Below are 53,983 nucleotides of genomic sequence, written 5' to 3' on the forward strand. Positions count from 1 at the left end.
TTCGAGTACTTCGGGCTGCCGCGCAAGCTCGCCGACAAGCCCGAGCTGTGGGAACCGAAGGAGGCCTGACCGCTCCCGACGTCGCGGCGTGGCCGGGCCTGCGGGTCACCGGAGCGCTCGCCGGCGGTCACCGCAGCGCCGTGTGGGCCGCCGAGGTCGGCCACCGGCGGCTCGTCGTGCACCGCAGTACCCGGTCGTCCGCGGCGCTGGACTGGGAGCTGGACCTGCTCGACGAGCTGGCCGGCCACGGGTTCCGCGTCCCGGAGACGGTGCCCACCGCGGCCGGGGCCCGGCGCGACGGCCGGTTCGTCGTGCGGACCTGGCTCGACGGTGACCCGCCCGGCCCCGATGACCGGGACGCCGTGGCCGCCGAGCTGCGGCGGCTGCACGCGTACACCGGCGAGCGGCCGCAGCGTCCCGGGTTCGCGGGGACCGCCGCACTGGTCCGCGGCGGGACGCGCGGCGGCGACGTGGACCTGGCCGGCATGCCGCCGCAGGCGGCGTCCGCCTGCCGCGCCGCCTGGGCCGCGCTCGACGGCGAGCCGGTCTCGGTCGTCCACGGCGACCCCGGACGGGAGAACGTCCGGATGCTCGAGGGCCGCCCCGGCTTCCTGGACTGGGACGAGTGCCGCGTCGACCGGTCCGTCCTCGACCTCGACGGGTGGGCCGACGTCGGCGACACCGTGCGGCGGGCCGTGGACGCCTGGGAGGCGGCCGCCGGCTGGCGGGCCGAGCCGGCGTACGCGCGCACCAGGCTGGCCGCGCTCTGCGGCTCCGCCGTCGGCGAAACCGGTTCGCCGGTGGGGTAATCGCAGGTCGGGAGGGTGCTCGCGGATCTACCGTCGCGGCCGGACCTGCCGCCGGTGGCAGGTCCGGAGAAGGAGTTCCGCATGCCCGCACTGACCACCACGACCGAGCTCGCCGACCGGTTGCTCGGGATGCGCATCGTGCTGCTCGCCCGCGAGCTGGACGACGACGTCGCCGCCGACGTCTGCGCCCGGCTGCTGCTGCTCGCGACCGAGGACCCCCGCCGCGACATCACCCTGCAGGTCCTCTCCCCCGGCGGGTCCCCGGTCGCGGCGATGGCGGTGCACGACACGATCCGCACCCTCGCCACCGACGTCGTCACCGTCGCGGCGGGATCGCTGGCCGGCCCGGTCCCGTTCGTGGTCGCGTCCGGCACCCCCGCGAAGCGGTTCGCGCTGCCGCACGCCGCGCTGCTCCCGTCCGACGACGACGGCACCGGCCAGGTCCGGGGCGCGCGCCCCGGCGACGTCCGGGTCCGCGCCGACCACCTGGCCGAGCGGCGCCGGGAGATCGCCACGCTGACCGAGCGGTACTGCGGGGGGCCGATCCCCGAGGGCTCCCGCGACCGCTGGCTCACCGCCGCCGACGCGGTGTCGCTCGGTCTGGTCGACCACCTGAAGGGAGCGGATAGCTAGCCTATCCGGTGTGCGCGTCTCCGAGCTGTCCCGCGCCTCCGGCGTCCCGGTGGCGACGATCAAGTACTACCTGCGCGAGGAGCTGCTCCATCGCGGGGAGACGACCTCGCCGAACCAGGCCCGCTACGACACCTCGCACCTGCAGCGGCTGCGACTGATCCGGGCACTGGTGGAGGTCGGCGGCCTGCCGATCGCCGGGGTCAAGGACGTGCTGGCCGCCGTCGACGACCCGGACGTCGGGGTGCACGCGATGCTGGGGCGCACCGTCTACGCGGTCACCGGGGCCGGCGACGGCGGGGATGACGACGCCGGGGAGTTCGCCGACCGGGCGGCGAAGGACCTCGACGCCATCCTCGCGCGCGCGGGCTGGCAGGTCTCCGACCGGGCTCCCGCCCTCGACGGCGCCCGGACCGTGCTCGCCCGGCTGCACGAGCTCGGCCAGTGTCCCGGCGAGGACACGCTGACGCTGTGGGCCGAGGCGGCGGACCGGGCTGCCGAGGGCGACATGCTGGCCGTCGGGCGCAGTGCCGGCCGCGCCGACGTGGCGGAGACCGCCCTGGTCGGCACCGTCCTCGGCGACGCCCTGATCGCCGCCCTCCGCCGGATCGCCCAGGAGAGCCACTCCGCGCGGAGGTTCACGGCCGGAAGCTGATCGGGATGGACACCGACCCGAATGGATAGTTACAGTATCCATACTGTCGGCCGGTCCCGGAGGTCCCGATGTCGCTGCGTGAGGCCTTCGCCTGGCACCGCCCGCTGATGGCCGTCGGCCTGGGTTGCGCGGTGCTCGTCCCGATCGCAGCGCTCGGCGTCCTGCTGGACCCACGCGTCCTGCTCGGTGCGCCGATCTGGCTCAAGCCGCTGAAGTTCGCCGCCTCCATCGCGATCTTCTGCATCACCTGGGCCTGGCTCTACGACCAGCTGCGCGCGCAGCGGGGCCGGCTGCGCGGGGCGCACCTCGCGGGCACGGTCGCCGCGGTGACGCTGGCGGTCGAGATCGTGGTGATCGCCGTACAGGCCGGGCGCGGGACCACCAGCCACTTCAACGTCTCCACCGGTCTGGACGCCACGCTCTGGGCGACCATGGGCGTGTCGATCGTCGTCGCCTGGCTCGGGTCGCTCTGGCTGACCGCGGGACTGTTCGGGGTCCGCGACCTGGACCCGGCGCGTCGAGTCGCGATCCGGACCGGCGCGGTGATCGCGCTGGTCGGGATGGCGCTCGGGTTCCTGATGACGGGCCCGACACCGGCCCAGCTCGCCGACTTCCACGGCATCGTGGGGGCGCACGCCGTCGGCGTCCCGGACGGCGGCCCGGGCCTGGCCCTCCTGGGATGGAGCACGACCGGCGGCGACCTGCGGGTCCCGCACTTCGTCGGGATGCACGCGCTGCAGCTGCTGCCGCTGCTGCTGATCGGGCTGGAGCTCGCGGCGTCCCGGGGCGGAGCGCTGCGCGACCCGCTCCTGCGGCGGGACCTCGTCGCCACCGCCGCCGCGGCCTACACGGGGTTGCTGGCGCTGCTGACCTGGCAGGCGCTGCGGGGGCAGCCGCTGACCGCTCCCGACGCCTGGACCGCGGCCGCGGCGGGACTGCTGGTGATCGCGGCCGGGAGCACGGCCGTCGCCGTCTGGCGAGCGCGAGCGGCCCGGGACGACCGCGAGCCGGAGGTCACCGGGGCCGGGTGACGCCGACCGGCTCGAGTCCCGGCGTTCGCGGCACGGTCCACCGATCCGGCGCCGTGACGGACCGCATCACGATCCCCCGGCGTCCGACGGGTTCTCGGTCCGGGCGAGCTGTTGCGGCAGCCAGAACGTGCCCGCCAGCAGCAGGCCGGTGGCGAACACCAGCGGCGCGTTCAGCAGCACGCCGAGGACGAGCAGGGCCACCCCGGCCCACAGCATCAGCCGGCCGAACGCGGTGGCGACGGCGGCACGTCGGGACCGCGGCAGGCTGAGCAGGCGGGCGAGCTCGGGATCGTCCGCGGCGAGGTGTCTGCAGATGGTGTCGAACTGGCGATGTTCACGGGATCTCACGGCTCGCCTCCTGCGCATCGGCTCGTGCCTCGACGGCAGGAGCCATCAGCGGGGGCGGTTGGTCGGTGAGCTCCATCACCCTGGTGTGGCGACCGTACACCTGCTCGGTCGTCAGCGGTGCTCGTCCGGCGGTGGGACGACCAGCACCGGCCGGTGCTGATGGCGGATCAGGCCGTGCGACACCGACGGTTCGAGCAGCCGCGACAGCGTCGCGGTCGCTCCCTCCCCCCGGGTACCGACGACGATCATCAGCGTGTCCCGGTCCTCGGCGGCCCGGATCAGGACGGTGACCGGATCGCCGTGCCGGACCTCCTGCGTCCAGCGCAACCGGCCGCCGCGCCCCTCCGGGGTGGCGGCGAGGACGTCCTCGACGTGCTGGTGCCCGGCCCGCAGACGCCGTCGTCCCTCGTCCTCGTAGGTCTCCGAGTCGGGGTCGTCGGGGTAGTCGTCGGCCGTCACGACGTGCACCACCCGCAGCCGGGCACCCAGCCCCGGCGCGATCCCGGCGGCGATGGCGAGGGCGTGGTCGCCGGCCTCGGCCCGCCCGTACCCGACGACGAGCACCGGTTCCGTCTCAGCCATCGGGCCCCCTCCGACGATCCACTGCGGTGCGACAGACCTACGCCCGATCCGCCGGGACCGGCAACGCGGGGCGCTCGATTGCCACCCGGACGTGCACCGGGAAGGCTCGATGCGTGTCCTGCCCGTTCTGCGACATCGTGTCCGGTCAGCTTCCCGCGAGTGTTGTGGCGACGACCGACCGGGTCCTCGCGTTCTCCGACATCCACCCGGTCAACCCGGGTCACGTCCTGGTCGTCCCGGCCGCGCACGCGACCGGGCTCGAGGACCTCGATCCGGACGTCGGCGCGGAGATGTTCCGCGTCGCGCACCGGGTCGCCGGAGCCCTGCGCCGGACCGACCTGCGGTGCGAGGGGGTCAACTTGTTCCTCTCCGACGGCGAGGCGGCGTTCCAGGAGGTCTTCCACGTGCACCTGCACGTGATCCCGCGCTACCGGGGTGACCGGTTCCGGCTCAGTTCCGGCCGGTCACGGAAGCCGACGGCGCGGGCGGACCTCGACGACGTCGCCGAGCGGATCCGGGAGCGGCTCGGGAGCTGATCTCCCGCCACTGTCAACGTATAGCGCCTGCCGGGGCTTGCGGCAAGACCCGGGTTGCGTCGCAGAATCTTCCGGCTCACGCCGGTACCTGCGAGAACGTGGACCGGCCCCCGGGAGAACAGGTGGTCCATGTACGACGTGATCGTGGTCGGCGGCGGGCCGACCGGCATGATGCTGGCCGGCGAGCTCCGATTGCAGGGCGTGCAGGTGCTCGTGCTCGAGCGCGACGAGGAGCCGACCCGGCATGTCCGCTCGCTCGGCCTGTACGTGCGCAGCATCGAGGTGCTGGACCAGCGCGGGCTGCTGGACCGGTTCCTCGAGCACGGCCGCCGCCACCCCGGTTCGGCCCACTTCGCCGCGCTCGACATGCCGTCGACCGGTCGTCCGGACACCGCGCACGGCTACATCCTCGGCATCCCCCAGCCGGTCACCGAGCGCCTGCTCACCGAGCACGCCGTCGAGGCGGGTGCCGAGATCCGGCGGGGCTGCGCGCTGACCGACCTCACCCAGGACGACGACGGCGTCACCGCCGAGCTCTCCGACGGCGCTTCCCTCCGTGCCCGCTACCTCGTCGGGTGTGACGGCGGCCGCAGCACGGTCCGCAAGCTCCTCGGCGTCGGCTTCCCGGGCGAGGCCACGCGGGTGGAGACGCTGCTGGGAGAGATGGAGGTGACCGCCTCCCCGGAGACGATCACGGAGGTGGTCACCGAGATCCGCCGGACGGAGAAGCGGTTCGGCCTCGGCCCGACCGGCGACGGCCGCTACCGCGTCGTCGTCCCCGCCGACGGCGTGGCCCAGGACCGGAACACCCCACCCAACCTCGACGACTTCCGGGCGCAGTTACGGATGGTCGCCGGCACCGACTTCGGCGTGCACTCCCCGCGCTGGCTGTCCCGCTTCGGCGACGCCACGCGGCTGGCCGAGCGCTACCGGGTCGGCCGGGTGCTGCTGGCCGGCGACGCGGCGCACGTCCACCCGCCGGTCGGCGGTCAGGGCCTCAACCTCGGCATCCAGGACGCCTTCAACCTCGGCTGGAAGCTGGCCGCCGCGGTGCTCGGCCGGGCCCCGGACGGGCTGCTCGACTCCTACGAGACCGAGCGCCGCCCGGTGGCCGCCGAGGTGCTCGACTTCGTCCGCGCGCAGTCCGAACTGCTGTCCACGACGCCGGGGCCACAGGCCGTCCGGCGGCTGCTGTCGGAGCTGATGCAGCTCGACGAGGTGGGCCGGTACCTGACCGAGAAGGCGACGGGGATCGGGATCCGCTACGACCTCGGCGGCGGGCACGAGCTCGTCGGGCGCCGGATCCGGGACCTGCCGCTGGAGCGGGGACGGCTCTACGAACGCATGCACGACGGCCGGGGGTTGCTGCTCGACCGGACCGGGACGCTCTCGGTCGCGGGGTGGGCCGACCGGGTGGACCATGTCGTCGACGTGGGCATGGAGATCGACGCGCCGGCCGTCCTGGTGCGGCCGGACGGGTACGTGGCGTGGGCCGGGGACGACAAGGACGAGCTGCGACGGCCGCTCGTGCGGTGGTTCGGTGAGCGGGAGGAGCCGTGATGGAGCGGCAGGAGATCGCGCAGGAACTGGCGGATGCGCAGGATCTGATCGCGTCGACCTCGGCCGCCCATCTCGCCTACACCGCGAAGGACGGGACCCCGCGCGTCGTCCCGGTCGGCTACTACTGGACCGGCGCGGAGTTTGTGGTCGCCACGCACCCGTACGCGCCCAAGCTCGGAGCGCTGAGGGAACGGACGGACGTCGCGCTGGCCATCGACGGCGGCGGCACCCCGGGCGACGCCCGGGCGCTGTCGATCCGGGGGACGGCGAGCATCACCGTCGTCGACGGGATCGTTCCGGAGTACCTCGCCGCCGCGCACAAGTCCATGGAGCCGGACGTCGCGGCCGAGTTCGACAAGAACGTCCGCGCGGTGTACGACCAGCAGGCGCGCATCGCGATCACGCCGGCCTGGGTGCGGTTCTACGACTTCGGTGCCGGACGGATGCCCCGGAGCCTGCAGGCCTATCTGGACCGGGAGCGGCCCTGACGCGAGGACCGGGAAGAGGAGAGGTGGCCAGGGGCGGGGTCGAACCGCCGACCTTCCGCTTTTCAGGCGGACGCTCGTACCAACTGAGCTACCTGGCCCCGGCCCTCGGAGACTCTCCGAAGAGGATCTCCGAGGTGGTGGAGCGACCCAGACGGGACTCGAACCCGCGACCTTCGCCGTGACAGGGCGACGCGCTAACCAACTGCGCCACTGGGCCTTGCTCTGCGTGAGACATCGTAACCGATGGCTCACGCCGTACCCCCAACGGGATTCGAACCCGCGCTGCCGCCTTGAAAGGGCGGAGTCCTAGGCCGCTAGACGATGGGGGCTCAGACGTTCCCGCGGGGCCCGTCCTTCCCTCAACGGCTGTCCGTTGGGAGCGGTGAAACCATACGACACCGCTCCCGGGGCCCGCGCAGGCACCCCCCGGTTCCGGCGTCGTGGCCGGTCAGGGGCTCACCGCGCGACGGGCGGCGGCTGTTCGGGGTTCGAGGAGATCAATCCGAGCATGTCCAGCAGCTCACGCAGGTCCTCAGAGTCGGACGAGTTCTTCGCCACGATCATCCGGGCCTTCTGCACCTGGTCGTCCGAGACCTTGAACGCGTCCGCCGCGTTCCGCGGAGCCGGTATGGACCCCGTCTCCTCGTCGATGCCGCGCTTCGCGCCGATGCTCATGAGGCCTCCCCGTAGGCCGTCAGGGCAACCGGCACCCCGGGGCGCCTCCCGGATCCACGCGGAGGTCGCGCCGGCGGAGCCGGCACCGCCGGTACCGCCACGTGCTGTGGCCGTGACCAAGACGTTACCGATCGCCGGGGTCACCCGCACGCGTCTTCCCGAGTGACGGGACAACGCTCTGTCGATCACAGAGCGCCGTCGGTGATCACCCGGCCGTGGACGTCCGGCACGGGCTCCCGGAGAGCTCCGCCGCCGGTACCGCGGCCGCCAGCACCCGGTAGCCCTCCGGTGCGGGGTGCAGGCCGTCACCGGAGTCGTGGCCGGCCCACAGCCGTTCCGGATCGTCCGGATCGGCGAGCACCGCCGCGGCGTCGACCACCCCGTCGGCGCGCTGCGCGCCCTCGGTGCGCAGCCAGGTGTTGACGTGCTCGCGGGCGGCGACGGCGTCCGGACCGGACCGGCCACCGCTGGCCGACGGCGGGATCGTCGCGAGGAACACGCGCAGCCCGGCCGACCGGGCGCGGTCGGTGAAGGCGGCCAGGCCGTCCACGAGATCGTCGCCGTCGGCTCCCGCGGCGAGGTCGTTGGTGCCGATCAGCAGCAGCACGTCCCGCACCCCCGCGACCCGTGCGACGTCGGCGTCGAACCGGCTCAGCGGCGCGTCCCCACCGGCCGGCGGGTCGTCATCGAGCAGCCGGTTGCGGGACAGCCCCGCGTTCAGCACGGTCATCGACCGGTCGCCGCCGAGCTCGGCGAGCCGGGTGGCGAGCTGGTCGGGGAACCGGTCGTCGCCGTCCGGGGTGCTGCCGACGCCGTCGACGAGCGAGTCCCCGATCACCAGCAACGCGCCGTCGGGCCGCGGGGCGAGCACCTCGAGCCCGGACAGCACCGGCCAGGACTGCAGGGTCGTGCCGAACCCGCCGGGACCGCGGTCCCCGGTCCGGTCACCGGGTCCGGAGAGCCAGGCCGTCCGCATCGCGACCGGGTGCGAGCTGATCGTCGGCGGGACCTCGACCAGGTACAGGCTCACCGTCAGCGGCTCGCCCGCCCGCACCGCCCGCGGGAGCGGGTCGGTCAGCACCTCGGCCCCCGGCTCGAGCACCGCGGACGGGCTCCCGCCGACGTGCACCGGCACCGGGTCGTCGTCGAGCGCGGCGGGCTCGCCGGCCCGGCCGAGCGTGACCGCCCCGATCCGCAGCGGCCCGTCGCCGTGCCGGTGCGAGAGCCGCAGCCGCACCTCGTCGCCGGACGCCTGCGGCCGGATCACCATCCGCAGCGTCCGGCCGGCGAGCTGGTCACCCGGGACGGCCTGCTGGGCGGCGTGCCAGCCCGTCGTCCAGGCGGGCGCGCAGGACGACGCGGCCGCCGCCTCCAGCGGCAGGGCCCGCCCGCAGCCGGCGAAGCCGAGCCCGGCCAGCAGCGTCCCCAGCACGGCGAGCGCGGCGAACCCACGCAGGCGTCCGTCGGACCGCCGCTCACCGAGCCACGCCCGCACGCGCACCCCTCTCGTCCCTCCCGGATCCCGCACACCCCGGATCTCGCACACACTGTGTCGGACCCTCACTCGATCACGTTACGTGCATCCCCGGTGACGCTACGACGATCGGTGGCATGTGGACGGTGAGTGGCCGCCGTCGCGCGACGGACCACTCGGACAGGGCGACGGGCGAGGGACTGCGAACTGTCGGTGGCGCGTCCTAGTGTCGTACCCCACAGGCGGCCGGTGCGGGCCGCCGGATGCGAGGGAGGACGCGGTGCCCGCCTACGAGGAGATCTTCCGATCGAGCGTGTCCGACCGCGAGGGCTTCTGGCTGGACGCGGCGTCCGCACTGGACTGGCACGTCCCGCCGACCACGGCGCTCGACGGGTCGGCCCCGCCGTTCTACCGGTGGTTCCCGGACGGCGAGCTGAACGTCGCGCACAACGCGCTGGACCGGCACGTCGACGCGGGGCACGGCGACCGCACCGCCCTGGTGTACGACTCCCCGGTCACCGGCTCGACGCGGAGCTACACCTACACCGAGCTGCGTGACGAGGTCGCGAGGTTCGCCGGAGTGCTGCGTGACCAGGGCGTCTCCCGCGGCGACCGGGTCGTGATCTACATGCCGATGGTCCCCGAGGCCGCGATCGCGATGCTGGCCTGCGCCCGGCTCGGCGCGATCCACTCGGTCGTCTTCGGCGGTTTCGCGGCCAAGGAGCTCGCGGTCCGGATCGACGACGCCGGCCCGAAGGTCGTGGTCTCCGCGTCCTGCGGCATCGAGGGAAAGCGGGTGATCGAGTACAAGCCGCTGCTGGACAAGGCGATCGAGCTGGCGGACCGCAAGCCGGACTCGACGGTGATCCTGCAGCGCGAGCAGGCGACCGCGGCGATGGGCCCGATCGACGTCGACTGGGCCGGGGCCGTCGCGACGGCGACGCCGGCCGATCCCGTCCCCGTGAAGAGCACCGACCCGCTCTACGTGCTCTACACCTCCGGCACCACCGGCAAGCCGAAGGGCGTCGTGCGCGACTGCGGCGGCTACGCCGTCGCGCTGGCCTGGTCGATGCCGAACATCTACGACGTCGGCCCCGGCGAGACGATCTTCACCGCGTCCGACGTCGGATGGGTCGTCGGGCACTCCTACATCGTCTACGCGCCGCTGCTGGTCGGGGCGACGACCGTGCTCTACGAGGGCAAGCCGGTCGGCACCCCGGACGCCGGGCAGTTCTGGCGGGTCGTCGCCGAGAACCGGGTGAAGTCGCTGTTCACCGCGCCGACCGCGTTCCGGGCGATCAAGAAGGAGGACCCGGACGGCGAGTTCACGAAGGTCCACGACATCTCGTCGCTGCGGTACCTGTTCCTGGCCGGCGAGCGCCTGGACCCGGAGACCCACCGGTGGGCCTCGGACCTGCTCGGCATCCCGGTGATCGACCACTGGTGGCAGACCGAGACCGGCTGGCCGATCGCGGCCAACCCGGCCGGCATCGAGCTGCTGGAGATCAAGCCCGGTTCGCCGACCCGCCCGATGCCCGGCTGGGACGTGCAGGTCCTCGACGAGACCGGCGCGCCGGCGGAGCCCGGTGTGGACGGCGCGATCGTCGCGAAGCTCCCGCTGCCGCCGGGCGCCTTCCCCACCCTGTGGAACGACGACGAGCGCTACGTCAGCTCCTACATGGCCGCGTTCGACGGCTTCTACCTCACCGGCGACGGCGGCCACCTCGACGACGACGGCTACGTCTTCGTCATGGGCCGCACCGACGACGTGATCAACGTGGCCGGGCACCGGCTGTCCACCGGCGGGATGGAGGAGGTCCTCGCCTCGCACGCCGACGTCGCCGAGTGCGCGGTGATCGGCGTCGCCGACTCGATGAAGGGCCAGGTCCCGCGCGGCTTCGTCGTACTGAAGTCCGGTGTGGACAGCTCCGTGGACGGGTACGAGGACACGCTGCGCGGCGAGCTCGTCGCGATGGTCCGCGAGCAGATCGGGGCGGTCGCGTCACTGAAGGACGTCGCCGTCGTCCCGGCACTGCCGAAGACCCGGTCCGGGAAGATCCTCCGCAAGACGATGCGCGGGATCGCCGACGGCGCCGAGGAGCCGGTCCCCTCGACCATCGACGACGCGTCGGTACTCGACACGCTGCGCCCGGTCCTGAGGAAGGGCTGAGAACCCGATCCCGTCCCGGTAACGGCGGGTCGGCGTCCGGCGAATGACCGGTCGACGACCGTGGCCGCTCCCCGCGCACTCCCCGCTCGGTCGTCGACCGAGGTGGAGGTTCGTGATGGACGGGACCCGCAGGCGTCTGCTGGCGCTGGGCACCCCGCTGGTGCTCGGCGTGACCCTGGGCGTCGCCGCCCAGATGGAGGTCGCGCCCGGGCCCGGCGCGCCGGCCGGCCCGAGCGGGACTGTGTCGACGCCGGTCCGGGCCACCGCCGTCACCGGCGCGACGATGGTCGAGCTGCCGCGCTCGGCGACGCCGGCGACACCGGTCGAGCAGGCCCGCACGGGGTCCGCCCCGGCTCCCGAGCCGTCGCCCGCAGGCTCGGGCTGACCGCTCGCCGGGCGACGTGTAGGTAAGCATAACCGCAGGTCAGGGCCACCTCAGTCCTGCGCCGTCACGCGGTCGGGTGCACCATGGCGGCCATGAAGGTCAACGTGGATTTCGATCTCTGCGAGAGCAACGCCGTCTGCATGGGCGTCGCGCCGGAGGTGTTCGAGGTGCGGGACGACGACTATCTCTACATCCTCGACGAGAACCCGCCCGAGTCGCTGCGCCCGAAGCTCGAGGAGGCCGTGCGGAGCTGCCCGAAGGCCGCCATCTCGATCGAGGACTGAGGCCGGGCGGCCGACGGCCGAAGCAGCAGCACCGAGGCCGGGCGGCCGACGGCCGAAGCAGCAGCACCGAGGCCGGGCGGCCGACGGCCGAAGCAGCAGCACCGAGGCCGGGCGGCCGACGGCCGAAGCAGCAGCACCGACTCCGCGGCACCGATCTGCTCTCCGGGATGCGGTTGCCCCGCGCAGGTGCGACGGCGAGGATCGCCGACACGTCCACCCGCTGCGAAGGAGCCGATCGTGACGCCCGCGACCGACGTCTGGACCACCCCACTCACCCCGCTGGCCTTCCTCGGCCGCTCCGCCGACGTCTTCGCCGACAGCACCGCGATCGTCTACGGCGACCGGCGGCACACCTACGCCGAGTTCGCGGCCGAGGCCACCCGGGTCGCGCACGGGCTGCGGGCCTCCGGCGTCGGGCCGGGTGACCGGGTCGCCTACCTGCTGCCGAACGTGCCGGAGATGCTCGTCGGCCACTTCGCGGTGCCGCTGGCCGGCGCCGTGCTCGTCGCGATCAACACCAGGCTGTCGACCGAGGAGGTCCGCTACATCCTCGACCACTCCGGCGCGACGGTGCTGGTGGTCGACAACGTCCTCTACGAGACCGTCCGCCCGGTCGCCGGCGAGCTGGAGACGGTCCGCGAGATCGTCACCGTCACCGACCCGGCGGCCCCGGGCGACGGCGTCGGCTCCGGTCTGTCCTATGCAGACCTGCTCGCCCGTGGTGCGGACGACCCGCTCCCCTGGGCCGTCGACGACGAGCGGTCCACCATCACGATCAACTACACCTCGGGGACGACCGGGAACCCGAAGGGCGTCGAGTACCACCACCGCGGCGCGTACCTGAACTCGTTCGGCGAGATCGTGCACTCCACGCACACGCCGGACAGCGTCTACCTCTGGACGCTCCCGATGTTCCACTGCAACGGCTGGTGCACGCCGTGGGCGCTGACCGCCATCGGCGGCACCCACGTCTGCCTGCGCGAGGTCCGTGGCGACGTGATCTGGAAGCTGATCACCGAACACCGGGTGACCCACCTCAACGGGGCCCCGACCGTCGTCACGACGATCATGAACGCGCCGGAGGCGGTCACCCTCGACTACAAGCTGGTGATCACCACGGCCGGTGCGCCGCCGTCGCCGACGACCATCCTGCAGATGGAGCGGATGGGGTTCCGCATCGTGCACGTCTACGGCCTCACCGAGACCTACGGGCCGTACACGGTCAACGAGTACCAGCGCGGGTGGGACGACCTCGACGCCGAGGAGCGCGCCCGCCGCCAGGCCCGGCAGGGCGTCGGGATGGTGTGCGCGGACCGGGTGCGGGTGGTCGACAAGGCGATGACCGACGTACCCCGCGACGGCGCGACGATGGGCGAGATCGTCATGCGCGGCAACAACGTCATGAAGGGCTACTACCTCGACCCGGACAAGACCGCTGAGGCGTTCGCGGGCGGCTGGTTCCACTCCGGTGACCTGGGCGTGATGCATCCGGACGGCTACGTCGAGCTGCGCGACCGCGCGAAGGACGTCGTGATCTCCGGCGGGGAGAACATCTCGACCGTGGAGGTCGAGCAGGCGGTCGTCTCGCACGACGCGGTACTGGAGGCCGCCGTCGTGGGCGTGCCGGACGAGCGCTGGGGCGAGGTCTGCAAGGCCTTCGCCGTGCTCAAGCCGGGCCGCGCAGCCGAGCCGCAGGAACTGATCGACCACGTGAAGTCGAAGATCGCCCGGTACAAGGCCCCGAAGTACGTCGAGCTGGTCGAGGACCTGCCGAAGACCTCCACCGGCAAGGTGCAGAAGTTCGAGCTCCGCGAGAAGGAGTGGGCGGGACACGACTCGCGCATCGGGGGATAGCTGAGAGAGCGGCCACGACGACCGGGTGGATGCGGGGCGAATCGGTTAGCGTTGCTCATCGTGAGCACCGTGACCGAGTCCGACGCGGGCGTCACGGCCGGGCCGTCGACGTTCCGCGTGGCGGCCGGCGCGATCGCCGTCACGACCGTGTCGGTCCTGCCGGTGTTCCTGACCGGCGCGCTCGCCGTGCAGCTCTCGGCCGACCTCGGCTTCGACCCCGCGGGCCTGGGTCTGGTGGTGGCGCTCTACTTCGGGGTGAGCGCGCTGTGCTCGCTGCCGGTCGGCATGCTCGTCGAGCGCCTGGGATCGCGGCTCACCAGCCGGGTCTCGGTCGTCGGCGCGGCCGTGCTGATGGCGGCGCTGGCCGTGGGCGCGCGGTCCTACGCCTCGCTGGTCGCGCTGCTGCTGTGTGCGGCCTGGTGCAACGTGATGGGCCAGCTGTCGTCGAACCTGACGCTGGCCCGCTCGGTGCCGGCGCACCGGATGGGCCTGTCGTTCGGGGTGAAGCAGGCCGCGATCCCGGCGGCCACCCTGCTCGCCGGGGCCGCGGTGCCGGCCGTCGCGCTGACCGCGGGCTGGCGCTGGGCCTACGCGATCGGGGCGGTCCTGGCGCTGGCGGCCCTGGCCGGGTGCCCGCGGGAGGATGCGGCACCGGTCACGCGAGCGGCGAAGGGCGACCGCGCGACGGCGGCGCTCGGTGTGATCGGCGCGGCGTCCGGGCTGGCCGCCGGGACCGCGACCGCACTGGGCATCTTCCTGGTCGCCTCGGCGGTGGACCGGGGGATCGACCCCGGCCTGGCCGGACTGGTCCTGACGTTCGGCAGCGTGATCGGGTTGAGCATCCGGCTGCTGCACGGCTGGCTGGCGGACAGGCGCTCGGGTGGGCACGTGACGGTCGTCGCCGCCAGCCTCGCCGCGGGTGCGGCCGGGTTCGTCCTGCTCGCCGTCCCCGGGACGCCCGCCCTGATCGTCGGAGTGGTGCTGGCCTTCGGGCTCGGCTGGGCCTGGCCGGGCCTGCTGCAGTTCGCGGTGGTCCGGCTGAACCCGTCGGCGCCGGCCGCCGCGACGTCGATCGTGCAGGTCGGGGTCTACGCCGGTGGTTTCGCCGGGCCGATCACGTTCGGCTGGGTGGCGACCCATTCCGGCTTCCCGACCGCGTGGTCGGTGAACGCGGGCGTGATGCTGGTCTCCGCCGTCCTGATGCTCGTCGGGCGCCGGATGCTGCTCGCGCACGCCCGCCGCCGCGAGGCCCTCTCCGCGAGCTGAACCGGCCGCGGGAGGCGACCACCGGTCGCGGGCCGCGGCCCGGGAATCCGCGCGAGACTGTCGGGGTTGTCGGGCACAGTTGACGTACGGCGAGGCGGACCCCGACCGCGCCGCCCGGTCACCACGCACACACCTGGGAGACGTCCACGATGCCGGATGCGATCCGCGCCACCGGACTGGTCAAGAGCTACGGCTCGGTACGGGCGCTGGACGGGGTCGACCTGTCCGTGCCGGAGGGCACCGTGCTCGGGCTGCTCGGCCCGAACGGCGCCGGGAAGACGACCGTCGTCCGGGTGCTGACTACCCTGCTGGTCCCGGACGAGGGCGAGGCCACGGTCGCCGGGATCGACGTCCTCCGCGATCCTGCCGGGGTACGCGGCCGGATCGGGTTGTCCGGCCAGTACGCGGCGGTCGACGAGTACCTGACCGGCTTCGAGAACCTCGAGATGGTGGGGCGGCTCTACCACCTGGGCCGCGCCCGGGCCCGGGAGCGGGCCCGCGAGCTGCTGGCCGACTTCGACCTCACCGACGCCGCGGACCGTCCGGCCCGCACCTACTCGGGCGGCATGCGGCGGCGTCTCGACCTGGCCGGCGCGCTGGTGGCCGACCCACCGGTGCTGCTGCTGGACGAGCCGACGACCGGGCTGGACCCGCGCAGCCGCAACGACCTGTGGGACGTCATCCGGACCCTGGTCTCGCGAGGCACCACGCTGCTGCTGACCACCCAGTACCTGGAGGAGGCCGACGCGCTGGCCGACGAGATCGTGGTGATCGACCACGGCCGGGTGATCGCCCGGGGCACCGCGGACAAGCTCAAGGCCCAGGTCGGCGGGGAACGGCTGGAGGTGACGACGAGCGCGTCGTCGGACCTGGAGTCCACCGCGGCGCTGCTGGCCCCGCTCGGGGTCGGTGAGCCGGCGCTCGACCGGCACCGGCGGTCGCTGACGATGCCGGTCTCCGGCGGGGTGGGCGTGCTGCGCGACGCGCTCGACCGGCTGCGCGCGGCGGAGGTGTCCGTCGACGACGCGGGGCTGCGCCGGCCGACGCTGGACGACGTGTTCCTGACCCTCACCGGTCATCCCGTCGAGAAGGAGGAGGCGGCCGAGCGGGCCGGGGACCAGGAGCGGGTGGCGTGAACGGGCCGGTCACGATGCTGGCGGACGCCTCGGTCGTCGCCAAGCGCAACCTCATCAAGATCAAGCGGGTGCCGGACCTGCTGGTCTTCACCACGCTGTCGCCGATCATGTTCGTGCTGCTGTTCGCCTTCGTCTTCGGCGGCGCGATCGACCCGACCGGCGGCGGCGCGGGCTACCGGGAGTTCCTGATGGCCGGGATCTTCGCCCAGACCGTGATCTTCGGGGCGACGAACACCGGCGCCGGGCTCGCCGAGGACGTCAAGAAGGGGATCATCGAGCGGTTCCGGTCGCTGCCGATGTCTCCCTCGGCGGTGCTCACCGGGCGGACGCTGTCCGACGTGGTGAACAACGTGATCGTGCTGGTCGTGATGTCGGTGACCGGGCTGCTGGTGGGCTGGCGGATCCACACCTCGCTCGTCGAGGCGCTGGCCGGGTTCGCGCTGCTGCTGGTGTTCGCCTACGCCTTCTCGTGGGTGATGGCGTTCGTCGGGCTGCTGGTGCCGAGCCCGGAGGTGGTGAACAACGCGTCCTTCATCGTGATCTTCCCGCTGACCTTCCTGGCGAACACCTTCGTCCCGCTGAACACGCTGCCCGAACCGCTGCGGGTCTTCGCCGAGTGGAACCCGGTCTCGGCCGTCACCCAGGCCGCGCGCACCCTGTTCGGCAACGACTCGGCGGTGGCGAGCCAGCTGAACGCCTCGCAGGCGTGGCCGCTGCAGAACCCGGTGCTCTACGTGCTGATCTGGTCGGTCGTGATCGTCGCGGTGTTCGCTCCGCTGGCGAGCCGGCAGTACCGGCGGGCTGCGAGCCGCTGACCCTGCGGGCCCGGGGTCGGGCCGGCGCCCCGCAGGACTCAGCGGCCCCCGAGCTGGGCGCCGATCTTCTCGGCGTGCCGCAGCAGGAGGTCGGCGATCGCGCGGTGGTTGTCGGCGCCCATCCGGTGCCGCGGGCCGACGACTCCGAGCGCCCCGATGAACTCGCCGTTCATGCCGAACACGGGGACCGCGACCGCCCCGGCCTCCGGGCTGCGCTCACCGTCGGAGACGTAGAACCCCTGCGCACGGATCTGGTCGGCGTGCTCGTCGTCGCCGCTGGTGTGGACGGTCAGGATACGCCCGCCGGCGCCCCGGTCCAGGGGCAGCGCCGAGCCCTCCTCGATGTGGTGCCGGGTCGGGCGGTCGCTGTTGACCCGGTAGAGCACCACCCGCTGGTCGCCCTCGCGCACGTAGAAGGCCGCGCTCTCGCCGGTCTCCCCGCTGATCTCGACCAGCGCCGGGCGGATGTAGTCCGCCAGCCGGAACGCGCGCTGGTACTGCGAGCCCAGCCGCCAGAGCGTCGGCCCGAGCCGGTAGCAGCCGTCGGCGTCGCGGTGGAGGTATCCCATCCGCTGCAGTGACGCGGCGAGCCGCAGGATCGTGCTGCGGTAGTAGCCGGTCTGCTTGGCCAGCTCGGCCAGGGACAGCCGGTCTGCGCCGTCGGCGAACGCCTCGAGCAGGGTCAGTGCCCGCTCGACAGCCTCGACCCGCTGCTCCTTCGGCTGACGGTCCGCCGCCACTCCGCCACCTCTCGCCGTCCCTCTCCTGAGCCGTGCCGAGATCACTCCGCGCGACACACCCATTCTGTCAGACAGAACAGCAGCGCCCTTGACGATCTCGCAGCCCCCATCTAGCTTTCTATTCCACAGACAGGCAGTCCGTCAGACAGAACGATGGGAGACGCGCCGATGGGGGCGACGGCAGGCAGGACGTCCCGGACGTCCGAGGTGGACGTCCTGGTCAGCGAGGTCGGGCCGCGGGACGGCCTGCAGAGCGTCGACCGGGTCATGCCGACCGAGGTCAAACACCGCTGGGTCGCCGCGCTCGCCGCGGCCGGGCTCCGGGAGATCGAGGTCGGATCCTTCGTCTCGCCCAAGCGGCTGCCGCAGATGGCCGACACCGGCGAGGTGGTCGCCCGGGCCCGGACCATCCCGGACCTGACAGTGCTCGCGCTGGTCCCGAACCTGGTCGGCGCCCGCAACGCCCTCGCATCCGGTGCCCTGTCGCTGACGATGCCGGTGTCGGTCTCCGAGTCGCACAGCCGCGCCAACATCGGTATGAGCCCGGAGGAGGCCGTCGCGCAGGTGGCGCAGGTGTGCGCGCTGCGGGTCGACCACCCTCGACTCGAAGTCGAGGTCGGGCTGTCCACCGCCTTCGGCTGCACCATCGAGGGCCCGGTCGACGAGGACCGGGTGATCGAGCTCACCGTCCGGGCCGCCGAGGCCGGCGCCGGCTCGGTCGGGCTCTCCGACACCACCGGCTACGCGAACCCCGCCCAGGTGCGACGCCTGTTCACCCGCCTGTCCGCCGAGCTCGGCGATCGGGCCGGCGGCGCGCACCTGCACAACACCCGCGGGCTGGGCCTGGCCAACGTGGTCGCCGCGCTGGATGCCGGCGTCCGGACCTTCGACTCCTCGCAGGCCGGGCTGGGCGGCTGCCCGTACGCGCCGGGCGCCAGCGGGAACGTCGTGACCGAGGACCTGGTCTTCCTCTTGGAGTCGATGGGCCTGCGGACCGGCGTCGACGTCGATGCGTTGCTCGCGGCGCGCGAGCTGGTCCTCGAGGGTCTCCCCGGCGAGGAGCTGCACGGCATGGTCGCCGAGGCCGGGTTGACCAAGGGGTTCCGGTACGCGGGGACGGCGGCGTGAACGGCGAGGCTCCCGGCGCCCGGCTCCCCCTCGACGGCGTGCGTGTCGTCGAGTTCTCGCACATGGTCATGGGCCCGTCCTGCGGCCTGATCCTGGCCGACCTCGGCGCCGACGTGATCAAGATCGAGCCGACCGGCGCGGGGGACAAGACCCGTGCCCTGCCCGGCTCCGGCGCCGGCTTCTTCCCGATGTTCAACCGCAACAAGCGGTCGGTGTCGGTGGACCTGCGCTCCGAGCAGGGCGTCGAGTTCGTGCGTCGCCTGGTCGGCACCGCCGACGTCGTCACCGAGAACTTCCGCTCCGGCGGTCTCGACGCGCTCGGACTGGGCTACGACGACCTCCGCCCGGACAATCCCGGCCTGATCTACTGCAGCCTCAAGGGTTTCCTCTCCGGGCCCTACGAGCAGCGCGCCGCGCTCGACGAGGTCGTCCAGATGATGGGCGGGCTGGCCTACATGACCGGTCCGCCGGACCGGCCGCTGCGCGCCGGCGCCTCGGTCAACGACGTGATGGGCGGGATGTTCGCCGCCATGGGCGTGCTGGCCGCGCTCCACGAACGACGCGAGACCGGGCGCGGGAAGCTGGTGCGCAGCTCGCTGTTCGAGAACAACGTCTTCCTGGTCGGCCAGCACATGGCGCAGTACGCCGTGACCGGGGCGGCCGCGGCACCGATGCCCGCCCGGCTCTCGGCCTGGGCGGTCTACGACGTGTTCGACACCGGCGACGGCGAGAAGGTCTTCGTCGGCGTCGTGTCCGACACCCAGTGGCGTGCTTTCTGCAGCGCCTTCGACCTGCCCGAGCTGGCCGGCGACGCCGGACTGGCGACCAACGCCCAGCGGGTCGCCGCCCGGGACCGGGTGATCCCGCGGCTGCGGGAGACGTTCGGCGCGATGGCCCGCGACGAGGTGATCCGGCTCTGCGGGTCCGCCCGGCTGCCCTTCGCCCCGATCCAGCGACCGGAGGACCTCTTCGACGACCCGCACCTGGCCGAGCCGGGTGCGCTGACCGAGGTCACACTCTCCGACGGCCGCACGGTGCGGCTGCCGTCGCTGCCGCTCGAACTCGACGGCGAGCGCCTCCCCTTGCGCCGTGACCTGCCCGATCCCGGCGAGCACACCGCGGACCTGGCCCGCGAGCTCGGCTACTCCGACGACGAGATCGCCGCCGCGGGCGCGGACGGCGCCTTCGGCCGGAGCGCCGCGTCCGCCGGCTGAACCACCCCGAACAGCTCACAAAGGAGTGTCTGTGTGAAGAGGAGAGTGCTCCCGGCACTGGGCGTCGCCGCGACGCTCGCGCTGACCGGGCTCGCCGCCGTCGACGCGAGCGGGTCGGCCACCGGCGCCGACCCCCGCTCGTCGCTGACGCTGATGGCGCCGGCCGCCCCCGGCGGCGGCTGGGACCTCGCGCTGCGGGAGGCCCAGCAGGTGATGCGGGCGGAGTCGATCGTGAACAACGTCCAGGTGATCAACGTGCCCGGAGCCGGCGGCACGATCGGGCTGGCCCGCTTCGCCGACATCGGCCCCGACCCGACGCAGCTGATGATGACCGGGACGGTCATGGAGGGCGCGATCACGGTCAACGGTTCGGCGGCGACGCTGGACGACACGACCCCGATCGCCCGCCTCGCCGAGGACTACCTCGTGCTCGTCGTGCCGGCGGACTCGCCGTTCCGGACCCTGGACGAGTTCCTCGACGCCTGGCGAGCCGCCCCGCACGCCCAGGCGATCGGCGGCGGTGGCCTCGGTGGTGCCGACCACCTGCTCGCGGGGCTGACCGCCCGGGGCGCGGGGATCGAACCCGGCACGATCAACTACATCGCCTACTCCGGCGGCGGCGAGGCGCTGACCGCGCTGCTCTCGGGCACCGTGGCCCTCGGGATCAGCGGGTTCCACGACTTCTCCGACCAGATCGAGGCCGGGAACCTGCGGGCGCTCGCCTACTCCGCGCCGAACCCGGTCGAGGGCATCGACGTGCCGACACTGACCGAACAGGGCGTGCCAGTGACGCTGTCGAACTGGCGCGGGGTCGTCGCCCCACCGGGCATCACCGACGACGAACGCGCGGAGCTGACCGCGCTGATGACCGAGATGGCCGGCAGCCCCCGCTGGGCGGACACGCTGGCCCGCAACAAGTGGGAGGACTCCTTCCTGACCGGCGAGGAGTTCGACCGCTTCATCGAGGCCGACCAGGCCCGCGTGGACGGGATCATCGAGGAGCTCGGCCTGTGACCACTGCCCCGACCACCGACCCGACCGCGCCGACGACCGCCACCGGCGACAGCTTCTGGCGCCGCAGGACCGGTCTGCTCGTGCCCGCCGTGCTGCTCGGCGCGGGCGTCACGCTCGCCGTCGGCACCCTCACGATGGAGGTGCCCTCGACCGCGACGGCGCCCGGACCGCAGCTGTTCCCCGCGATCGCCGCGATCGTCTGCACCGTGCTCGCCGTGGCTCTCGCCATGGACGTGCTGCGCCACCCCGAGCCCGCCGACACCGGTACGGGGTCCGATCCCGCAGACGTCCCCACCAGGCCGCGGGCCGACCGCCGCGGGCTCGCCGAGGCCGTCGGCGTCGTCGTGCTGTTCATCGCCGCGCTCCAGCCGGTCGGCTGGCTGCTGTCCGGCGCCCTGCTGTTCTGGGGCATGGCCCGCGCGCTGGGCAGCCGGCGCCCGGTGTTCGACGTGTTCCTCGCCCTCGTCGTGTCGTCGACGGTGCAGCTCGCCTTCTCGGCCGGGCTCGGGCTCACCCTGCCTCCGGGCCTGCTGGCGGGAGTTCTCGGATGAACGCACTGACCCAGCTCGGCGACGGCTTCGTCACCGTCCTCACACCGATGAACATGCTGTGGGTCGTCGTCGGTGCCCTGCTGGGCACCGCGGTCGGCGTCCTGCCTGGCCTGGGTTCGGCCATGGCCGTCGCCCTGCTGCTGCCGGTGACGTTCTCGCTGGACCCGATCGGCGCCTTCATCATGTTCGCCGGGGTGCTGTTCGGCGGCCTGTTCGGGGACTCGATCTCCGGGATCCTGATGAACACCCCCGGCAACTCCACCGCGATCGCCGGATCGATCGAGGGCCACGCCATGGCCCGCAGCGGGCGCGCCGCCCAGGCGCTGGCCGCGTCGGCGATCGCCTCGTTCGTCGGCGGCATCATCGCCGCGGTGCTCGTGGTGTTCTTCGCGCCGTCGCTGGCCGCGCTGGCCACCGTGTTCGGACCGGCCGAGTACCTCGCGCTGGCGGTGTTCGCGTTCGTCGCGATCTCCGCGGTCGTCACGGACTCGATCGTGCGCGGCCTGTCCGCGCTCGCCCTCGGCCTCGCCGTCGCAGTGGTGGGGATCGACGGAATCTCCGGGGCCGCCCGCCTCACCGGCGGGCTGCCCGAGCTCTTCGACGGGATCGACATCATCGTCATCACCGTCGGACTGCTCGCCCTGACCGAGGTGTTCCACCAGGCCGCGCGGCGCGGGATCCCGGACGACCACAGCATCCTGCGGGCCCCCGGCCGTCCCTGGCTCTCCCGCGCGGAGTTCCGCGCGGCGCTGCCGGCCTGGCTGCGCGGCACCGCCACCGGGCTGCCGTTCGGGATCATCCCGGTCGGCGGCTCCGAGGTGCCGACCTTCCTCGCCTACGGCACCGAGCGCCGGCTCGACGCGCGGCGCTCGAACCCGATGTTCGGCCGCGGCGCGATCCAGGGCGTGGCCGGGCCGGAGGCCGCCGGGAACGCCACCGCGGGCACCGCGATGGGCGCCCTGCTCGCGCTCGGCCTGCCGACCTCGGCGACGGCAGCGATCCTGCTGGCCGCGTTCCGCCAGTACGGACTCCAGCCGGGCCCACTGCTGTTCGAGCGCGCACCGGACCTGGTGTGGGCACTGCTGGCGAGCTTCTTCGTCGGGCTGGTGGTCCTGCTGACCCTCAATCTGCCGTTCGCACCGCTGTGGGCGAAGCTGCTGCGCGTCCCGAAGCACTACCTCTACGCCGGCATCACCGTGTTCGCGATGCTCGGTGTCTTCGCGACCAGCGCCAAGATCCTGGACCTGGTGCTCGTGCTGCTCATCGGGCTGCTCGGGTTCGCCATGCGCCGCTACGGCATCCCGGTCGCGCCGATGCTCATCGCGGTGATCCTCGGCCCGCTGGCGGAGACCGAGCTGCGCCGCGCCCTCGCGGTCAGCGAGGGGGACCCGGTCGCGCTCGTCGACAGCCCGGTCGCCGCGAGCCTGTACGGGTTGCTGTTGCTCGTGGTGCTCGCGGTCGTCGTGCGCACCGTCCGGTCCCGGTCGCGCGGGCGGGGGGCGCTCGCCGGCACCGGCCGCTGAGCAGGACCGCCGTGAGCCGGGCCGCTGTCGTGCGTGACCACCGTCGCGGCCCGGCGGGAACGGGAGCGGCCGGCCCTCAGCCGGTTCGGACGACCGCCGGGACCGCACCGAGGCCCTCGGCGAATCCCGCCCGGAAGGCATCCGCGTTCTCCGGGGCGAGCGCCAGGACGACCGCGCAGACCACCAGGGCCAGCGCGCAGAGCACCGTCCCGGCGACCGGGGTTCCCCGGTTGGTCGCCCGGCCCCGGTACGTCCGCGCGATCCCCAGCACGCCGAGCACCAGCCCGGCGACCATCAGCGGCAGTGCGACGACTCCGGCCACCGGGAACGGGGCGCAGAGCAGACCGACGACGCCCAGCACGAGGGCCGAGCTTCCGGCCCGGTTGCCGGGCGCCCACGCCGCCCGGGCCGTGCGACGGTCGGTGGCGCGGCGCGCCGCGTTCGGCCACACGTCGACCGGGCCGGGAGGGCCGGTGCGCCGGGAGGTGCCGAACGGCGGCCCGCCGAACGGGACCTCCGGATGGCCGTCGTAGAACGGGTCGGGCACGTTGCGCGTGGCGGCGTACCCGGGGCCTCGCGGCGCGGGCGACCCGGGCAGCGGCTGCCGGGAGCACGGCCGGTCGACCGTGTGCCAGTAGGCCGGTGCGGCAGAGACGCCGGGGCGCTGGACGGCGTGCCGTGCGTGGCGCGCCGGACCCGACCTGTCCGTGGCACCGGGGAGACTCTGCGAGGTGGTCACGTCCTGGCTCTCGGGACGTGCGGCAGGTCCGTATCGCGGCGCCGCGCGGTCTCATCAGTTGTGTGGATCGGGCGACACCCTGTTTCACCGGACCGGGCGAACCGGTCGGACACGCTCGGCCCAGCCGGTCACGTAGCGCGACAGTGACGACCGGGGCGCGCGGGACGGGGCGGATCCAACGCCCGGACGACGGTCCCGGGCGGGAGGCGGAACGGGCCGAGGCCCTCCCCGGGCGTCCCCGGGGAGGGCCTCGCGTGCCGAGCCGCCGTCGCGCGTGACCACCATGGGCGGCCCGGAACGATCGGAGGACGCGGTCAGGTGGCCGAGCAGCTCACCACGGCGTAGGGACCCGAGCTGGTCGACGAGGTGACCTCTTCGCCGTTGCGGAGAATGCGGCAGGTGATCTCGTCATTCCCGCCCGATCCGGACTGCGCCGTCAGCGAGAGCGGCTGGAACGAGAGGACACCGCTGTCGAAGGTGACGTCGGTGGTCCAGGGCAGGGAGGTCTCGTTGACCTGCTCCATGCTCATGTTCTCGTCCTTGACATAGGTGACGCTGCCGGCGCCGCCGGAGCCCGTCACCTCGTAGGTCACGACGTCGCCCCCGGCTGCGGCCGGAGCGCTCTCGGCAGCACCCGCCGCGGGAGCGGTGGTGCCGGCGGCCGTCGGGTCGCCCAGCTCGGCCACCGCTGCATTGAAGGCCGCGGCGTACACGATGCAGATCACGAGGCCGAGCGCCGAGAGCACCGTCCCGGCGATCGCGACGCCCCGGTTGGTGGCCCGGCCCCGGCTCGCACGGAGGACCCCGAGCACACCGAAGATCAGACCGAGGATCACCAACGGCCAGGCGATCACCCCGATGAATGGGATGAACGAGAACAGCAGGCCGAGGATGCCCAGCACCAGCGCGGTCGTGCCGAAGCCGTTGCGCGGCGGGCTCGCCTGCGGAGGGGCCGGGTGCGGCGCCGAGCCGCCCGGCCCGACACCCCGCGACGCGGAGGTCGGCCAGGCCTCTGCCGCGGGCCGGCCCCCGGGGGACTGGTTGCCGTAGGGCGCTCCGTCGTACGGGCCCTCGGGACGGGGACCCCACTGCTGGGTGCCGCCCTGACGCGGGTCCCCCGGGTAGGGCTGGACGGGCGGCGGGCCGTAGCCGCGCTGCCCACCGGCGCCGGGGTGGCCGGGCTGCTGCGGGCCGTTGTGCGGCCCGGAGTGGCGGCCGTGATGCGGCGGGCCGGGCCGGGCCGGGGGCGCCGTATCACCGGGAGTCCGTTTCTCCCTATTTCTGAGGATCTCTCGCTTCCCGGCTCAACCTCCCGACCGGAGCCGCTCCACCAGCCCGCGGGCGTCGAACGGGGCCCGCACCTTCATGTCGTTGTCGAAGTAGCAGACGACGTCGTGCCCGTCGTCGCGCCAGTCCCGGATCCGCGCCGCCCACCCGTCGAGGGCCTCGGCGGTGTACCCACCGGCGTAGAGCTCCCCCTGGCCGTGCAGACGCAGGTAGACGGGATCGGCGGTGACCTCGTCGAACACCGGCCAGGTCCCCGCCGAGTCGGAGAGGACCAGCGCGACGCCGTGCTCGCGCAGCAGCGCACGGAACTCCGGGTCGCGGAACGACTCGTGCCGCGGCTCGATCGCGTGCCGCAGCGGCCGATCGGCATCGGTGGCGGTCCACGCGCGGCCGTCGAGGCGCTCGTCGTGGCCGGTGGCGAGCGATGCGGCCGCGGCGGTGCCGTGTGGCAGCAGGCGCAGGAAGGCCTCGACCCGGTCGGCGTCGAACCGCATCCGAGGCGGCAGCTGCCACAGCACCGGCCCGAGCGCGGGACCGAGCGCCAGCACGCCCGAGGCGAGGAAGTTCGCCAGCGGGACCTCGACGTCGCGGAGCTGCTTGAGGTGGGTGACGAACCGGGGCCCCTTGACGGCGAACACGAACCCGTCGGGCACCTGCTCGGCCCAGGACCGGTAGCTCTCCGGTCGCTGCAGCGAGTAGAACGACCCGTTGATCTCGATCGAGGTGACCTGGCGGGACAGGTACTCCAGCTCACGGCGCTGCACCAGTCCCGGCGGGTAGAAGGTGCCGCGCCACGGCGGGTAGCGCCAGCCCGACGTGCCGACCAGCGCGGTGCCGACCAGCGCCGTGCCCGCCATGCGTCTCCCCCTCCACGCGACCGGTCCGCCGGCATCGTCGCGCCGACCGGCGCCGGTCGCCACCGGCGACGCCTGATCACGGCTGCGAGGATGAGCGCCATGGGTACCCGACCGCTCCCCCTCCCGTGACCGAGCTCGCCCCGGCGGTGCGCCGGGTCCTCGACTGGCCGGTCGACCACGTCGCCGCCGCGGTCGTCGCCGCGGACGGGTCGGTGCTCGCCGACGCCGGCGACACCGATCGCGAGTTCGGGCTCGCCTCCGTCACCAAGCTGCTGTCCGCCTACGCCGTGCTCGTCGCGGTCGAGGAGGGCGCGCTCGAGTGGGACGACGCCGCGGGTCCGGAGGGCGCGACGGTGCGGCACCTGGTCGCCCACACCTCGGGCCTGACGTTCGACACCGACAAGGTCCAGGCCGCGCCGGGCGAGCGGCGGATCTACTCCAACACCGGGTTCGCGGTGCTCGCCGACGCCGTCGCCGCGGCCACCGGGATCGGCTTCGCCGACTACCTGCACCAGGCGGTCTGCGAGCCGCTCGGGCTCGGCAGCACCCGGCTGGAGGGCTCGGCGGGCGCCGGGGCGGTGTCGACGGTCGACGACCTCGCCCGGTTCGCCGCCGAGCTGCAGGCCCCGACGCTGCTCGACGCGCGCACCGTCGCCGGGGCGACGAGCGTCGCCTACCCCGGCCTCGACGGCCTGCTCCCCGGCTACGGACGGCAGAAGCCCAACGACTGGGGCCTGGGCTTCGAGATCCGCGACGGCAAGTCGCCGCACTGGACCGGCCTCGGCAGCAGCCCGCGCACGTTCGGCCACTTCGGACAGTCGGGGACGTTCCTGTGGGTGGACCCGGACGTCGGCGCCGCCGCCGTCGTCCTCACCGACCGGGACTTCGGCCAGTGGGCGATCGACGCCTGGACCCCGTGGACCGACGGCGTGCTGGAGGCCCTGCCCCGGCGCTGACTTGCGCGCGTCACGCCGACGCACGGAAGATCCGCGGTCGTGACGGTCACCGGACGGCCAGCCCGTGGCGACGACACGCTCGCGACGGTGCTGCGCGGGCACGCGGCCCGCACACCCGACGCCCCGTTCCTCGCGTTCGAGCGCGGGCCCGGGGCGATCGAGACCACCACCTACGCCGAGCAGCTCGCCCGCGCCGGACGCACCGCCGGGGCGCTGCACCGCCTCGGCGTCCGCCCGGGCGACCGGTTCGGCATCCACCTGACGAACTGCCCGGAGTTCTACGACGCCTGGTTCGCCGCGGCCCTGCTCGGCGCGGCCGCGGCCCCGTCCAACCCGCTCGCGACGGCCGACGAGCTGGCCTACCAGGTCGAGCACGCCGGCTGCGCGGTCGTCGTCACCCAGCCCGACCTGCGGGAGACGGTCGAGCGGGCCGGCGCCGCCACCGTCGTCGACACCGCGGAGCCGTGGGTACGCGACGACGACGTCGCTCCGGCCGCGCAGGTCGACCCGACGAGCCCGGTGAGCGTGCTCTACACCTCGGGGACCACCAGCCGCCCCAAGGGCGTGCTGCTCTCGCACGCGGCCTACCTGCACTGCGGCGACGTCGTCGCCGGGCACCTGCGGCTGCGTCCGGACGACCGCCAGCTCGTCGTGCTGCCGCTGTTCCACGGGAACGCGCAGTTCTACTCGACGATGTCCGCGCTGGTCACCGGTGCCTCGGTGGGGCTGGCGCCGAAGTTCACCGCGCGCCGCTGGTCCGCGCAGGCCACCGCGCTGGGCGGCACCGTCGCCAGCCTGTTCGCCGCGCCGATCCGCATGATCCTCGCCGCGAGCGAGTCCGATCAGGACACCGCGCACCGGCTGCGGGCGGCGATGTTCGCGCAGAACGTCACCGACGACCAGCTGGCGGAGTTCGAGCGCCGCTTCGACGTGCCGCTGATCCAGCTCTACGGGATGACCGAGACCGTCGTCCCGCCGCTGATGAACCCGCTGTACGAACAGCGGCGCGGCGCCTCGATCGGCCGCCCGGTGCCCGGCGCACGGGTCCGGATCGCCGACCCGGACTCCCGCGGCGCCGGCGAACTGCAGGTGCACGGCGTACCCGGGCACACGATCATGACCGGCTACCTCGACGACCCCGCGGCCACCGCCGGGACCCTGGAACCCGACGGCGCCGGCGGGGCCTGGCTGCACACCGGCGATACCGTCCGCGCCGACGACGACGGCTACCTGCACTTCGTCGACCGCCGCAAGGACATGATCAAGCGGGCGGGTGAGAACGTCGCCTCCGGCGAGGTCGAGCGGGTGGTGTCCGAGCACGAGGCCGTGTTCGAGTGCGCCGCGGTCGGGGTGCCGGACGAGATGCGCGACGAGGCGATCCACGTCTACGTCGTGCGGCACGACGGCCGTGCGGTGACCGAGGAGGACCTGCTCGCCCACTGCCGCGAGCGGATGGCGAAGTTCAAGGTCCCGGACCACGTCGAGTTCGTCGCCGAGCTCCCTCGCACCTCCGTCGGCAAGATCCAGAAGCACCTTCTCCGACACCGCTGACGCCGTGAGGGGCACAGCAGAGCTGTTCGATCGAGGCGGATTCAAGGGTCTGTTGCACGCCCTGTCTGATCAGGGGTGATGGTGATGGCGGGTCCGCCGAGGTATCCGCGTGCGCAGTGGCGGGCGTTCTGGCGGGCGCGGCTCGCGGGTGCCGATCACGAGACCGCGGTCGCCGCGGCGGGCGTGTCGGCCACTGCGGGCCGTAAGTGGATCCGCGAGTGTGGCGGGGTGGTTCCCGATCTTGTCGAGCCCTCGGGCCGGTATCTGTCCGCCGATGACCGCGAGACGATCTCGAACGGTTTCTTCGCCGGCGAGTCCTACGCCAGGATCGCGCAGCGGATCGGTCGTCATCGCTCGACGGTGAGCCGGGAGATCCGCCGTAACCGCACCCTGCGGCGTGAGGCGTTGCCTGCGCGTGCCGACGGGCGGCCGCATCCGCGTGGGCCGGTGCCGGGCAGCCCGCGGCGCACTGAGCGGGACAAGATCCGGTATCGGGGCTGGCATGCCCAGAGCAAGGCCGAGGAACGTGCCCGGCGCCCGAAGACCGGCAAGCTGGGCCGCAACCCGCGGCTGCGCGGGCAGGTCCAGGACTGGCTCGACGAGCGCTGGAGCCCTGAGCAGATCGCGCGGCAGCTGCGGGTCGAGTTCGCCGAGGAACCGGAGATGTGGGTGTCACACGAGACGATCTACAAGGCCTTGTTCATGCAGGGCCGCGGGGAACTGCGCCGCGAGCTGCACCGCTGCCTGCGTACCGGACGAGCACTACGCAAACCCCAGCGGTTCAGCGCCGGACGTGGTGGCTCGCAGATCCCCGACAAGGTCATGATCAGTGAACGTCCCGCCGAGGTCGACGACCGGGCCGTGCCCGGGCACTGGGAAGGCGATCTGATCATCGGCAAGGACGGTCGCACCGCGATCGGGACGCTGGTCGAGCGCTCCACCCGGTTCGTGATGCTGCTGCATCTGCCCGGCCAGGCCCAGCCCGCGCCAGGGGCCCGGGCCGAGCAGGTCCGCGATGCCCTGACCAGCGCGATCGGGCAGATGCCCGAGATCCTGCGGCGGTCGTTGACCTGGGACCAGGGCCTGGAGATGAGCCGCCACCGGCAGGTCAGCGAAGCCACCGGCATCGAGATCTACTTCTGCGACCCGCACAGCCCCTGGCAGCGCGGCAGCAACGAGAACACCAACGGTCTGCTGCGCCAGTACTTCCCGAAAGGCACCGACCTGTCCCAGCACACCGCACACGACCTGGAGGCGGTCGCGATCCAGCTCAACGGCCGCCCCCACAAGACCCTCGACTGGCGCACCCCGGCCGAAGCACTCAACGAGCTACTGTCCAACCAGTCCGGCGTTGCAACGACCCCCTGAGCTCAAGGAGCGGCGGCAGCGCTCCTGTACCCCGCACCGGTCGATGCCGCGGGCGAGCCGGAAATGTCGGGGTCGCCACCTACCGTCGGGCTCGTTCGGGTGGTGCGGGTCATGGAGGCGGCCGATGGGAGAACAGTTCCCCTCGCTCCGGGGCCGGGCCATGCGCAGGATCCTCACCAGGCTGTGCGGCGACCCGATCCCTGGAGGCAGTCACCTGAAGTTCCGTAGCCCCGCAACGGGTCGGATCTTCGTCTACGGCTACCACGATTCACGGGACATCCGGGGCGACATGGTGCGACGTATCCTGGTCACCCAGGTCGGACTGACCCCGGAGCAGGCTCGGAAGGAGGCCCGATGACGACGATGCACGTGGTCTATCGGGTACACGACGAGGGCCGCATCGGTGAGGACTGGTCCACATACTCTTTCCCTGACGGGGTGTTCGCCGGTGGGCCGGACCTCGAGCCCCTGCGTTCCGAGGTGCGCCGCTCGGCCGAGGAACTCGCGGGCACAGCCGTGTCCGTGGTCGAACACATCGAGCGGCCGGCCGGCCCGGACATCTACGTCCGCGGAGCCCTGGACGACCGTGCGGCGGAACGTGCCGACGTCATCGATGCCGTACGCGCCAGCTCCCTTGTCCGAGGAGAGCGGACGACCCCCGGCTCGCGCTTTCCCCTTGCCGCGTCGGGCGACAGCATTCTCGTCGCGTGCCTGCCCGAGGACACACTGAGCTGGGTCCTGGAACAGATGGATGCACACGACGCCGTAGCCGTCTGCGCGGTCGGCCCGTCACTGGGTACCGGTCGGTTCGTGTACGTGAACTACCTCGCGCGAGAAGCCGCATCGCCGGCGGGACGTGACGAGTCCGACCAGTCGATCGCCGAGGCGGGGCTGTCCCCCGACTCCACGGTGGCCGAGTTCGTCCGCGCCACGATCACCGCCGGTCGGCGTGGCCTCCGGCTCAGCCCCGTGGGGTGACACGGACCACGTCCGAAGATCGTTCGCGTTGCCGGGAATGATCCCGGACCCCCGCCCGTTGGATGGACTGTCCGGACCGGGCGACACGAGTCCCCGGGCCGCAATAGATAACCGCCGCCGCGGAATACCGTCAGGCTGGAGCCGCGGTGCGCCACTCGCCGCGAGGCGACCGGCGCCCGGTTCGGACACCTTCCGAGCTCACCCACGAAATCGGATTGCCGCCGACAGCGAGCCCGATCACCATGGTCGGCGTCCGCCACGTACCGGACGACCAGGCACACTGAACGAGCGATGTCCACCGATCCCGCCCCGTCCCCGAGCGACCGACCCGACCGCGCAGCCGACGGGGCCCGGCCGCGCCGCCCTCGGCGACGTCCGCAGAGGCGCCGACCCGACATCGATCAGCAGATGAACCAGGACACGACAGCCCACGAGCAAGGACACGACCAGGCCGCAGCGCAGGCCGCCCCCGGGACGGAGGGCGCCGCGCGTGGCCGTCCGGCCCGCGACTCGCAGCGCCCCTCGCGCCGCCGCGGGCCGCGGGGCCGGCGCGCTGCCGTCACGGCGCCCGGCCCCGACCAGCCCGGCCGTCGCGGCCCCGACCGCGACGGCCCGGACCATGGCGCCCCGGACCGTGGGGCCCCGGACCGGAAGGCCGGGCAGCGCCGGACCGGACAGCACACCGAGGCTCCGGTGCCTCCGCTGCAGGACGATGAGCTGACCGCGCTGCGCGAACGCATCGGCGAGCTCGGTCCGGCCGAGGCCGACCGGCTGCGCAGCCGCCTGGACCGCGCCCGCGACGGCCGCGCCCAGCAGCGCGTCGCCGAGGCGGTCGCCCGCGCCGAGCACCGCATCGACCGCCGCCGTGCTGCGCTCCCCCGGGTCAGCTATCCCGCGACACTGCCGGTGTCGGCCCGCCGCGAGGAGATCGCCGACGCCATCCGGGACCACCAGGTCGTGATCGTCGCGGGCGAGACCGGGTCCGGGAAGACCACGCAGCTGCCGAAGATCTGCCTGGAGCTGGGCCGTGGCGTGCACGGGATGATCGGGCACACCCAGCCGCGCCGGCTCGCCGCGCGCACCGTCGCCGCGCGGATCGCCGAGGAGCTGGGCGTCGAGCTCGGTGGCGCGGTCGGCTGGAAGGTCCGGTTCACCGACCAGGTCGGCGACTCGACCATGGTCAAGCTGATGACCGACGGGATCCTGCTGGCCGAGCTGGCCGGGGACAAGGATCTCCACGCCTACGACACGCTGATCATCGACGAGGCGCACGAACGCAGCCTCAACATCGACTTCATCCTCGGGTACCTGACCCGGCTGCTCCCCCGTCGTCCGGACCTCAAGGTGATCATCACCTCGGCGACGATCGACCCGGAGCGGTTCGCCCGGCACTTCGGCTCGGCGGAGGAGCCCGCCCCGATCGTCGAGGTGTCGGGGCGTACCTATCCGGTGGAGGTGCGGTACCGGCCCGTCGTCGACCCCGACGATCCGGACGCCGACCCCGACCGGCAGCTGGACGACGCGATCGGCGACGCCGTCGTCGAGCTGCAGCGGGAGGGCCCGGGCGACGTGCTCGTCTTCCTGCCCGGCGAACGCGAGATCCGTGAGGCCGCCGAGGTCCTGGAGCGCCGGCAGCTGCCGGGCACCGAGATCCTGCCGCTGTACGCGCGGCTGTCCACGGCCGAGCAGCAACGGGTGTGGCAGCCGCACGCCGGCAATCGGGTCGTGCTCGCCACCAACGTCGCCGAGACGTCGCTGACCGTGCCGGGGGTCCGTTACGTCGTCGACACCGGCACCGCCCGGATCTCCCGCTACTCGCGCCGGCTCAAGGTGCAGCGGCTGCCGATCGAGAAGATCTCCCAGGCCTCGGCGAACCAGCGCTCCGGCCGCTGCGGCCGGACCTCCGACGGGATCGCGATCCGGCTCTACGCCGAGGACGACTTCGACGCCCGTCCCGAGTTCACCGACCCGGAGATCCTGCGGACCAACCTGGCCTCGGTCGTGCTGCAGATGATCGCGCTGGACCTGGGCGAGCTCTCCGAGTTCCCGTTCGTCGAGCCGCCGGACCGGCGCGCCGTCGCCGACGGCCTGGACCTGCTGCACGAGCTCGGCGCGCTCCGCCCGGACCGTCGCTCGCTCACCGCGGTCGGGCAGTCACTGGCCCGGCTCCCGGTCGACCCCCGGCTGGGCCGGATGCTGGTCGAGGCGCACCGCAACGGATGCCTGCGCGAGGTGCTGGTCATCACCGCGGCGCTGTCGGTGCAGGACCCGCGCGAGCGCCCGACCGAGCAACGTCAGGCCGCGGACGACAAGCACCGGCGGTTCGGCGTCGACGGCTCGGACTTCCTGGCCTACCTCCGGCTCTGGGACCACCTGAACGAGCGCCGCGACGCGTTGAGCGGCAGCAGGTTCCGCCGCGAGCTGCGCGAGGACTTCCTGCACTACCTGCGGGTCCGGGAGTGGTGGGACCTGCACGGCCAGCTCCGGCAGGCGGCGCGGTCGTCCGGAATGGACCTCAACGACGCGAACCCGGACTGGCCGGCCCACGCCGACCGGATCCACCAGTCCGTCCTGTCCGGACTGCTCTCCCAGGTCGGCATGCAGGACCCGCTCGCGGAGAAGAAGGACGGCAAGAAGGAACGCAAGGGCCCGAAGGACTACCTGGGCGCCCGCGACGCGAAGTTCGCCATCTGGCCCGGCTCCGGCATCGCGAAGAAACCGCCGCGCTGGGTGATGGCCGCCGAGCTCGTCGAGACGACCCGGCTGTGGGCGCGCACCGTCGCCCCGGTCCAGCCGGACTGGATCGAGCCGCTCGCCGCCCATCTCGTCAAGAAGACGTATTCCGAACCGCGCTGGTCACGGAAGCGGGCGAGCGCGGTCGCGACCGAGCGGGTCACCCTGAACGGGCTGCCGCTGGTCGCCGACCGGACCGTCGCCTACGGGCGGATCGACGCCGAGGTGAGCCGCGACCTGTTCCTGCGGCACGCGCTCGTCGAGGGCGACTGGGAGACCCGGCACCCGTTCTTCCACGCCAACCGCGCACTGCTCGACGACGCCGAGGAGCTCGAGCACCGCGCCCGCCGGCGCGACCTGGTGGTCGACGAGGACACCCTGTTCGCCTTCTACGACGCGCGCATCCCGGCCGACGTCGTGTCCGGCAAGCACTTCGACACCTGGTGGAAGCGGGAGTCGCGGCAGAACCCCGACCTGCTCACCTACACCGAGGAGATGCTCGCCACCGAGGCGGCGAAGCAGGTCGACCGCGCGCACTACCCCGACCACCTCGACGCGGGCGGGCTCACCCTCCCGCTGTCCTACTCCTTCGAACCGGGCCACCACACCGACGGCGTGACCGTCGACGTCCCGGTCGCGGCGCTCAACCAGGTGGACCCGACCCCCTTCACCTGGCAGGTCCCCGGGCTGCGCGAGGAGCTGGTCACGGCCCTGATCCGGACCCTGCCGCGGAACCTGCGGCGCAACTTCTCCCCCGCTCCCGACCACGCCAGGGCGGTACTGAGCCGGCTGCGCGGCCAGGCCCCGCGTAGCGCAGGCGGAGCGGGCATCGACACGGTCCGGCCGCTGCTCGACGTCCTGGAGCGCGAGCTCAGCCGGATGCGCGACGTCGAGATCCGGCGCGAGGACTGGGAGCTGGAGCGGCTGCCCGAGCACCTCACCGTCACCTTCCGGGTGCTCGACGAGGCCGGGACCGAGCTCGCCCGCGACACCGACCTGGAGAAGCTGCGCCGCGATCTGGCGCCGAAGGTCCGCGAGGAGCTCGCCTCGGCCGGCACCGAGGTCGAGGCGACCGGCCTGACGAGCTGGACGATCGGCGAGCTGCCCCGGGAGCTGCCGATCCGGCGTGGCACGCACGTCGTCACCGGCTTCCCGGGCCTGCGTGACCGCGGCACCACTGTGGACGTCCGGGTGTACGCGACGGCCACCGAGCGCGATCCCGCCCACCACCGGGGGGCCCGCCGGCTGCTGATGCTGGGCACGCCGAACCCCGCCAAGCAGGTCCAGCGCGGCCTGGACGGCCGGGCCCGGCTCGCGCTGTCGCGCAGCCCGCACGGCTCGTTCGACGCCCTGCTCGACGACTGCATCACCGCGGCCGCCGACCACCTGGTCAACCGGGGTGGCGGCGACCCGTTCGACGAGGCGCAGTTCGCCCGGCTCGCCGAGCTGCTGCGGATGCGGCTGCCCTCGACGGCGCTGCAGGTGCTCGACGCCGTCCGCGGCGTGCTGGAGGCCTGGCACCGGGTCTCCTCGGCGCTGACCGACCTGCGCGGCCCCGCCACCCGGGACGGCGTCGCCGACGTCCGCGCGATCATGGCCCGGCTGGTGGCGCCCGGCTTCGTGACGGCGGCCGGGGCGACCCGGCTGGGCGATGTGAAGCGGCACCTGCAGGCGCTCGAGGCGCGACTGGAGAAGCTGCGCGCCGACCCCGGCCGGGACGCCCGCTGGACCGGCGAGATGGCACCGGTCGAGGCCGAGTACCGGGGCCTGCTGGCGTCGCTGCCCGAGGGCGCCGAGCCCTCGCCCGCGCTGCGCGAGATCGGCTGGATGATCGAGGAGCTGCGGGTCTCGCTGTACGCGCACCCGATGAAGACCCGGTACCCGATCTCGGTGCAGCGGGTGGAGCGGGCGATCGACGACATCTGAACTGTCGGGGGCGGAGTGCAGACTCCCCACATGGACGCACCGATCGCCACGTTCTCCCTCGCCGCCCTCGACTGCCCGCACCCCCTCGAGCTCGCGCGGTTCTACTCACGGATCACCGGCTGGCCGATCGCGACGCAGACGCACGACGACTGGGTCGAGCTCGAGTCAGGGGGCCCGGGCCCGACGCTGGCGTTCCAGAAGATCGAACAGGGCGAGTACCGCGCACCGGAGTGGCCCGGCCAGGAACACCCGCAGCGGATGCACGTCGACTTCGACGTCCCGGACCTCGACGCCGGGGAGACCGCCGTGCTCGCGATCGGCGCCCGCAAGCACGACGTGCAGCCGATGCCGGACAGCTTCCGGGTCTTCCTCGACCCGGTGGGACACCCGTTCTGCCTCGTGCGGGGCGTCTAGTGCGACCTCGACTATCTCCGTCAAGCGCGATATAGACGATGACATCGCCGCGCGTTGTCGTGAAGCGCATCCGGCGGGAAGCGGCTCGGGGACGTCATGATCCCGATTCCGCGCCACCGCGACATCGGCGAGGGCTTGACCGAGCAGATCTATCGCGAGTGCCAGGTCGTACTGGGGAAAGGCTGGTGGCGGCGATGAAGTATCACGCCCACGCGACCCGGGACGGCCGATACTGGATGGTCCACGCACCCGAGGTGGACCGGTACACCCAGGCCCGCACCGTCGACGAGATCGAGCCGATGGCCCGTGACCTCATCTCGATCATGACCGGCTCCGACGCCGGCTCGATCGAGCTGGAGGTCTCGGTCGAGCTGCCGTCGTCCGTGCAGGCCAAACTCGACGGGGTCGAGCGGTCTCGGGAGGTCGAGCGGGCCGCGCGCTCCGACGCTGCGGCGCAACTCCGATCGGCCGCGCTCGAGCTGAAGGAGACCGGGATGTCGGTCCGGGAGCTGGGCCGGGTCCTCGGAGTCTCGTACCAGCGGGCCGCCCAGCTGACGAGCAACCGAGCCTCCTGAACCCGCTACGACCGAGCGGGAACGCCGGAGCGATGTGACGATCAGGCTGTCGCAGATCGAGACCGGGCCGACGGCGAGGGAGCCGCGAGCATGACCGCACCGACCACCCCGTACACCGAGCTCGGCGAGGCGCTGGGCACCGACTTCTTCTCGGTCCGCGACCAGTTCACCGACGAGCAGTGGCGCCGGTTCGCCGACACCCGCACGTTCGTCGACTCCGAGGTCCTCACCGACATCAACGACTACTGGGAGCGGGCCGAGCTGCCCTGGCACCTGTTCCGCCGGCTGCCCGAGCTCGGGATCGTCGGCGAGGACATCCAGGGGCACGGCGCGGCCGGGATGAGCCCGCTCGCGCTCGGCCTGGTGCACATGGAGCTGCACCGCGGCGACGGCTCGCTGGGCACGTTCCTGGGCGTGCACGCCGGGCTGGCGATGAAGGCGATCGACCTGTGCGGCTCCGACGAGCAGAAGCGGCGCTGGCTGCCGTCGATGTCCACGATGGAGCGTCTCGGCGCGTTCGCCCTCACCGAGCCGGAGCACGGCTCGGACTCGGTGGCGCTGGAGACCACCGCGACCCGGGACGGCGACCACTGGATCCTGGACGGGACCAAGCGCTGGATCGGCAACGGCACCGTCGCCGACCTGGTGATCGTCTGGGCCCGGGACACAGCGTCCGGGGAGGTGCTCGGCTTCGTCGTCGAGACCCCGGCCGAGGGCTACTCGGCGACGGTCATCCCGGGCAAGGTGTCGCTGCGCGCGCTCTGGCAGGCCGACATCACCCTCGACCGGGTCCGCGTCCCGGACGAGAACCGGCTCGCGCGGGCGACCACGTTCGCCGACTGCGCCGCGGTGCTCGCGACCACCCGCAGCACGTGCGCCTGGATGGCGCTCGGGCACGCCACCGCCGGCTACGACGCCGCGCTGCGCTACGCGCAGGCCCGTAACCAGTTCGGTACGTCGCTGGCGAGCTTCCAGATCGTGCAGGACCGGCTCGTGAAGATGCTCGCCGACCTGACCGGCATGCAGCTCTACTGCATGCAGACCGCGCGGCTGGCCGAAGCGGGCAAGCTGTCCCCGACCGTCGCCGGTCTGGCGAAGATGCACAACACCCGGACAGCCCGCTCGATCCTCTCCGAGGCCCGGGATCTGCTGGGCGGCAACGGGATCCTGCTGGAGCACCACGTCGTCCGGCACTGGGCGGACATCGAGGCGATCCACACCTTCGAAGGCACCGAGACGATCCAGTCGCTGATCGTCGGCCGGGACATCACCGGGATCGGGGCCTTCACCTGAGCGCGTACCGCCCCGGCCGGTGACCGGCGAACGCGGCGGATCTGCGCGCGTGTGATCGGCGCCTCGGGGCCGGCGGGTGGTTTGCGCGAGCAGGCGATCCGGGCTACCGGAGATCGGGTGGCCGGGTCTCCGCCGCCGGACCGTCGGTGCCCGGCTCGACCGGCAGACCGGCGGCCGCCCAGGCGCGGAACCCGCCGTCGAGGTCGGTGGCCCGGTGCAGGCCGAGGTCCTGCAGCGACGCTGCGGCGAGGCTGGAGCTGTAGCCCTCGGAGCAGAACAGCACCCACGTCACGTCGTGGTCGACGGCCTGCGCGATGCGGGCGTCCGAGGTCGGGTCGAGCCGCCACTCCAGGTGGTTGCGCTCGATGAGCAGCGCGCCGGGGACGGCGCCCTCCTCGGCCCGCTGCCAGCCGGGCCGGGTATCGACGAGCACCGCGCCCCCGGCGACCAGCCCGGCGGCCCGCTGCGGGTCCGGACGGTCGAGCCGCGCGCGGGCGGCGGCCAGCAGGTCGGCGACCGTGGTCATCCGACACCCTGCCCCGGGGCGACGAGTTCGGTACGGGTGCGCCGCAACCGCTGCTGCCCGGCGAGGCCCGGCGTGTCCTCGACCGAGTAGTACGACATCGCCGACAGCGGCGGCGAGTAGGCGTGCACGCTGACCGCGGGCGTCGTCTCGGTGTTCGCGACGTCGTGCACGTGGCCGAGCGGGAAACCGGCACCGCGGCCGTCGCGCAGGTTCCGGGTGCGCAGTCCGGCCGGTCCGGTCCAGCGGCGCTCGGTGAGCGTCCCGGACACGACGGTGAGCGCACCCAGCGAGCCGGCGTGGTCGTGCAGCTCGGCGATCTGCTCGGTGGCCCAGCTGATCAGCCAGACGTCGCAGAGCCCGTCGCTGCGCAGCAGCCGGTACCAGCGGCGGTCGGGGTCGACGACGACCTCGTGCACACCGGCGCGGACCTCGTCGGCGATCTCGCGGGTCATCTCGAGGAGGTCGTCCAGGCCGTACGGCGACGGCGCGACGGCCGGCTGGGCGTGCGGGGCACGGGCCGGCGCGAGGACACGGGCCGGGGCAGGACGAGCAGGGGCGGACACGGTGACACTCCGGAAGTGAGAGCAGGGCGGGCGAGCGGTCGGGGTTCAGCTCGCGGGACGACAGCCCTGGTCGAAGTGGTCGGCGCGCCGCGTCCCCCACAGGGGTCCGAGGTTCGCTGCCTGACTCACGATCGAGATGTCACCACACCGCCGGGCTCCCCTTCAAGCGAGCGCCCGCCCCTCGGGACGCCGGGCAACCTGTCCGGACAACCCAGGCCTACCTGCACTTCTTTGCGTCTACCCCTCGTCGGACATCCCGATCACGGTGTCCAGCCCGGAGAGCACCAGCGAGCGCCGCGCCTGGCTCCCGGCCGGCGCGACGAGGGTCAGCGGGACGTCGCCGGCCCGCATCAGCCGGGCCGCCTCGGACAGCAGCGCGATCCCGGCACTGCTCACGAAGGAGTCCGCGGCGAGGTTGAGCGTGACCGGCAGCCCGCGCCCCAGGTGCTCGAGCAGCGGACCGCGGACCGCCGCCACCCCGCCGAGGTCGAGGTCGCCCACCACCGTCAGCCGCACGCCGTGCGGGTCGGGCGAGGCGCGCAGCCGGGTCGGCGCGGGACGGGCTCCGTCCGTGGCGGCGGCGTCCCGGTCGTCGTCGTGGTCCGCGGTCGGGTCCCGGTCCGGCTCGGGCTCGCCGGCAACGAACTCCACCGGCGGCCCCGCACCCGGGGTCCCGACCTCCACCGGGGTCGACGGCAGCCGGAACCGCACGGTGGTGCCGTCGTCGGACGGTTCGATGTGCACGTCCTCCGACAGCTCCCGGATCAGCGCGATGCCGCGGCCGCGGTAGCCGGGGTCCGGAGGCGGCGGGCGCCAGCGGCCCCGGTCGGCGACCCGGACCGCGACCGACCCGTCGGCGGTCAGCGCGAGCTCGATCTGCACGCGGCCCGCGGGTACGGCCCCGGCGGGGTAGGCGTGCTCGATCGCGTTCGTGGCGGCCTCCCCGACGGTGAGCTGCAGGTCACTGACCGCGTCCGGGCCCATCCCGCAGGTCGCGGCCCAGCCGGCGACCGAGCGGCGCAGCGGGGCGAGCCGCTTCGGGTCGGCCTCGATGTCGAGCCGCAGCGGCGGGGGCATCAGCCGGGCCACGACGACGACGGTGTCGTCCGGGATCGCCGACCCCTCCGACATCCGGTTGAGCAGCGTGTCGGCCATGTCCCGGGGCTGGGACTCCGCGAGGTCACCGAACGCGTCGACCAGCCGGGCCAGCCCGTCGTCGATCACCTCGTCCCGGCGCTCGAACAGCCCGTCCGAGCAGAGCAGGATCGTCTCGCCGGGCACCATGTGTGCGCCTGCCTCGCTGAAGGGCGGGCGTCCGGAGATGCCCAGCGGCACCCCCCGTCCCTCGACGAGCGTCCGCACCCCGTCGGTGCCCGCGACGAGCGGCGGCGGGTGCCCGGCGCTGGCGTAGCGCAGCTCGCCGGAGCCGGTGTCGATGGTGGCGATCGCGACCGTGCTGGCGGTGGCCCCGCGGACCCGCAGCGCGTACTGGTCGAGCTGTTCGAGTGCCCGCGCCGGGGACTGGCCGTTGACCAGGTTGGACGCGACCGCGCTGCGCAGCTGACCCATCACGGCCGCCGCGGCCGGGCCGCGGCCGACCACGTCACCGACCACCAGGGCGACGACGCCGTCGGCCAGGTCGAGCACGTCGAACCAGTCCCCACCGGCCTCGGTGCCCTGGGTCCCCGGCCGGTACCGGGTGGCCAGCGACAGCTGCTCGATGTCCGGCAGCCGCTGCGGCAGCAGGCTGCGCTGCAGGGTCACCGCGACCTCGTGCTCGGCCTGGTGCAGCTGGGCCCGCACGATCGCCTGGGCGCACTGGTTGGCCAGCGTGCGCACGAAGCTCTGCTGCTCCGGGCTGAACGAGGGCTCGCGGGAGAACCGGAACCCGAGCACGCCGATCGGCCGGGAGGCCACCATCAGCGGCACCGCGGTGTGCACCGGGTAGCGGCGCACCTCGGACAGGTCGGTCGTGTGCCAGATCGGCTCACCACCGGTGACGGCGCGGCTGAGCGGGTGGTTGCGGCCGGGGGCGCGCATCGGCGGCCCGTCGGCCGGCCAGCCGGCCTCGCCGAGCAGGGCGAGCAGCCCGTTGTCGTCGACGACCATCGCGACGATGGACTCGGCTCCCAGCGAGCTGCGCCCGTGCTCGACGACGACCTCGGCCACCGACTCCAGGTCGGTGGCCCGGGCCAGGCCTGTCGCCACCGCACCGAGCCGCTCGGCGAGCCGGCGGGCCTCGGTCTCGGCGTCCAACATGGACGCCCGGTCGAGCGCCTGCGCGGCCAGCTCGGCGACGGCGACCGCCGCCTCCTTGTCCGCCTCGGACAGCCGCCGCTCGGTGAGCATGGACACCGCCAGCACGCCGAGCGTGCGGCCGCCGGCGATCAGTGGCAGGTAGCCGATGGTCTGCGCGTGCTCGGGCGCGACGCCGATCTGCGACGGGTAGCGCGACGCCCACTCGTGCGCGGTGCCGAACCACAGCGGGGTGCGGTCGGCCAGGACGTCGGCGAACGCCATCGGTGCGTCGGCCCGGATCCGTCCGGCCCGGCGCCACAGCTCCGCGTCCCAGCCGTGGCCGGTCAGCGCCTGCAGCCACTCCCCGCGGACCTCCCAGAGCCCGGCGAAGTCGGCGTCGAGCAGGTCGACGATGTGGTCCGCGGCGATCGCGGCGACCTCGCCGGCGGTGGCCGCGGCGGACATCTTGGCGGTCGCCCGGTGCAGCAGGCCCAGCCGCTGCGCCGAGGACCGTTCCTGTTCCAGCAGCCGGGCGTTGTCCACGGCCAGTCCGGCCCGGCGCCCGATCTCGGAGAGCAGGTCGAGGTCGTCGGCGGTGTAGGGGTCGGCGGACTCGGTGCGCACCGCGGTGAGCACGGCGCTGGTCCGCCCGCGGGCCGGCAGCGGCACCACCATCGCCGAGCGGATCCGCAGCCGGCCCCAGGCACGGCGCTGGGTCGCGGGCAACCGGCCCAGGACGTCGTCGAGCCGGTCCGCGCCGATGATCTCCGGCCGGCCGGGGTGGTCGGAGACGCCGATCAGCGGGCCCAGCCGCCACAGCGACGGCTCCAGCGCCGACCGGTCAGCGGCCACGGCGAGCGTGCCGACCGGGTCGCCGGGGTCGGCGTCGTGCACCACGGCGACGTCGGCCAGCCGGTCGTCGACGACGGCGCGGACCAGCTGGTCGGTCCGCCCGGTGCGGGTGATCTCCCGCTCCAGCGACTCGGCGACCTCGGAGTAGATCCGGTGCCGGCGCTGCTCGCGGTGCTGGACGTCGATGTCGAGGCAGCCGCCGACGTAGCCGGCGGAGCGCTCGCCGTCGCGCACCGGGGCACCGCGGTCGAGCACCCACCGATGGCGGCCGGCCCGGTCCAGCAGCCGGTACTCGACCTCGAACGGGGCGTGCGCGCGCGCCGCGGCCGCGGTCACCGACCGGTAGCGCTCGCGGTCGTCGGGGTGGATGCGGCGGCGCCAGTCCAGCCCGAGCTCCTGGGCGGGGTCGTCGACGCCGGTGAAGTCCAGCCAGCCCCGGTTGACGAACAGCCGGTGCCCGCCCGGGTCGTCGACCCAGATCAGTGCGGGCGTGGAGTCGGCCATCGCCCGGAACTGCAGCTCCGCGGCACGGCGCACCCGCCCGAGCTGCAGGTGGTTGGCGACCCGGGCCAGCAGCTCGCGCGCGGAGAAGGGACGCACGAGGTAGTCGTCGGCCCCGGCCGCGAACCCCTCGACGGCCGCCTCCTCCCCGGCCCGCGAGGACAGCAGCACCACCGGGACGCCGACGGTGCGCGGGTCGGACCGCAGCGCACGCAGCAGCTCGATCCCGCCGGTCGCGGACAGTGCGGCGTCCGCGACGACCAGGTCCGGCGGGTCGGTGCGGGCGGCGTCGAGGGCGGCGCCACCGTCCGCGACGACCTGCACCGTCCACCGCTCGGCCAGCAGGTCGCGCAGGTAGCCGCGCATCTCCCGGTCGTCGTCGACCACCAGCACCCGGTCGCGGTGGGCCAGGTCCAGGCCGTCGACCACCGACCCGTCGACCGATCGCCCCCGGACCGCGGGCCGGCTCGCCGGACCGTCGCCCGCATCGAGGGGTTCGGGCAGCCAGCGCAGCGCCTCGGCGACGTAGGGGGCCGCGAGCCGGGGGGTGGTGCGCGCACCGACCCGGGACCGCACGAGCCGGTCGGCCGGCAGGTGGGCGAACCCCAGCGGCAGCCGGACGGTGAAGGTGCTCCCGACGTCCGGCACGCTGCGGACCCCGATGCCGCCGCCGTGCAGCCGGACGAGCTGGCGGATCAGCGGCAGGCCGAGCCCGCTGCCCTCGCCGGTGCGTCCGCGCGGCGGGCCGGGGCGGTGGAACCGCTCGAACACCGAGTCGATCTCGTCGTCCGGGATCCCGACGCCGGTGTCGGCGACCGACAGGACGACCTGCTCGCCGTCGTGGGTGAGCCGGACCGTGACGCTTCCGTCCACCGTGTACTTGACGGCGTTGCTGAGCAGGTTGAGGACGATCTTCTCCCAGGCGTCGCGGTCCACCCAGACCGGACGGCTGCTGGGCGGGCAGGAGACGCGCAGGTCCAGGCCGGCGCGCTCGAGCACCGGGGCGAACGCCGCGACGAGCTCGGCGGTGGTCGCGCCGAGCTCGGTCGGTGCGAACAGGCCGTCGTGCCGGCCGCTCTGCAGGGCCGAGGCGTCGAGGAGGCCGTCGACCAGCTTCAGCATCCGCTGCGCGTTGCGCTGGGCGAGCTCCACCTCGGCGCGGACGCCGGCGTCGTCGTGGTCGCGGAGCCGTTCCAGGGGGCCGAGGACCAGCGTCAGCGGGTCGCGGAACTCGTCGCCGAGACCGGCGTAGTAGTCGGCGCGGGTCCGCGCGACGGTGCTGACGTCGTCCCGGCGGTCCCGCTCCCGGTCCCGGGCCAGCGCGGCGGTGAGCACCGTGCCCACCTGCCCGACGACCAGGCGCAGGAAGGAACGGTGCGGCTCGTCGAGCGGCAGCAGTGGCGGGACCCCGATCACGACGGCGATCCCGGTCGTACCGTCCGGGGTGTGCTGCACGGCACGCACCAGGTCGGTGACCGGCGGCGTACCGGACGGTCCCGCGGCCGGCCCGACGGTGACGAACTCGGCCGCCGATCCGGCGTCCGGGCCACGGTCGGCCGGGGCCCAGCCGTCCGGCAGGTCGTCGAGCCGGACCGTCGTGAGCGCCCGTGCGTCGGCACCGCGGGCCACGACGGCCGCGCACCCGACGTCCTCGGCCGCGGCGTCGAGGACCGCGGTCAGCCGCTCGACCGCGATGTCGACCGTGGGGGCGTCCCGGGCGACCTCGCCGAGCTCGGACAGCACCTGCATCCGCCGCGCACCGACGACCCCCTCGGTGACCTCGCCGAGCATCGTGATCAGCCCACGGACGTCGCCGTCCGGGCCGCGCACCGGCGTCACCGAGTAGTCCCACCAGGTCGCCTCGGGGTACCCCCACCGGTGCAGGACGAGCCGGTCGGCGACCCGGTAGATGCCCTCGCTGTCGCCGGCGAGCATGAGGCGCAGCTCGTCGGACAGGTGATCGGCGAGCTCCGGCCAGCCCTCGCGCAGCGGCCGGCCGAACGCCGTCGGGTGCCGGACCCCGGAGTGGGCGGTGAACGCGTCGTTGTAGAGCAGGACCAGCTCCGGACCCCACCAGGTCACCAGCGGCTGCCGGCTCTCCAGCATGAACCGGATGGTGTCGGTGAGCTCGCGGTCCCATCCGGGACGCGGTCCCAGCGGCGTGGCCGCCCAGTCCGTCGACTCGAGGAGGGTGCGGACCCCGACGGCGGCGACCTCGCCGGCCGGGGAGTCGGACCTGTTCACCGTGCGCGCCACCTCGTTCCGCGTTCTGAGCGCTCACGATCCCACTCCGGGGCCACACCCGGCAGGTCGAGACCGCGCGGGTGTGGCGAGGATCAGGTCCGCGTCGCCCGGGTGGCGTCGCGGCGCTGCGCCAGCCACCGGCGCAGGTCGTCGAGCGGGGCCTGCCGGCCCGGCTCGTGGTAGATCTCGTGCCAGAGGCCCTCGTACCAGCGCACGGTGGTGTCCGGGGCCCCGCTGCGCTCGTCGAGGATGCGGGTGCCCGCGGGGTCGGTGAGGCGGTCCGCGGTGCCGTGCTGGATCAGCAGCGGGACCCGCAGCTGGGCCGCCCGGTCCGGCAGGGTGTCCATCTGCGCGTACACCGCGGCCCCCAGCGCGAGGGTCGGTTTCCCGTGGTGGACGAGCGGGTCGGCCCGGTAGTCGGCGACGACGTCGGGATCCGAGCTGATCAGCGAGGTGTCGATGCCGACCGGGCGCACGGTGGGCAGCACCCGCGCGACCAGCGACAGGACCGGGACGAGCGGGGCCGGGACGGTGTCGGAGGCCAGCGCCGGCGCGGAGAGCACGAGGCCGGAGAGCCGGTCCTGGTGGCGCAGCGCGTAGCCGAGCGCGATCTGCCCGCCGAGGCTGTGCCCGAGCAGGAAGACCGGCAGCCCGGGGTGCCGGGACACGACCTCACGCCGGAACGTCTCGAAGTCCTGCAGGAAGTCGTCGTAGCGGCGGACGTGCACCCGGGCGCCACCGGAGCGGCCGTGCCCGCGGTGGTCGAGCCCGTAGACCGCCCAGCCCTCGGGGAGCAGGGCGTCCGACACCGAGCCGTAGCGGCCGGAGTGCTCGCCGATGCCGTGGCTGACCAGCAGGACACCGGTCGGGTCGTGCTCCGGGAGCCGACCCTGCCAGTACAGCTCGATCCCGCCGACGCCGGGTAGCCGGCCGTCCACGTCCGGCCGGCCGGTCACGGCCGTGGCCCGCCCGTGACGTCGTGCGCGACCTCGGCGCCCGCGGTGAGGTCGACGGTCCCGGGCACCTGGGTCCCGTCCAGGTCGACGACGAGCCGGTAGCGGCCGGCGTCGAGATCGTCGATCCGGTACGTGCCGTCCCGGCCGGTACGGGTGTCGGCGACCGGGTCGCCGTCCTGCTCCAGCGCGACGGCCGTGTCGACCGCGGCCGCGCCGGAGGCGGTCCGGATCGTGCCGTGCACCGCCGCCGAACGCCGCAGCACCAGGACGGTCTGTGCGGTCGAGTCCGCGACGGCACACGCCGTGACCCCGGGCCGGAACCCGGCGGTGCCGGCGACGACGACGAACCGGCCTGCTCCGGGCACCGCGACCCGGGCGAGACCGTCGTCGCCGGTCACGGCCGACCCGATGGTGCGGGACGCCCGGTCCCGGACGGTGACCGCCGCGCCGCCCAGCGGCGCCTCGCCCGGACCGAGCACCCGCACCTCGACGTCCTGCGGGGGCGTCCCCGGGACGACCGGGGCGGGCTCGGTGCCGGACCGCCCGAGCCGCAACGTCACGTCGCCCTCGTCCCGGACACCGGCACCGCCTCCGACTCCGTCTCCGCCGACGGCCGGCGCGGTGGCATCGGGCGCGGCGGTGTGCCCCGGGGCGCCGTCGACCGGAGCTCCGGGGGTCTCGGTGTCGAGGGGCTCGACTGCGGGCGTCATGGGTGCGGTCATGTCGCGGGGAGCCTCCATCGGGGGGACCGGGACCTCACCGGTCCCGGTGGACGTGCCGGGGTCGGTCTCGGTGGCGGGGGCGGCGGGGACCGCACGGGCGACCGGCGGGGTGTCGGCCGCGTCCCCGCTCGGCCGGGCCGAGCGGAGCAGCCGGGGCGCCGGACGCGGTGGCGGCTCCGGCGGATCCTGGTCCCGGGCGACACCGCCCGTGGCGGCCAGACCGATCGTCCCCCAGGCGCGCGGCGGTGTGGCGTCCTCCGGCTCCGGCGAGCCGGCCTGCTCGGGAACCCGCCCGATCCAGCCGTGTGTGGCCGCGATCCGGTCCCGGGCCTCGCGGTACTCGCGCTCGGTGTCCGGGGTGGCGGCGGACCGCGATCCGGACCGGTCCGCGGGGACGGCGGTGACCCGCTTGACCAGGTCGGGATCGACCGGGGAGCGGGGGTCGGCACGCGGTGGGGCCGCCGGTCGCACCGAGGCGGCCGGGAGCCCGGGGACGGCGGAGGCACCGCCGGCGTCCGTGCCCTCGCGGGTCCCGGCGGTCTCTGTGGTCTCTGTGGTCTCGGTGGACTCCGCGGTCTCGGCGGACTCCGCGATCTCGGTGCTCGCCGCCGTGTCGGCGCCGGACGCGTGCTCGGGCGCGGCCCCCGCGTGGGTGGTCTCGCCGATCTCCGTGGTGCCGTCGACCGCTCCGGTCGCCGTGCTCTCCTCGTCCGGGGACCCGGTGTCCACGGTCCCGGCGACCCTGGCCGCGCTCTCCGGTGTTCCCGGGACCCCGGATCCCGCGAGCTCGGGGCCCTCGGCCGTCTCGGCCGGGGGCGTCGGTTCGCGGGCCGTGGTGAGTGCGGGTCGCCCTTCCCGCGCGTCCGTAGGCGCCGGGTCCCCGTCCGGCGTGGACGGAGGAGTGGGCGCGGGACGGAGGAGGGATCCGGGCTCCCGCCGGGCCGGCGAACCCGTGCCGCCCGCACCGGTACGCGGGACCGCGCCGATCCCCCGGGCCAGGCCGATGCCCGGGACCGGGCGGATGTCGGGGGCGGAGCTGCTCGGGCCGACCCGGTCGTCGCCGGTGTCGGAGATGCCGGGGTCCCGCCGGACCGGGGAGCGCACCGGCCGCGGGCGCGGCGGCGCCGGACGGTGCCCCGCCGGACCGACCGGCTTGCCGTCCTTGAACCCCCTCGACCACGGTGGACCGACCGGGCCGGTGCTGACGTCCGGGCCGAGCGGCGGCGCCGAGGGCGCGACGGCACCGATCTCGTCGGTGTCCTCCTCGTCGGGATCGGCGGTGTCACCGACCTCGGTGATGTCGGGCGCCGAGGAGATCGTCGGGCCGATGGCCGACCATCTCGGGTCGGTGGCGGGCTCCTGCGCGGGCGGTTCGGACTCCACTGCCCCGGCTCCGGGGGCGCGCCGCGAACCGTCCGGGTCGCCGACGACCGCGCGGCCGGTGGAGCGCTCGGCGGCCGCGTGATCGGAGTCGGGGTCCGCGTCGGCCTCGGCGCGGTCGGAGTCGCGGTCGGCGACGACCGGGTCCGCGCCGTCCGCGCCGCTGCCCGGTCCGGCCGGCGTCACGTCCTCGCTCGTGCCGGTCGACCCGGCTGCCTCCGGCCCGGCTGCCTCCGCCGCGGCCCCGGCGTCCTCCGCGGTGGACGCGGCATGGACGGGACCGGTCTGCTCACCGGCGTCCTCGCCGCCCCGGGGGCTGTCGTCGCCACGACGGCGCCCGTCGTCGAGCCCGCGGGCCCGCCGGTCGACCAGGTCGGCGACGGTGCGCGGCGCCTCGTCGTCCGACGTCGGGTGCTCGTCCCGGTTCCGCCCCCACCGCAGGAACGCTGCGATCCCGACGGCCACCAGCACCACCACCCATAGCCCCAGCAGGGCCAACGTCGACATCTGGGAGATCCTCCTGCCGAACGGACGACGACCGGGCCCCCGCGGTGACGCGATCGGGCTCCGGGACGGTCCGGCACCCGACGGATACACGGTGACCCGTTCGGCGCGTCCGGCGACGCACCGTAGCACCGATCGGCCCCTGACCGGGGTGGGTGAATGATGCCCGCGTGTCGGTCCGGGCGCCCGTCGAACACGCCGGGCACCGGTCGTTCCGGGGCCGCCGGCATCGGTCAGGATCTCCCCATGACCCGCGACCCGGTGGACCCCGAGCTCGCCGAGATCGCCGACGCGCACGGCGTCGCGACCTCCTTCCTGGACGGCACCCGCACCGAGCGGCAGATCGACGCCGCGGTCGTGCGGAACGTCCTCGACCTGCTGGAGATTGACGTCGCGGGCCCGCAGGCGCGCCGGATCGCGCTCGCCGACGTCCGGGAGAAGGCCGCCCGCGGCACACCCCCGCCGACGATCGGGATGCGCTCCGACCGCGCCCGGACGGTCGCCAGCCGGGGACGGCTCACCGCCTCCGACGGCACGGCCGCGGATCGCGAGTGGACGTCCGATGTGGATGGCGAACTGCCGGCCGGACTGGAGCCGGGCCGTTACCTGCTGGAGACCGACGCCGGACGGTCGGCCGTCGTCGTCGCCCCGCCGGCGCTGCCCGACCCGCCCCGCACCTGGGGCTGGATGCTGCAGCTGTACGCACTGCACTCGCGGCGCTCCTGGGGCATCGGCGACCTGGGCGACCTGACCGACCTCGTCCGGAACGCGCACGGCGCGGGTGCGGTGCTGCTCAATCCGCTGCACGCGATCACACCGGTCCCGCCGGTGCAGCCCTCGCCGTACACGCCGTCCTCGCGGCGCTACACCACCCCGCTCGCGCTGCGCGTGACCGACCTGCCCGCCTACGCCGACGCCGACGCCGGGACCCGCGCCGAGGTCGACGCGCTGCGCCCGGAGACGGCCGGGGACCGGATCGGCCACGACCGGGTCTGGGCGGCGAAGCGCTCGGCGCTGGAGGCGTTGTGGCGCAGCGCCGGTCGCCCGGACGGCGACCCGGACCCCGACCTCGCCGCGTTCGCGACGTTCTGCGCGCTCGCCGAGCGGCACGGTGGCCGCTGGTCGCTGTGGCCGGAGGGCCTGCGCCGCCCGGACGGGTCCGGTGTCGCGGCGGCCCGTGCCGAGCTCGCCCCGCGGATCGCGTTCCACGCCTGGGTGCAGCGGCAGGCCCAGGCCCAGCTGGCCGGGGTCCGCGCCGCGGCCCGCGACGCCGGCATGCCCGTCGGCGTCATCCACGATCTCGCCGTCGGGTGCGACCCCGAGGGCGCCGACGCGTGGATGCTGCAGGACGTGCTGGCCCTCGGCGCCACGGTCGGCGCCCCGCCCGACGCGTTCAACCAGCGCGGCCAGACGTGGGGTCTGCCGCCGTGGCGGCCGGACCGCCTGGCGGACACGGGCTACGCCGCGTTCGGGGACATGACGCGCGCGCTGCTCGGGCACGCCGACGGGCTGCGGATCGACCACGTGATGGGGCTGTGGCGGCTGTGGTGGGTGCCGTCCGGCGAGACCGCCGACCGGGGCACCTACGTGCACTACGACGCCGAGGCGATGCTCGCCGTGCTGCTGCTCGAGGCGCACCGGGCCGACGCGCTCGTCGTCGGCGAGGACCTCGGCACGGTGCTGCCGGAGGTCCGCGAGGACATGGCCGAGCGCAACCTGCTGGGGTCGACGGTGCTCTGGTTCTCCCGTGACCCCGACCCGGCCACCGGCGGCGACGACGGACCGCTGCGGCCGCCGTCGCGCTGGCCCGAGCGGTCGGTCGCGACGATCTCCACCCACGACCTCCCGACGGCGACCGGGTTCCTGCGCGGCGAGCACGTCCGGGTCCGGGCAGCGCTCGGCCTGCTCGACGACCCGGACGCCGAGGCGGTCAAGGCCGCCGCCGAGCGCGACGAGCTGGTCGCGCTGCTCGTCGACGAGGGACTGCTGGATCCGGCCGACTCCGGCGACGTCGACACCGTCGTGGTCGCGCTGCACGCGTTGCTGGCCTCGGCCCCGTCCCGGCTGGTGCTGGCCTCGCTGTACGACGTGCTCGACGAGGACCGGCAGCCGAACCTGCCCGGCACCGTGGACGAGTACCCGAACTGGCGGCTCCCGCTGCCGGTCGGGCTGGAGGAGGCTCTGGCGGACGACCGGGTCCGCCGGGTGGCCGAGGTCCTCGCCCGGCGGACCGGTCCGGACGCCACGAGCTGACCTGGCAGGATCCGCACCGATGACACACAGCGACACCGAGAACGGCGCCACCGGAGCGCACGTACCGGCCGACGGCGAGCTGCCCGCCACGGCGGTCGACCTGGTCCGTGCCGACGGCACCGCCGGCGCGCTGTGGCAGGCCTGGACGACGGGCGAGCGGCTCGCCGAGCTCCCCGAGCTGCTGCGCCCGCGCACGCTCGCCGAAGGCTTCACGGCGCAGTCCCGGCTGTCCGAGCGGGCCGGGCCGTCCTATGGCTGGAAGCTCGCCGCCACCGCGGCCGCCGGCCAGGCCCACATCGGGGTGGACGCCCCGCTGCCCGGCCCGCTGTTCGAGCGGTTCCGGCACGCTCCCGGCGACGTCGTCCCGGCGCACGACCTGCACATGGCCGTCGCCGAGGCCGAATTCGCCTTCCGGATGGGTGCCGCGGTCGGACCCGGCGCCTCGGCCGCCGAGCTTCGCGACGCGGTCGCCGCCGTGCACTGCGCCGTCGAGCTGCCCGACTCCCGGTTCGCCGACTTCGCCGTCGCCGGCGCCCCGCAACTGGTGGCCGACGCCGCGTGCGCCGGCCGCTTCGTGCTGGGCCCGGAGATCTCCGGCGCGCTCGACCTGGACCTCGCCGCCACGCCGACGGCGCTGGAGGTCGAACTCCCGGGCGGACACGCCGACCGTGCGATGGGCAGCGGCGCGGCGGTGCTGAGCGACCCGTGGACCGCGCTGGCCTGGCTCGGCGAGGCCCTGCCGCGCTACGGCTCGGGGCTGCGGGCCGGGGACGTCGTCACGACCGGGACGACGACGGTGCCGATGGCGATCCGCCCGGGCGCCCGGGTGCGGGCGACGTTCGGCGACGGCGGGTCGCTGGGCGCCGTCGAGTTCATCCTCGCCGACGTCTGAGCAGAGTGTCGTTCCGCTGCTCTCAGCGCACGACGCGCAGGGCACCCGCCGCACACCGCACACGGACGTCGACGTCGCCGTCGACGTGGTCGATCTCGCCGTCGATCTGCACCGGCATCGGACCGCAGGTGGTGAACCGGAACTCCGAGGTCGCCGGCTGCCGCCCGAGCCCACGCAGCGCGGCCCGCACCGCGATCGCCAGCTGCTTCCACTTCGGACGGTGCTCGAGCAGGATCACCTCGAACCGGCCGTCGTCGGGACGGCTGCCCTCGCTCAGCTCGGCGAACTTCGCCATCTCGCCGATGTTGGCGAACACCAGGTTGTCGACCCGGCGCCGCCCCCCGGTCGCGAACTCGATCTCGAACGGGGTGAAGGCCCAGAACGAGCGGAGCGTCGAGGCCACCTCCCGCAGCGTCCCCTTGCCGCCCTCCTCGATCTGCAGCGCGACGACGGGCGTGAGGCCGAATCCGATGTAGGAGTGCGCGTAGTGCGGCGGGCCGTCCCCCCGGTGCATCTCGAGCAGGTCGAACCGTTCGGTGCGCCCGTCGAGGATCGCCTCCCCGAGCGGACGGTGCGTGGTGACCCGGTCGTGGTCGTTCGCGTTCCCGGCCGCGAGCACGGCCGCGGCCGCTCCGGTGCCGGGCACGTCCATGATCCCGTTGACGACCTCGTTGTAGCCGCCGTCGCCGCTGGCCGAGACGATCAGCGGTCGTCCGCTGCCGGCTGCGGCCTCGCGGGCGATGTCCCGGGCGTGCCCCGCGTACTCGGTGGGACGCAACGTGACCGGCAGCTCCGGGCGGGTGCCCGCGAGCTCGTCGCGGAGCCGGTGCGCGAGGGTCCCCGCGTCACCGGTGCTGCCCGGGTTGAACACAACCAGGACGGAGTCGATCGGTTCGGCCACGCGCACACCGTAGCCAGTGATGGTCTTGCGGGCCGCACGTCGCCCCGGACGGGTGGCACGATGACGGGATGGACGCGACCCGGGTCGACCGCTGGTTGTGGTCGGTACGCCTCGCGAAGACGCGGGCGGACGCCGCGACCGCCTGCCGTGGCGGGCACGTACGGATCAACGACCGTCCCGCGAAACCGGCCGCCCTGGTCCGGATCGGTGACCGGGTGCGGGCCCGGGTGCACGACCGGAACCGGATCGTCGAGGTCACCCGGGTCATCGAGAAGCGGGTCGGGGCCCCGATCGCCCAGGAGTGCTACGTCGACCACACGCCCGTCGAGCCCACCGGTCCGGGTGCGCCGGTGTACGCGCGGCGGGAGCGCGGTGCCGGTCGCCCGACCAAGCGGGACCGGCGGCAGCTGGACCAGCTGGGACTGTCCCGACGCACCCTGTGAGGATGGGGTCCATGTACGACGCCCTGTTCGACCGCGTGCTGCGGCACATCCCGTCCGAGCCGGCGCACCGGATGGGGTTCGGCGTCGTCCGCGCGCTCGGGGGCACCTCGGCACTGGGCATCCGGGTCGCCGACCGGCTGGTGCCGACCGACCCGGTGCTCCGGACGCGCGCACTCGGCCTCGAGTTCACCGGACCGCTGGGCGTCGCGGCCGGGTTCGACAAGAACGCCGAGGGCGTCGTCGCGCTGGGCCGGCTCGGCTTCGGCGCCGTCGAGATCGGCACCGTCACCGGCCGAGGCCAGCCGGGCAACCCCAAGCCGCGCATGTTCCGGCTCACCGAGGACCGTGCCCTGATCAACCGCATGGGGTTCAACAACGACGGCGCGGGTGCCGTCGCGCCCCGGCTCGCCACGTTGCGCACCCGCGAGGTGCCCGGGATGCCGGTGCTGGGGGTCAACATCGGCAAGAGCAAGGCCGTGCCGCCCGAGGACGCCGCCGCCGACTACCGCGCCAGTGCCGCCGCCCTCGGCCCGTACGCCGACTACGTGGTCGTCAACGTGAGCTCGCCGAACACCCCGGGGCTGCGGGACCTGCAGCAGGTCGACGTGCTGGAGCCGCTGCTGCTCGCGGTGCGCGACGAGCTCGACCGCGTCACCGGGCAGCGTCGTGTCCCGCTGCTCGTGAAGATCACCGTCGACCTCGCGCCCGACGACGTCGACGCCGTCGCCGAGCTGGCCGTGCGGCTCGGGCTGGACGGTGTGGTCGCGACCAACACCACCGTCGCCCGGGACGCTCTGCGCACCGGCGCGGACACGGTCGCCGCGGCGGGGGCCGGCGGGCTCTCGGGTCGTCCACTCCGGACGGCCGCGCTCGATGTGACGCGCCGCCTGCGTTCCCGGCTGACCGACCGCCAGGTCGTCGTCTCGGTCGGCGGCATCGAGGACGCCGCGGAGGCCTACCGCCGGATCCGGGCGGGCGCCGCGCTCGTGCAGGCGTACACCGGGTTCGTCTACGGCGGCCTGCTCTGGCCCTCACGCCTGCACCGGGAGCTGGCCGCCCTGCTGCGCGCCGACGGCTTCTCCTCCGTCGACGACGCCGTCGGCGCCGACCTCTGACCGACGCACCGACGTGCCCGGTCCGGACCCCGACGGGCACCGCCGCTTCCGTCGCCGTGAGCGACGACCCCAGCCGTGACCCTCGCCGGGCCCGCACCGAGTAGCGCCGGTCGGAGCTGCCGGCCGCCTCGATGTCCGGGCAGTGCGCCGGCCGGGGAGGTCCCCGGCGCTGTCCGCTCACGCCCGACAGCCCTGGTGAACCCTTCGTGCGCCTACCCCGAACGCAGAAAACGCCCCCGGACTACAAGTCCGGGGGCGTCTCTGATCTTTCACGTTGAATGTCGGCGGCGACCTACTCTCCCACACCCTGTCGAGTGCAGTACCATCGGCGCAGGAAGGCTTAGCTAC

46 protein-coding genes, 3 tRNA genes and 1 riboswitch (1 of these 50 only partly in view) are annotated in these 53,983 nt (G+C 74.0%); of the genes, 32 read left to right on the forward strand and 17 right to left on the reverse strand.

Annotation, left to right across the window (positions count from 1 at the left end):
- The 5 genes from WIS52_RS29320 to WIS52_RS29340 all read left to right on the forward strand — a co-directional run.
- Positions 1 to 69: the end of a sigma-70 family RNA polymerase sigma factor gene (locus WIS52_RS29320; protein ID WP_349301659.1), read on the forward strand. It extends 978 nt beyond the left edge of the window; the window shows 69 of its 1,047 coding nt (coding positions 979–1,047); its start codon lies beyond the left edge, outside the window; it ends in the stop codon at positions 67 to 69.
- Positions 48 to 809, forward strand: a complete 762-nt coding sequence (locus WIS52_RS29325) for an aminoglycoside phosphotransferase/kinase family protein (protein ID WP_349301660.1) — start codon at positions 48 to 50, stop codon at positions 807 to 809. Before WIS52_RS29320 ends, WIS52_RS29325 begins: the two co-directional genes overlap by 22 nt.
- Positions 810 to 890: 81 nt before the next feature.
- Positions 891 to 1,442, forward strand: a complete 552-nt coding sequence (locus WIS52_RS29330; RefSeq protein ID WP_349301661.1) for an ATP-dependent Clp protease proteolytic subunit — start codon at positions 891 to 893, stop codon at positions 1,440 to 1,442.
- A 10-nt stretch (positions 1,443 to 1,452) separates the two neighbouring features.
- Complete coding sequence (locus WIS52_RS29335) at positions 1,453 to 2,094, forward strand: MerR family transcriptional regulator (protein ID WP_349301662.1); 642 nt, start codon at positions 1,453 to 1,455, stop codon at positions 2,092 to 2,094.
- Positions 2,095 to 2,162: 68 nt separating this feature from the next.
- Positions 2,163 to 3,125, forward strand: a complete 963-nt coding sequence (locus tag WIS52_RS29340) for a hypothetical protein (RefSeq protein ID WP_349301663.1) — start codon at positions 2,163 to 2,165, stop codon at positions 3,123 to 3,125.
- 66 nt (positions 3,126 to 3,191) lie between these two features.
- On the opposite strand, the gene WIS52_RS29345 is transcribed toward WIS52_RS29340, so the two are convergent.
- Together WIS52_RS29345 and WIS52_RS29350 are read right to left on the reverse strand one after the other, a co-directional pair.
- Positions 3,192 to 3,473, reverse strand: coding sequence for a DUF3040 domain-containing protein (locus WIS52_RS29345; protein ID WP_349301664.1), 282 nt, complete (start codon positions 3,471 to 3,473; stop codon positions 3,192 to 3,194).
- Between the two features lie 29 nt (positions 3,474 to 3,502).
- A riboswitch (Fluoride riboswitch) is annotated at positions 3,503 to 3,562 on the reverse strand.
- 22 nt (positions 3,563 to 3,584) lie between these two features.
- Entirely contained in the window at positions 3,585 to 4,055 is a 471-nt protein-coding gene (locus WIS52_RS29350) for a universal stress protein (protein ID WP_349301665.1), read from the reverse strand.
- A 113-nt stretch (positions 4,056 to 4,168) separates the two neighbouring features.
- Here WIS52_RS29350 and WIS52_RS29355 point away from each other — a divergent pair, with 113 nt between their 5' ends.
- The 3 genes from WIS52_RS29355 to WIS52_RS29365 all read left to right on the forward strand — a co-directional run bounded on the left by WIS52_RS29355 (position 4,169) and on the right by WIS52_RS29365 (position 6,639).
- On the forward strand, positions 4,169 to 4,591 hold the full coding sequence (locus WIS52_RS29355) for an HIT family protein (RefSeq protein WP_349301666.1): 423 nt from the start codon (positions 4,169 to 4,171) through the stop codon (positions 4,589 to 4,591).
- Between the two features lie 129 nt (positions 4,592 to 4,720).
- Complete coding sequence (gene rox / locus WIS52_RS29360) at positions 4,721 to 6,151, forward strand: rifampin monooxygenase (protein ID WP_349301667.1); 1,431 nt, start codon at positions 4,721 to 4,723, stop codon at positions 6,149 to 6,151.
- Positions 6,151 to 6,639 (forward strand): pyridoxamine 5'-phosphate oxidase family protein, encoded by a 489-nt coding sequence (locus tag WIS52_RS29365; RefSeq protein ID WP_349301668.1) that lies wholly within the window; start codon positions 6,151 to 6,153, stop codon positions 6,637 to 6,639. Before rox ends, WIS52_RS29365 begins: the two co-directional genes overlap by 1 nt.
- Positions 6,640 to 6,663: 24 nt before the next feature.
- Here the strand turns inward: WIS52_RS29365 and WIS52_RS29370 are convergent.
- The 5 genes from WIS52_RS29370 to WIS52_RS29390 form a co-directional block, all read right to left on the reverse strand.
- Positions 6,664 to 6,737: transfer RNA gene (locus tag WIS52_RS29370), tRNA-Phe, on the reverse strand.
- Positions 6,738 to 6,782: 45 nt separating this feature from the next.
- Positions 6,783 to 6,856 (reverse strand) — tRNA-Asp (locus WIS52_RS29375).
- Between the two features lie 39 nt (positions 6,857 to 6,895).
- Positions 6,896 to 6,968 (reverse strand) — tRNA-Glu (locus tag WIS52_RS29380).
- A gap of 127 nt (positions 6,969 to 7,095) precedes the next feature.
- Positions 7,096 to 7,314 carry a hypothetical protein gene (locus WIS52_RS29385; protein WP_349301669.1) on the reverse strand — a complete coding sequence of 73 codons (219 nt, stop codon included), beginning with the start codon at positions 7,312 to 7,314 and terminating at the stop codon, positions 7,096 to 7,098.
- Between the two features lie 205 nt (positions 7,315 to 7,519).
- Positions 7,520 to 8,815, reverse strand: a complete 1,296-nt coding sequence (locus WIS52_RS29390; RefSeq protein WP_349301670.1) for a GDSL-type esterase/lipase family protein — start codon at positions 8,813 to 8,815, stop codon at positions 7,520 to 7,522.
- Positions 8,816 to 9,068: 253 nt separating this feature from the next.
- Here WIS52_RS29390 and WIS52_RS29395 point away from each other — a divergent pair, with 253 nt between their 5' ends.
- The 7 genes from WIS52_RS29395 (at position 9,069) to WIS52_RS29425 (ending at position 16,698) form a co-directional block, all read left to right on the forward strand.
- A complete protein-coding gene (locus tag WIS52_RS29395; protein ID WP_349301671.1) occupies positions 9,069 to 10,958 on the forward strand; it encodes an AMP-binding protein in 1,890 nt (629 codons plus the stop codon).
- Positions 10,959 to 11,070: 112 nt separating this feature from the next.
- Positions 11,071 to 11,343 carry a hypothetical protein gene (locus tag WIS52_RS29400; RefSeq protein WP_349301672.1) on the forward strand — a complete coding sequence of 91 codons (273 nt, stop codon included), beginning with the start codon at positions 11,071 to 11,073 and terminating at the stop codon, positions 11,341 to 11,343.
- 92 nt (positions 11,344 to 11,435) lie between these two features.
- Positions 11,436 to 11,627 carry a ferredoxin gene (locus WIS52_RS29405; RefSeq protein WP_349301673.1) on the forward strand — a complete coding sequence of 64 codons (192 nt, stop codon included), beginning with the start codon at positions 11,436 to 11,438 and terminating at the stop codon, positions 11,625 to 11,627.
- 237 nt (positions 11,628 to 11,864) lie between these two features.
- Positions 11,865 to 13,481 carry an acyl--CoA ligase family protein gene (locus WIS52_RS29410; protein ID WP_349301674.1) on the forward strand — a complete coding sequence of 539 codons (1,617 nt, stop codon included), beginning with the start codon at positions 11,865 to 11,867 and terminating at the stop codon, positions 13,479 to 13,481.
- Positions 13,482 to 13,541: 60 nt separating this feature from the next.
- Entirely contained in the window at positions 13,542 to 14,747 is a 1,206-nt protein-coding gene (locus WIS52_RS29415) for an MFS transporter (RefSeq protein WP_349301675.1), read from the forward strand.
- Between the two features lie 149 nt (positions 14,748 to 14,896).
- The gene (locus WIS52_RS29420) at positions 14,897 to 15,883 is read left to right on the forward strand and encodes an ATP-binding cassette domain-containing protein (protein WP_349301676.1); all 987 of its coding nucleotides are present in this window, start codon (positions 14,897 to 14,899) and stop codon (positions 15,881 to 15,883) included.
- Positions 15,880 to 16,698, forward strand: a complete 819-nt coding sequence (locus WIS52_RS29425) for an ABC transporter permease (RefSeq protein ID WP_379611749.1) — start codon at positions 15,880 to 15,882, stop codon at positions 16,696 to 16,698. Before WIS52_RS29420 ends, WIS52_RS29425 begins: the two co-directional genes overlap by 4 nt.
- A 38-nt stretch (positions 16,699 to 16,736) precedes the next feature.
- Here the strand turns inward: WIS52_RS29425 and WIS52_RS29430 are convergent, their stop codons facing one another.
- Positions 16,737 to 17,438: an IclR family transcriptional regulator gene (locus tag WIS52_RS29430; RefSeq protein ID WP_349301677.1), complete on the reverse strand. Its 702-nt coding sequence runs from the start codon at positions 17,436 to 17,438 to the stop codon at positions 16,737 to 16,739.
- A 168-nt stretch (positions 17,439 to 17,606) separates the two neighbouring features.
- Between WIS52_RS29430 and WIS52_RS29435 the strand changes: the two genes are divergently transcribed.
- From WIS52_RS29435 to WIS52_RS29455, 5 genes are read left to right on the forward strand one after another with little or no spacing between them, the layout of a single operon-like run.
- On the forward strand, positions 17,607 to 18,566 hold the full coding sequence (locus WIS52_RS29435) for a hydroxymethylglutaryl-CoA lyase (protein ID WP_349301678.1): 960 nt from the start codon (positions 17,607 to 17,609) through the stop codon (positions 18,564 to 18,566).
- On the forward strand, positions 18,563 to 19,780 hold the full coding sequence (locus WIS52_RS29440) for a CaiB/BaiF CoA transferase family protein (RefSeq protein ID WP_349301679.1): 1,218 nt from the start codon (positions 18,563 to 18,565) through the stop codon (positions 19,778 to 19,780). Before WIS52_RS29435 ends, WIS52_RS29440 begins: the two co-directional genes overlap by 4 nt.
- A gap of 33 nt (positions 19,781 to 19,813) precedes the next feature.
- The gene (locus WIS52_RS29445; RefSeq protein WP_349301680.1) at positions 19,814 to 20,794 is read left to right on the forward strand and encodes a Bug family tripartite tricarboxylate transporter substrate binding protein; all 981 of its coding nucleotides are present in this window, start codon (positions 19,814 to 19,816) and stop codon (positions 20,792 to 20,794) included.
- Positions 20,791 to 21,345: a tripartite tricarboxylate transporter TctB family protein gene (locus WIS52_RS29450; RefSeq protein WP_349301681.1), complete on the forward strand. Its 555-nt coding sequence runs from the start codon at positions 20,791 to 20,793 to the stop codon at positions 21,343 to 21,345. The genes WIS52_RS29445 and WIS52_RS29450 overlap by 4 nt, the downstream gene beginning before the upstream one ends.
- Positions 21,342 to 22,868 carry a tripartite tricarboxylate transporter permease gene (locus WIS52_RS29455; protein WP_349301682.1) on the forward strand — a complete coding sequence of 509 codons (1,527 nt, stop codon included), beginning with the start codon at positions 21,342 to 21,344 and terminating at the stop codon, positions 22,866 to 22,868. The genes WIS52_RS29450 and WIS52_RS29455 overlap by 4 nt, the downstream gene beginning before the upstream one ends.
- Before the next feature lie 76 nt (positions 22,869 to 22,944).
- Here WIS52_RS29455 and WIS52_RS29460 read toward each other — a convergent pair whose 3' ends face one another.
- The 3 genes from WIS52_RS29460 to WIS52_RS29470 form a co-directional block, all read right to left on the reverse strand.
- On the reverse strand, positions 22,945 to 23,415 hold the full coding sequence (locus WIS52_RS29460) for a hypothetical protein (RefSeq protein ID WP_349301683.1): 471 nt from the start codon (positions 23,413 to 23,415) through the stop codon (positions 22,945 to 22,947).
- Positions 23,416 to 23,921: 506 nt separating this feature from the next.
- Positions 23,922 to 24,509 (reverse strand): MmpS family transport accessory protein, encoded by a 588-nt coding sequence (locus WIS52_RS29465; RefSeq protein WP_349301684.1) that lies wholly within the window; start codon positions 24,507 to 24,509, stop codon positions 23,922 to 23,924.
- Positions 24,510 to 24,911: 402 nt separating this feature from the next.
- Complete coding sequence (locus WIS52_RS29470; RefSeq protein WP_349301685.1) at positions 24,912 to 25,751, reverse strand: DUF72 domain-containing protein; 840 nt, start codon at positions 25,749 to 25,751, stop codon at positions 24,912 to 24,914.
- Positions 25,752 to 25,876: 125 nt separating this feature from the next.
- Between WIS52_RS29470 and WIS52_RS29475 the strand changes: the two genes are divergently transcribed.
- From WIS52_RS29475 to WIS52_RS29510, 8 genes are all read left to right on the forward strand, one after another.
- Positions 25,877 to 26,707, forward strand: coding sequence for a serine hydrolase domain-containing protein (locus WIS52_RS29475; RefSeq protein ID WP_349301686.1), 831 nt, complete (start codon positions 25,877 to 25,879; stop codon positions 26,705 to 26,707).
- A 39-nt stretch (positions 26,708 to 26,746) separates the two neighbouring features.
- Complete coding sequence (locus tag WIS52_RS29480; protein WP_349301687.1) at positions 26,747 to 28,258, forward strand: AMP-binding protein; 1,512 nt, start codon at positions 26,747 to 26,749, stop codon at positions 28,256 to 28,258.
- Between the two features lie 84 nt (positions 28,259 to 28,342).
- Entirely contained in the window at positions 28,343 to 29,626 is a 1,284-nt protein-coding gene (locus WIS52_RS29485) for an IS30 family transposase (protein ID WP_432422481.1), read from the forward strand.
- A 354-nt stretch (positions 29,627 to 29,980) separates the two neighbouring features.
- Entirely contained in the window at positions 29,981 to 30,604 is a 624-nt protein-coding gene (locus WIS52_RS29490) for a hypothetical protein (RefSeq protein ID WP_349301689.1), read from the forward strand.
- A gap of 408 nt (positions 30,605 to 31,012) precedes the next feature.
- Complete coding sequence (gene hrpA / locus WIS52_RS29495) at positions 31,013 to 35,263, forward strand: ATP-dependent RNA helicase HrpA (protein ID WP_432422482.1); 4,251 nt, start codon at positions 31,013 to 31,015, stop codon at positions 35,261 to 35,263.
- Between the two features lie 30 nt (positions 35,264 to 35,293).
- Positions 35,294 to 35,677: a VOC family protein gene (locus tag WIS52_RS29500; protein WP_349301691.1), complete on the forward strand. Its 384-nt coding sequence runs from the start codon at positions 35,294 to 35,296 to the stop codon at positions 35,675 to 35,677.
- 194 nt (positions 35,678 to 35,871) lie between these two features.
- Positions 35,872 to 36,252: a hypothetical protein gene (locus tag WIS52_RS29505; RefSeq protein ID WP_349301692.1), complete on the forward strand. Its 381-nt coding sequence runs from the start codon at positions 35,872 to 35,874 to the stop codon at positions 36,250 to 36,252.
- Positions 36,253 to 36,342: 90 nt separating this feature from the next.
- On the forward strand, positions 36,343 to 37,545 hold the full coding sequence (locus tag WIS52_RS29510; protein WP_349301693.1) for an acyl-CoA dehydrogenase family protein: 1,203 nt from the start codon (positions 36,343 to 36,345) through the stop codon (positions 37,543 to 37,545).
- 103 nt (positions 37,546 to 37,648) lie between these two features.
- Here WIS52_RS29510 and WIS52_RS29515 read toward each other — a convergent pair whose 3' ends face one another.
- The 5 genes from WIS52_RS29515 to WIS52_RS29535 all read right to left on the reverse strand — a co-directional run bounded on the left by WIS52_RS29515 (position 37,649) and on the right by WIS52_RS29535 (position 48,034).
- Complete coding sequence (locus WIS52_RS29515; protein ID WP_349301694.1) at positions 37,649 to 38,071, reverse strand: rhodanese-like domain-containing protein; 423 nt, start codon at positions 38,069 to 38,071, stop codon at positions 37,649 to 37,651.
- Entirely contained in the window at positions 38,068 to 38,634 is a 567-nt protein-coding gene (locus tag WIS52_RS29520) for a cysteine dioxygenase (RefSeq protein WP_349301695.1), read from the reverse strand. The genes WIS52_RS29515 and WIS52_RS29520 overlap by 4 nt, the downstream gene beginning before the upstream one ends.
- Before the next feature lie 237 nt (positions 38,635 to 38,871).
- The gene (locus tag WIS52_RS29525; RefSeq protein ID WP_349301696.1) at positions 38,872 to 44,469 is read right to left on the reverse strand and encodes a SpoIIE family protein phosphatase; all 5,598 of its coding nucleotides are present in this window, start codon (positions 44,467 to 44,469) and stop codon (positions 38,872 to 38,874) included.
- 92 nt (positions 44,470 to 44,561) lie between these two features.
- Positions 44,562 to 45,425 (reverse strand): alpha/beta hydrolase, encoded by an 864-nt coding sequence (locus WIS52_RS29530; RefSeq protein ID WP_349301697.1) that lies wholly within the window; start codon positions 45,423 to 45,425, stop codon positions 44,562 to 44,564.
- Positions 45,422 to 48,034 (reverse strand): carboxypeptidase regulatory-like domain-containing protein, encoded by a 2,613-nt coding sequence (locus WIS52_RS29535; RefSeq protein ID WP_349301698.1) that lies wholly within the window; start codon positions 48,032 to 48,034, stop codon positions 45,422 to 45,424. The genes WIS52_RS29530 and WIS52_RS29535 overlap by 4 nt, the downstream gene beginning before the upstream one ends.
- A gap of 243 nt (positions 48,035 to 48,277) precedes the next feature.
- Between WIS52_RS29535 and malQ the strand changes: the two genes are divergently transcribed.
- Both malQ and WIS52_RS29545 read left to right on the forward strand, forming a co-directional pair.
- Positions 48,278 to 50,284, forward strand: a complete 2,007-nt coding sequence (malQ, locus tag WIS52_RS29540) for a 4-alpha-glucanotransferase (RefSeq protein ID WP_349301699.1) — start codon at positions 48,278 to 48,280, stop codon at positions 50,282 to 50,284.
- Between the two features lie 19 nt (positions 50,285 to 50,303).
- Entirely contained in the window at positions 50,304 to 51,176 is an 873-nt protein-coding gene (locus tag WIS52_RS29545; RefSeq protein WP_349301700.1) for a 2-keto-4-pentenoate hydratase, read from the forward strand.
- A 22-nt stretch (positions 51,177 to 51,198) separates the two neighbouring features.
- Here the strand turns inward: WIS52_RS29545 and WIS52_RS29550 are convergent, their stop codons facing one another.
- Positions 51,199 to 52,077 (reverse strand): diacylglycerol/lipid kinase family protein, encoded by an 879-nt coding sequence (locus WIS52_RS29550; protein ID WP_349301701.1) that lies wholly within the window; start codon positions 52,075 to 52,077, stop codon positions 51,199 to 51,201.
- Positions 52,078 to 52,145: 68 nt separating this feature from the next.
- Between WIS52_RS29550 and WIS52_RS29555 the strand changes: the two genes are divergently transcribed.
- Both WIS52_RS29555 and WIS52_RS29560 read left to right on the forward strand, forming a co-directional pair.
- Positions 52,146 to 52,520 (forward strand): RNA-binding S4 domain-containing protein, encoded by a 375-nt coding sequence (locus WIS52_RS29555; RefSeq protein ID WP_349301702.1) that lies wholly within the window; start codon positions 52,146 to 52,148, stop codon positions 52,518 to 52,520.
- 11 nt (positions 52,521 to 52,531) lie between these two features.
- Positions 52,532 to 53,635: a quinone-dependent dihydroorotate dehydrogenase gene (locus tag WIS52_RS29560; RefSeq protein WP_349301703.1), complete on the forward strand. Its 1,104-nt coding sequence runs from the start codon at positions 52,532 to 52,534 to the stop codon at positions 53,633 to 53,635.
- Positions 53,636 to 53,983: the final 348 nt, after the last annotated feature.

The sequence above is a fragment of the Pseudonocardia nematodicida genome (assembly GCF_040105385.1).
In the GTDB taxonomy this organism is placed as follows: Bacteria; Actinomycetota; Actinomycetes; order Mycobacteriales; family Pseudonocardiaceae; genus Pseudonocardia; species Pseudonocardia nematodicida.

Excerpts from the sequence above, each read along its gene's own strand:
- WIS52_RS29330 (WP_349301661.1), top strand. The coding sequence starts at position 891 with ATGCCCGCACTGACCACCACGACCGAGCTCGCCGACCGGTTGCTCGGG.
- WIS52_RS29340 (WP_349301663.1), top strand. The coding sequence starts at position 2,163 with ATGTCGCTGCGTGAGGCCTTCGCCTGGCACCGCCCGCTGATGGCCGTC.
- WIS52_RS29350 (WP_349301665.1), bottom strand. The coding sequence starts at position 4,055 with ATGGCTGAGACGGAACCGGTGCTCGTCGTCGGGTACGGGCGGGCCGAG.
- rox (WP_349301667.1), top strand. The coding sequence starts at position 4,721 with ATGTACGACGTGATCGTGGTCGGCGGCGGGCCGACCGGCATGATGCTG.
- WIS52_RS29365 (WP_349301668.1), top strand. The coding sequence starts at position 6,151 with ATGGAGCGGCAGGAGATCGCGCAGGAACTGGCGGATGCGCAGGATCTG.
- WIS52_RS29385 (WP_349301669.1), bottom strand. The coding sequence starts at position 7,314 with ATGAGCATCGGCGCGAAGCGCGGCATCGACGAGGAGACGGGGTCCATA.
- WIS52_RS29405 (WP_349301673.1), top strand. The coding sequence starts at position 11,436 with ATGAAGGTCAACGTGGATTTCGATCTCTGCGAGAGCAACGCCGTCTGC.
- WIS52_RS29420 (WP_349301676.1), top strand. The coding sequence starts at position 14,897 with ATGCCGGATGCGATCCGCGCCACCGGACTGGTCAAGAGCTACGGCTCG.
- WIS52_RS29435 (WP_349301678.1), top strand. The coding sequence starts at position 17,607 with ATGGGGGCGACGGCAGGCAGGACGTCCCGGACGTCCGAGGTGGACGTC.
- WIS52_RS29455 (WP_349301682.1), top strand. The coding sequence starts at position 21,342 with ATGAACGCACTGACCCAGCTCGGCGACGGCTTCGTCACCGTCCTCACA.
- WIS52_RS29470 (WP_349301685.1), bottom strand. The coding sequence starts at position 25,751 with ATGGCGGGCACGGCGCTGGTCGGCACCGCGCTGGTCGGCACGTCGGGC.
- WIS52_RS29485 (WP_432422481.1), top strand. The coding sequence starts at position 28,343 with ATGGCGGGTCCGCCGAGGTATCCGCGTGCGCAGTGGCGGGCGTTCTGG.
- WIS52_RS29490 (WP_349301689.1), top strand. The coding sequence starts at position 29,981 with ATGACGACGATGCACGTGGTCTATCGGGTACACGACGAGGGCCGCATC.
- hrpA (WP_432422482.1), top strand. The coding sequence starts at position 31,013 with ATGAACCAGGACACGACAGCCCACGAGCAAGGACACGACCAGGCCGCA.
- WIS52_RS29500 (WP_349301691.1), top strand. The coding sequence starts at position 35,294 with ATGGACGCACCGATCGCCACGTTCTCCCTCGCCGCCCTCGACTGCCCG.
- WIS52_RS29505 (WP_349301692.1), top strand. The coding sequence starts at position 35,872 with ATGAAGTATCACGCCCACGCGACCCGGGACGGCCGATACTGGATGGTC.
- WIS52_RS29510 (WP_349301693.1), top strand. The coding sequence starts at position 36,343 with ATGACCGCACCGACCACCCCGTACACCGAGCTCGGCGAGGCGCTGGGC.
- WIS52_RS29515 (WP_349301694.1), bottom strand. The coding sequence starts at position 38,071 with ATGACCACGGTCGCCGACCTGCTGGCCGCCGCCCGCGCGCGGCTCGAC.
- WIS52_RS29535 (WP_349301698.1), bottom strand. The coding sequence starts at position 48,034 with ATGTCGACGTTGGCCCTGCTGGGGCTATGGGTGGTGGTGCTGGTGGCC.
- malQ (WP_349301699.1), top strand. The coding sequence starts at position 48,278 with ATGACCCGCGACCCGGTGGACCCCGAGCTCGCCGAGATCGCCGACGCG.
- WIS52_RS29545 (WP_349301700.1), top strand. The coding sequence starts at position 50,304 with ATGACACACAGCGACACCGAGAACGGCGCCACCGGAGCGCACGTACCG.
- WIS52_RS29555 (WP_349301702.1), top strand. The coding sequence starts at position 52,146 with ATGGACGCGACCCGGGTCGACCGCTGGTTGTGGTCGGTACGCCTCGCG.
- WIS52_RS29560 (WP_349301703.1), top strand. The coding sequence starts at position 52,532 with ATGTACGACGCCCTGTTCGACCGCGTGCTGCGGCACATCCCGTCCGAG.